Source organism: Halomicrobium sp. HArcel3, assembly GCF_058933135.1.
This window is the reverse complement of the sequence record NZ_JBZYDN010000004.1, coordinates 110,360-166,506: the sequence shown is the minus strand read 5'-3', so window position 1 is coordinate 166,506 and position 56,147 is coordinate 110,360. Positions and strand designations below refer to the sequence as shown.

Annotated in this window: 55 protein-coding genes and 1 pseudogene (2 of these 56 running past the window's edge); 30 read left to right on the top strand and 26 right to left on the bottom strand. The window is 65.8% G+C overall.

Annotation, left to right across the window (positions count from 1 at the left end):
- On the top strand, nt 1-313 hold the 3' portion of the coding sequence (locus AC5FRV_RS12525; RefSeq protein ID WP_493561429.1) for a hypothetical protein. The gene continues 5 nt to the left of window position 1, outside the view; 313 of the gene's 318 nt are visible here — the last part of the coding sequence; its start codon lies off the left edge, out of view; its stop codon occupies nt 311-313.
- On the opposite strand, the gene AC5FRV_RS12520 is transcribed toward AC5FRV_RS12525, so the two are convergent.
- Complete coding sequence (locus AC5FRV_RS12520; RefSeq protein WP_493561428.1) at nt 310-1,641, bottom strand: mechanosensitive ion channel family protein; 1,332 nt, start codon at nt 1,639-1,641, stop codon at nt 310-312. The genes AC5FRV_RS12525 and AC5FRV_RS12520 overlap by 4 nt on opposite strands.
- A gap of 126 nt (nt 1,642-1,767) precedes the next feature.
- Between AC5FRV_RS12520 and AC5FRV_RS12515 the strand changes: the two genes are divergently transcribed.
- Nucleotides 1,768-2,703, top strand: coding sequence for a DUF7983 family protein (locus AC5FRV_RS12515; RefSeq protein WP_493561427.1), 936 nt, complete (start codon nt 1,768-1,770; stop codon nt 2,701-2,703).
- Between the two features lie 31 nt (nt 2,704-2,734).
- Here the strand turns inward: AC5FRV_RS12515 and pdxS are convergent, their stop codons facing one another.
- On the bottom strand, nt 2,735-3,640 hold the full coding sequence (gene pdxS / locus AC5FRV_RS12510; RefSeq protein WP_493561426.1) for a pyridoxal 5'-phosphate synthase lyase subunit PdxS: 906 nt from the start codon (nt 3,638-3,640) through the stop codon (nt 2,735-2,737).
- Nucleotides 3,641-4,534: 894 nt separating this feature from the next.
- On the opposite strand from pdxS, the gene AC5FRV_RS12505 reads away from it, so the two are divergent.
- The 3 genes from AC5FRV_RS12505 (at nt 4,535) to sfsA (ending at nt 6,624) form a co-directional block, all read left to right on the top strand.
- The gene (locus AC5FRV_RS12505; RefSeq protein WP_493561425.1) at nt 4,535-5,299 is read left to right on the top strand and encodes a DUF1405 domain-containing protein; all 765 of its coding nucleotides are present in this window, start codon (nt 4,535-4,537) and stop codon (nt 5,297-5,299) included.
- 62 nt (nt 5,300-5,361) lie between these two features.
- Nucleotides 5,362-5,793 (top strand): hypothetical protein, encoded by a 432-nt coding sequence (locus AC5FRV_RS12500; RefSeq protein WP_493561424.1) that lies wholly within the window; start codon nt 5,362-5,364, stop codon nt 5,791-5,793.
- Between the two features lie 81 nt (nt 5,794-5,874).
- The gene (sfsA, locus tag AC5FRV_RS12495) at nt 5,875-6,624 is read left to right on the top strand and encodes a DNA/RNA nuclease SfsA (RefSeq protein ID WP_493561423.1); all 750 of its coding nucleotides are present in this window, start codon (nt 5,875-5,877) and stop codon (nt 6,622-6,624) included.
- A gap of 23 nt (nt 6,625-6,647) precedes the next feature.
- Here the strand turns inward: sfsA and AC5FRV_RS12490 are convergent, their stop codons facing one another.
- From AC5FRV_RS12490 to AC5FRV_RS12465, 6 genes are all read right to left on the bottom strand, one after another.
- A complete protein-coding gene (locus tag AC5FRV_RS12490; RefSeq protein WP_493561422.1) occupies nt 6,648-7,946 on the bottom strand; it encodes a zinc metalloprotease in 1,299 nt (432 codons plus the stop codon).
- A gap of 159 nt (nt 7,947-8,105) precedes the next feature.
- Nucleotides 8,106-9,029, bottom strand: coding sequence for an HFX_2341 family transcriptional regulator (locus tag AC5FRV_RS12485; protein ID WP_493561421.1), 924 nt, complete (start codon nt 9,027-9,029; stop codon nt 8,106-8,108).
- A gap of 98 nt (nt 9,030-9,127) precedes the next feature.
- Nucleotides 9,128-9,295: a hypothetical protein gene (locus AC5FRV_RS12480; protein WP_493561420.1), complete on the bottom strand. Its 168-nt coding sequence runs from the start codon at nt 9,293-9,295 to the stop codon at nt 9,128-9,130.
- Between the two features lie 117 nt (nt 9,296-9,412).
- Nucleotides 9,413-10,969: a sodium:solute symporter family protein gene (locus AC5FRV_RS12475; RefSeq protein ID WP_493561419.1), complete on the bottom strand. Its 1,557-nt coding sequence runs from the start codon at nt 10,967-10,969 to the stop codon at nt 9,413-9,415.
- On the bottom strand, nt 10,962-11,270 hold the full coding sequence (locus AC5FRV_RS12470) for a DUF3311 domain-containing protein (protein ID WP_493561418.1): 309 nt from the start codon (nt 11,268-11,270) through the stop codon (nt 10,962-10,964). The genes AC5FRV_RS12475 and AC5FRV_RS12470 overlap by 8 nt, the downstream gene beginning before the upstream one ends.
- 109 nt (nt 11,271-11,379) lie before the next feature.
- Complete coding sequence (locus tag AC5FRV_RS12465; protein ID WP_493561417.1) at nt 11,380-11,727, bottom strand: tRNA-binding protein; 348 nt, start codon at nt 11,725-11,727, stop codon at nt 11,380-11,382.
- Between the two features lie 102 nt (nt 11,728-11,829).
- On the opposite strand from AC5FRV_RS12465, the gene AC5FRV_RS12460 reads away from it, so the two are divergent.
- Entirely contained in the window at nt 11,830-12,558 is a 729-nt protein-coding gene (locus tag AC5FRV_RS12460) for a sugar phosphate isomerase/epimerase family protein (protein ID WP_493561416.1), read from the top strand.
- A 136-nt stretch (nt 12,559-12,694) separates the two neighbouring features.
- Nucleotides 12,695-14,158, top strand: coding sequence for a DNA primase DnaG (gene dnaG / locus AC5FRV_RS12455; protein ID WP_493561415.1), 1,464 nt, complete (start codon nt 12,695-12,697; stop codon nt 14,156-14,158).
- Between the two features lie 20 nt (nt 14,159-14,178).
- On the opposite strand, the gene AC5FRV_RS12450 is transcribed toward dnaG, so the two are convergent.
- Nucleotides 14,179-14,598: a GNAT family N-acetyltransferase gene (locus tag AC5FRV_RS12450; protein WP_493561414.1), complete on the bottom strand. Its 420-nt coding sequence runs from the start codon at nt 14,596-14,598 to the stop codon at nt 14,179-14,181.
- A complete protein-coding gene (locus tag AC5FRV_RS12445) occupies nt 14,595-15,986 on the bottom strand; it encodes a DUF92 domain-containing protein (RefSeq protein ID WP_493561413.1) in 1,392 nt (463 codons plus the stop codon). The genes AC5FRV_RS12450 and AC5FRV_RS12445 overlap by 4 nt, the downstream gene beginning before the upstream one ends.
- A gap of 171 nt (nt 15,987-16,157) precedes the next feature.
- On the opposite strand from AC5FRV_RS12445, the gene AC5FRV_RS12440 reads away from it, so the two are divergent.
- A complete protein-coding gene (locus AC5FRV_RS12440) occupies nt 16,158-16,766 on the top strand; it encodes an undecaprenyl diphosphate synthase family protein (protein WP_493561412.1) in 609 nt (202 codons plus the stop codon).
- A gap of 124 nt (nt 16,767-16,890) precedes the next feature.
- On the opposite strand, the gene uppS is transcribed toward AC5FRV_RS12440, so the two are convergent.
- Nucleotides 16,891-17,808 carry a polyprenyl diphosphate synthase gene (gene uppS / locus AC5FRV_RS12435; RefSeq protein ID WP_493561411.1) on the bottom strand — a complete coding sequence of 306 codons (918 nt, stop codon included), beginning with the start codon at nt 17,806-17,808 and terminating at the stop codon, nt 16,891-16,893.
- Between the two features lie 127 nt (nt 17,809-17,935).
- Here uppS and AC5FRV_RS12430 point away from each other — a divergent pair, with 127 nt between their 5' ends.
- The 7 genes and pseudogenes from AC5FRV_RS12430 to AC5FRV_RS12400 all read left to right on the top strand — a co-directional run bounded on the left by AC5FRV_RS12430 (nt 17,936) and on the right by AC5FRV_RS12400 (nt 28,741).
- Nucleotides 17,936-18,130, top strand: a complete 195-nt coding sequence (locus AC5FRV_RS12430) for a cold-shock protein (RefSeq protein ID WP_089814998.1) — start codon at nt 17,936-17,938, stop codon at nt 18,128-18,130.
- 2 nt (nt 18,131-18,132) lie between these two features.
- Complete coding sequence (locus AC5FRV_RS12425) at nt 18,133-18,327, top strand: cold-shock protein (RefSeq protein ID WP_089814996.1); 195 nt, start codon at nt 18,133-18,135, stop codon at nt 18,325-18,327.
- Between the two features lie 315 nt (nt 18,328-18,642).
- Nucleotides 18,643-20,463: pseudogene (locus AC5FRV_RS12420) on the top strand (outer membrane protein assembly factor BamB family protein); the annotation flags it as partial.
- Between the two features lie 567 nt (nt 20,464-21,030).
- Entirely contained in the window at nt 21,031-26,760 is a 5,730-nt protein-coding gene (locus AC5FRV_RS12415; protein WP_493561614.1) for a PKD domain-containing protein, read from the top strand.
- 54 nt (nt 26,761-26,814) lie between these two features.
- Nucleotides 26,815-27,468 carry a hypothetical protein gene (locus AC5FRV_RS12410; RefSeq protein WP_493561410.1) on the top strand — a complete coding sequence of 218 codons (654 nt, stop codon included), beginning with the start codon at nt 26,815-26,817 and terminating at the stop codon, nt 27,466-27,468.
- Nucleotides 27,469-27,631: 163 nt separating this feature from the next.
- Nucleotides 27,632-28,261, top strand: coding sequence for a hypothetical protein (locus AC5FRV_RS12405; protein WP_493561409.1), 630 nt, complete (start codon nt 27,632-27,634; stop codon nt 28,259-28,261).
- A 48-nt stretch (nt 28,262-28,309) separates the two neighbouring features.
- Nucleotides 28,310-28,741 (top strand): DUF5778 family protein, encoded by a 432-nt coding sequence (locus AC5FRV_RS12400; RefSeq protein WP_493561408.1) that lies wholly within the window; start codon nt 28,310-28,312, stop codon nt 28,739-28,741.
- 3 nt (nt 28,742-28,744) lie between these two features.
- Here AC5FRV_RS12400 and AC5FRV_RS12395 read toward each other — a convergent pair whose 3' ends face one another.
- Entirely contained in the window at nt 28,745-29,023 is a 279-nt protein-coding gene (locus tag AC5FRV_RS12395) for a DUF7577 domain-containing protein (RefSeq protein WP_493561407.1), read from the bottom strand.
- A 194-nt stretch (nt 29,024-29,217) separates the two neighbouring features.
- Here AC5FRV_RS12395 and ahbB point away from each other — a divergent pair, with 194 nt between their 5' ends.
- The 3 genes from ahbB to hemA all read left to right on the top strand — a co-directional run bounded on the left by ahbB (nt 29,218) and on the right by hemA (nt 32,682).
- Nucleotides 29,218-30,294 (top strand): siroheme decarboxylase subunit beta, encoded by a 1,077-nt coding sequence (gene ahbB, locus AC5FRV_RS12390; protein ID WP_493561406.1) that lies wholly within the window; start codon nt 29,218-29,220, stop codon nt 30,292-30,294.
- 397 nt (nt 30,295-30,691) lie between these two features.
- Nucleotides 30,692-31,339: a precorrin-2 dehydrogenase/sirohydrochlorin ferrochelatase family protein gene (locus AC5FRV_RS12385; protein ID WP_493561405.1), complete on the top strand. Its 648-nt coding sequence runs from the start codon at nt 30,692-30,694 to the stop codon at nt 31,337-31,339.
- Nucleotides 31,336-32,682 carry a glutamyl-tRNA reductase gene (hemA, locus tag AC5FRV_RS12380; protein ID WP_493561404.1) on the top strand — a complete coding sequence of 449 codons (1,347 nt, stop codon included), beginning with the start codon at nt 31,336-31,338 and terminating at the stop codon, nt 32,680-32,682. The genes AC5FRV_RS12385 and hemA overlap by 4 nt, the downstream gene beginning before the upstream one ends.
- Before the next feature lie 47 nt (nt 32,683-32,729).
- Here hemA and AC5FRV_RS12375 read toward each other — a convergent pair whose 3' ends face one another.
- Nucleotides 32,730-33,491, bottom strand: coding sequence for a sugar phosphate isomerase/epimerase family protein (locus AC5FRV_RS12375; RefSeq protein WP_493561403.1), 762 nt, complete (start codon nt 33,489-33,491; stop codon nt 32,730-32,732).
- A gap of 111 nt (nt 33,492-33,602) precedes the next feature.
- Here AC5FRV_RS12375 and AC5FRV_RS12370 point away from each other — a divergent pair, with 111 nt between their 5' ends.
- Together AC5FRV_RS12370 and AC5FRV_RS12365 are read left to right on the top strand one after the other, a co-directional pair.
- Entirely contained in the window at nt 33,603-34,619 is a 1,017-nt protein-coding gene (locus tag AC5FRV_RS12370; RefSeq protein ID WP_493561402.1) for an NAD-dependent epimerase/dehydratase family protein, read from the top strand.
- 35 nt (nt 34,620-34,654) lie between these two features.
- On the top strand, nt 34,655-35,116 hold the full coding sequence (locus AC5FRV_RS12365) for an acyltransferase (RefSeq protein ID WP_493561401.1): 462 nt from the start codon (nt 34,655-34,657) through the stop codon (nt 35,114-35,116).
- A gap of 37 nt (nt 35,117-35,153) precedes the next feature.
- Here the strand turns inward: AC5FRV_RS12365 and AC5FRV_RS12360 are convergent, their stop codons facing one another.
- From AC5FRV_RS12360 to AC5FRV_RS12335, 6 genes are all read right to left on the bottom strand, one after another.
- Nucleotides 35,154-35,588 (bottom strand): VanZ family protein, encoded by a 435-nt coding sequence (locus AC5FRV_RS12360; protein ID WP_493561400.1) that lies wholly within the window; start codon nt 35,586-35,588, stop codon nt 35,154-35,156.
- Nucleotides 35,589-35,670: 82 nt separating this feature from the next.
- Nucleotides 35,671-37,179 (bottom strand): phosphoenolpyruvate carboxykinase (ATP), encoded by a 1,509-nt coding sequence (locus AC5FRV_RS12355; RefSeq protein WP_493561399.1) that lies wholly within the window; start codon nt 37,177-37,179, stop codon nt 35,671-35,673.
- 209 nt (nt 37,180-37,388) lie between these two features.
- Entirely contained in the window at nt 37,389-38,402 is a 1,014-nt protein-coding gene (locus AC5FRV_RS12350; protein ID WP_493561398.1) for an aldo/keto reductase, read from the bottom strand.
- 73 nt (nt 38,403-38,475) lie between these two features.
- Nucleotides 38,476-38,904, bottom strand: coding sequence for a DUF488 domain-containing protein (locus tag AC5FRV_RS12345; protein ID WP_493561397.1), 429 nt, complete (start codon nt 38,902-38,904; stop codon nt 38,476-38,478).
- Between the two features lie 73 nt (nt 38,905-38,977).
- Nucleotides 38,978-42,298, bottom strand: a complete 3,321-nt coding sequence (locus AC5FRV_RS12340; RefSeq protein WP_493561396.1) for a right-handed parallel beta-helix repeat-containing protein — start codon at nt 42,296-42,298, stop codon at nt 38,978-38,980.
- A 173-nt stretch (nt 42,299-42,471) separates the two neighbouring features.
- Nucleotides 42,472-42,633: a hypothetical protein gene (locus AC5FRV_RS12335; RefSeq protein WP_493561395.1), complete on the bottom strand. Its 162-nt coding sequence runs from the start codon at nt 42,631-42,633 to the stop codon at nt 42,472-42,474.
- A gap of 125 nt (nt 42,634-42,758) precedes the next feature.
- Between AC5FRV_RS12335 and AC5FRV_RS12330 the strand changes: the two genes are divergently transcribed.
- Nucleotides 42,759-43,181, top strand: a complete 423-nt coding sequence (locus AC5FRV_RS12330) for a type IV pilin (protein ID WP_493561394.1) — start codon at nt 42,759-42,761, stop codon at nt 43,179-43,181.
- 82 nt (nt 43,182-43,263) lie between these two features.
- On the opposite strand, the gene AC5FRV_RS12325 is transcribed toward AC5FRV_RS12330, so the two are convergent.
- Both AC5FRV_RS12325 and AC5FRV_RS12320 read right to left on the bottom strand, forming a co-directional pair.
- On the bottom strand, nt 43,264-43,722 hold the full coding sequence (locus AC5FRV_RS12325) for a hypothetical protein (RefSeq protein WP_493561393.1): 459 nt from the start codon (nt 43,720-43,722) through the stop codon (nt 43,264-43,266).
- A 97-nt stretch (nt 43,723-43,819) separates the two neighbouring features.
- The gene (locus AC5FRV_RS12320) at nt 43,820-45,109 is read right to left on the bottom strand and encodes a tRNA pseudouridine(54/55) synthase Pus10 (RefSeq protein ID WP_493561392.1); all 1,290 of its coding nucleotides are present in this window, start codon (nt 45,107-45,109) and stop codon (nt 43,820-43,822) included.
- A 338-nt stretch (nt 45,110-45,447) separates the two neighbouring features.
- Here AC5FRV_RS12320 and AC5FRV_RS12315 point away from each other — a divergent pair, with 338 nt between their 5' ends.
- Nucleotides 45,448-45,801: a nuclear transport factor 2 family protein gene (locus AC5FRV_RS12315; protein WP_493561391.1), complete on the top strand. Its 354-nt coding sequence runs from the start codon at nt 45,448-45,450 to the stop codon at nt 45,799-45,801.
- Between the two features lie 40 nt (nt 45,802-45,841).
- On the opposite strand, the gene AC5FRV_RS12310 is transcribed toward AC5FRV_RS12315, so the two are convergent.
- On the bottom strand, nt 45,842-46,984 hold the full coding sequence (locus AC5FRV_RS12310) for a mechanosensitive ion channel family protein (RefSeq protein WP_493561390.1): 1,143 nt from the start codon (nt 46,982-46,984) through the stop codon (nt 45,842-45,844).
- Between the two features lie 134 nt (nt 46,985-47,118).
- Here AC5FRV_RS12310 and AC5FRV_RS12305 point away from each other — a divergent pair, with 134 nt between their 5' ends.
- From AC5FRV_RS12305 to AC5FRV_RS12280, 6 genes are all read left to right on the top strand, one after another.
- Nucleotides 47,119-47,934, top strand: coding sequence for an undecaprenyl-diphosphate phosphatase (locus tag AC5FRV_RS12305; protein ID WP_493561389.1), 816 nt, complete (start codon nt 47,119-47,121; stop codon nt 47,932-47,934).
- Nucleotides 47,935-48,005: 71 nt separating this feature from the next.
- Nucleotides 48,006-48,869 carry a CheF family chemotaxis protein gene (locus tag AC5FRV_RS12300; RefSeq protein ID WP_493561388.1) on the top strand — a complete coding sequence of 288 codons (864 nt, stop codon included), beginning with the start codon at nt 48,006-48,008 and terminating at the stop codon, nt 48,867-48,869.
- 307 nt (nt 48,870-49,176) lie between these two features.
- Nucleotides 49,177-49,827, top strand: a complete 651-nt coding sequence (locus tag AC5FRV_RS12295; RefSeq protein ID WP_493561387.1) for a nucleotidyltransferase domain-containing protein — start codon at nt 49,177-49,179, stop codon at nt 49,825-49,827.
- Nucleotides 49,820-50,221, top strand: a complete 402-nt coding sequence (locus AC5FRV_RS12290) for a HEPN domain-containing protein (RefSeq protein WP_493561386.1) — start codon at nt 49,820-49,822, stop codon at nt 50,219-50,221. The genes AC5FRV_RS12295 and AC5FRV_RS12290 overlap by 8 nt, the downstream gene beginning before the upstream one ends.
- Before the next feature lie 132 nt (nt 50,222-50,353).
- On the top strand, nt 50,354-51,214 hold the full coding sequence (locus AC5FRV_RS12285) for a CheF family chemotaxis protein (protein WP_493561385.1): 861 nt from the start codon (nt 50,354-50,356) through the stop codon (nt 51,212-51,214).
- A gap of 209 nt (nt 51,215-51,423) precedes the next feature.
- Entirely contained in the window at nt 51,424-51,657 is a 234-nt protein-coding gene (locus tag AC5FRV_RS12280; protein ID WP_493561384.1) for a hypothetical protein, read from the top strand.
- Here AC5FRV_RS12280 and AC5FRV_RS12275 read toward each other — a convergent pair.
- Nucleotides 51,654-52,517, bottom strand: coding sequence for an isoaspartyl peptidase/L-asparaginase (locus tag AC5FRV_RS12275; RefSeq protein WP_493561383.1), 864 nt, complete (start codon nt 52,515-52,517; stop codon nt 51,654-51,656). The genes AC5FRV_RS12280 and AC5FRV_RS12275 overlap by 4 nt on opposite strands.
- Before the next feature lie 150 nt (nt 52,518-52,667).
- Between AC5FRV_RS12275 and icd the strand changes: the two genes are divergently transcribed.
- The gene (gene icd / locus AC5FRV_RS12270; RefSeq protein WP_493561382.1) at nt 52,668-53,945 is read left to right on the top strand and encodes an NADP-dependent isocitrate dehydrogenase; all 1,278 of its coding nucleotides are present in this window, start codon (nt 52,668-52,670) and stop codon (nt 53,943-53,945) included.
- Nucleotides 53,946-54,085: 140 nt separating this feature from the next.
- Here the strand turns inward: icd and AC5FRV_RS12265 are convergent, their stop codons facing one another.
- Together AC5FRV_RS12265 and AC5FRV_RS12260 are read right to left on the bottom strand one after the other, a co-directional pair.
- Nucleotides 54,086-54,913, bottom strand: a complete 828-nt coding sequence (locus AC5FRV_RS12265; protein WP_493561381.1) for a hypothetical protein — start codon at nt 54,911-54,913, stop codon at nt 54,086-54,088.
- Nucleotides 54,913-55,251, bottom strand: a complete 339-nt coding sequence (locus AC5FRV_RS12260; RefSeq protein ID WP_493561380.1) for a cupin domain-containing protein — start codon at nt 55,249-55,251, stop codon at nt 54,913-54,915. The genes AC5FRV_RS12265 and AC5FRV_RS12260 overlap by 1 nt, the downstream gene beginning before the upstream one ends.
- Nucleotides 55,252-55,364: 113 nt before the next feature.
- Here AC5FRV_RS12260 and AC5FRV_RS12255 point away from each other — a divergent pair, with 113 nt between their 5' ends.
- Nucleotides 55,365-55,889, top strand: coding sequence for a DUF5817 domain-containing protein (locus AC5FRV_RS12255; protein WP_493561379.1), 525 nt, complete (start codon nt 55,365-55,367; stop codon nt 55,887-55,889).
- 30 nt (nt 55,890-55,919) lie between these two features.
- On the opposite strand, the gene AC5FRV_RS12250 is transcribed toward AC5FRV_RS12255, so the two are convergent.
- Nucleotides 55,920-56,147: the 3' portion of a hypothetical protein gene (locus AC5FRV_RS12250; RefSeq protein WP_493561378.1), read on the bottom strand. It continues 168 nt past the right edge of the window; only the last 228 of its 396 coding nucleotides appear in the window; its start codon lies beyond the right edge, outside the window — the gene reads right to left on this strand; the stop codon is at nt 55,920-55,922.

The following is a 56,147-nucleotide window of genomic DNA, read 5'->3' as shown; positions in this document are numbered from 1 at the left end:
ACGGATCCGGCCGGAGTTCGACGCGGGGGCTCGGGGGCGGCCGACGAGCCTCGCGACAGCCGGTCGGTTCCTGACGCGGGCGGGCACAGTCGTCGCCCTGACGGCGGCGCCGCTCGCACTCGTCACGTTTCTTCTCGTTATCGATGACGCGCCGACGATGAACGCCGGACTCGATTCCGCCGTCGCGGCGACCACCGGCCCCCTCGCAATGGGTGGCGGCCTCGGCTGGCTCCTCCACGTCGCGGTGCTCGGAGTGCTCGCCGGGGCGTGGCTAGTCGGCGCCGGACTGGTCGTCTCCGGCCTGGCGGACTAGTCGTCGGGTTCCCTGACGGGGTGGTCGTCGACGGTCCCGACGCTGGCGTCGATACCGTCGCCGTCGACCTCGCCGTCCGCGAGCGATCCGTTCGCGTCCTCGGCGGCGGCCGTCGCGTCCCGACCCGAGACGGTCCGCTGGGGGTACGGAATCGTGATCCCCTCTTCGTCGAAGGCTGCCTTCACAGCGGTGACGACGGCCGAGACGGCGCGCCACTTCCGGGGCGGCGAGGGGTGGTCGATCCAGTAGCGGAGTTCGAGGAGGATGGCCGAATCACCGAACGCCTTCGGGACGACCTGGGGCTGGGGCGAGGTCACGACGGCGTCGACGTCCTCCATCGCGTCGAGGGCGACCGCTCTGGCCGTCTCGACGTCCGCCTCGTAGTCGACGCCCACGTCGGTACGGAGTCGGAGCAGTCCCTTGCGGCTCCGGTTCGTGATGGAGCGGTCGCTCACCTGGTCGTTGGGGATGACGACGAACTCGCCGTCGAAGTTCTCGAGGCGCGTGTTGAAGATGGTGATGTCTGTGACGACGCCCTGGTTGTCGCCGATCTCGACCCAGTCGCCGATGGTAAACGGCCGGGAGAACATCAGGACGAAACCGGCGATGAGGGAGCCGAGCGTCTGGCGCGCGGCGAAACCGACGACGATGCCGAGGAACCCCGCCCCGACCAGTAGACCGCCGACGTTGACCTCCCACACAGCGAGGATGGTGGCCCCCAGCGTGACGAAAATCGTCACCTGGCCGACGCGGAGGAGTATCTCCTCCTGGTGCTCGGTCATCCCGTCGACCTGCCGTGCGACCTCCGCGATGAACCGCTGCAACTGGTCAGAGGCGACGAAGGCGACGGCGACGATCAGGACCGTCTTCACGGCGTCGTACAGGTTGGGTCCGACAGCAGTCCGCAGGTCGTCGGCCGTCGTCGAGAGGTCGACCAGCCCCCAGACGACGAGAAACGCCGTGACGACGGCGACCAGCACCGTCAGCTGGGCGGTCCGGAGGAGCAATTCGGCGAAACTGGTTGGGACGTACCGACTGGCTCGTTCGACCCCGCGTACGGCCCGGTCGGTCTGGCCCGTCTCGGCGAGCAGCGAGCGAACGCGACCCGCGACGGCGGGGAGAACGAAGATGCCGACGACGAGCGCGCCCGCGAGCACGAGGCTGGCGACGAAGCGGCCCTCGGACGCGACGAGCCCCTCCAGGAACCGCTGGAATCCCGTGGCGACCTCGACGAGCCCGTCCCCCGCCGTGGACTCACCGGACGTCAGGCTCGGCGTCTCCGTCGCGGATCCACCGGACGTCTCGTTCGACGTCGCCGTCGCTTGCATGCCCCTCACTCTCGCCTCGGAGAACTTGGGCGTTACCTTCGTTTGCGAGGATACGCCGTCCGGCGGTTCTCAACCGTCGTGACGCCGAACCATCACGTTAAGCGCACGGCGCCCCAACGGACGGCCATGACCACCGACGCCGCGTGGCAGTCGATCCGGGAACGGTGTGAATCGCTCGACCCCGACGAGGTGCTCGTCACGCCCGGCGACGAGCGCGTGTTCGTCGTCGAACGCATCGAGGACGACCGGGTGACCGTCGAGTTCCTCGACGGCGGGAGCCGGGACCTCCGGCGCGACCAGTTCGACGTCCTCGCCGAATCGGTGGACGACGAGGGGCTCGACCTCGATTCGCTCCCGCCCGGCGTGGGGCCGTACGTCACCGTTCTGAGCCTCGCGCCCCAGTACGCCGTCGACGGGACGGGCGCGGGAACGCTGCGACGGGTGGAGTCGGACGACGTCCCCGCGGAGAGCCCGTTCGTCCGGTCCCGCTGGGACGTCCGCCGACCGCCGGAGGAGGTCCACGACGACGCCTTGCTCGTGGCCGACTTCCTCGAACGCCACGACGTCGCCGCGCTGGAGGAGTTACCGCCCGAGGAACTGGTCGACCTCTACGTTCTCCTCTCGGACGTCCAGTGGGGCGCCGACGGTCTGCGGCGCCACGTCGGTGGCGACCTGCTCGACCACGTCGGCCCCGACGGCCAGTTGCACGGCCAGTACGGGACTGTCTCGCGGACGCGCCGGGAGCGCCGAACGCTGAAGGACGAGGACGCCGTGCTGGACGCGCTGGACGACGCGGGCGTTCCACGGGAGTGGGTCCTCGGCGTCGACGAGGACAAACTCGACGTAGTGCTGGCCACGACCGAAGTCGAGGAGGCAGAGGTGTACGACGTCCACGAACAGTACTACGTCCAGAAGACCGGCGTCGAGAGCGACGCCAAGCGGTCGCGACTGCAGGGATTGAAGGACAGGCTGGCCGAGCTGGAGGGCACGGAGGGCGAGGAACTGCGCGACGAGATCGAGACGCTGGAGGACCGTATCGACGACGTGCTGGCTGCTGGATGACCGGAGAGATTCGGCTGAAAAAGCGTTCCTTCTAAACTCCTCGCCCCTGCATCTTCTCTTCTTCCGGCAGGTCGACGTTGGCGTCGCCCTTCATCCCCTTGCCGATGTTCGAACTGATTTCGGCGAGCGTCTCGGGGTCGTCCCAGTTGTTGACGGCCTCGACGATTGCGGTGCCCATCGCCTCGGGGTCCTCCGCGCCGAAGATACCCGACCCGACGAAGATGCCGTCGCAGCCGTGGTGCATCATCAGCGCCGCGTCGGCGGGCGTCGCGATGCCGCCAGCGGCGAAGTTGACGACCGGCAAGCGGCCCATCTCCGCCGTCTCGTGGACGAGTTCCGCGGGGGCCTCGTTCTCGCGGGCCCAGCGCTCGCGCTCCTCGAAGGTCTTGCCCTGAAGTTCGCGGATGGCGCCTTTGATGGTGCGCTGGTGGTGGACGGCCTGGTTGACGTCGCCAGTGCCGGCCTCGCCCTTGGTCCGGATCATCGCCGCGCCCTCGTCGATGCGGCGCAGGGCCTCGCCGAGGTCCCGGGCGCCGCAGACGAACGGCGACGTGAAGTCGCGCTTGTCGATGTGGTACTTGTCGTCGGCGGGCGTGAGTACCTCTGACTCGTCGACCATGTCGACGCCGACCGCTTCGAGGATCTGGGCCTCCTTGGTGTGGCCGATACGGGACTTGCCCATCACCGGGATGGACACCTCGTCGATGATCTCCTCGACGTCGGCCGGGTCGGCCATCCGCGCGACGCCGCCGCGCTTGCGGATGTCGGCCGGGACCGCCTCCAGGGACATGACCGCGACCGCGCCAGTGTCCTCGGCGATCCGGGCCTGCTCCCGGTTCACGACGTCCATGATGACGCCGCCTTTCTGCATCTTCGCGAAGCCGCGCTTGACCAGTTCGGTCCCGCGCTTTAGGTCTTCGAGATCGGTTTCCGTCATTGGCGAATATTGGATGCGGGGTCACTTAACGCGTGTCCTTCTCGCGACGGCGGTTTGTGTGGTCGACGAGGGGTGTTCGGGGCCACGAAGGACTGTGGAACGACTTCGGATTGCTCGGGAGCAGTGAACGAGACTACCGAAAACACCTCGAAAGCCCTCGGCGCGCTCTCAATAGACGGAATCGAGACCGCCAACAATCAGAAAGCCCTCGGCGCGCTCTCAATAGACGGAATCGAGACCGCCAACAATCAGAAAGCCCTCGGCGCGCTCTCAATAGACGGAATCGAGACCGCCAACAATCAGAAAGCCCTCGGCGCGCTCCGGTCCCGGGGCTTGCTGCGCTCCTCGCTCCGCTCCGGTGCTTGCTGCGCCCGGGTTCCCGGACCGCACCTTGCCCTTTCATTCCTCCAGGGACAGCGCAGCACCGCAGCCCTGCCCTTCCCCTTCCACGCGAGCGAAGCGAGTGTGGGCTCGAAAGACGAGGCGTGCCGAGTCTTTCGGTGGGTCGCGAGGGCGCGACGTCGTCGCGCCACTCGCTCCCGGCCGTGCTGTGCGGTCTGGAAGCGTGATTCGGCGCGAACGCGGCGAATCCGGGGAGGTATGGTGGAGGTATTCGCGAGCGCGTTTCATCGCGCGAGCGATGCGGGACCTGGTGGACTGAAAGGGCGAGGGCCGGTCGCGCCGAAGGGCAGTCGCTCAGCGGGCCCTACCCGAACGGATGTGAGGGTATCCCGCTGAGCGAGCACGAGCGCGCCGAGGGCTTTCGAGTTGTTTGCAGTCGAGGTAGAACTGCTATCGAGCAGCCCTCGAGAGTCCACTCCCGAGAGACCCCGCCAAACATCTCCATCCCGAAACACCGCTATCGTTTTCCTGCCGCGAGCCAAGCACCGTCACATGGCAGCCATCGACGACGCGGGTCGCCGACTCGAAGCACTCGTCGCCCGCTACTTCGACGCGCCTCTCCCACCGAGAGAGGACCTCCCGCGCTACGTCGCGCCCCTCCCCGGGTGGCTGGAGGATCTGGGTCTCCGACTCGCGTACCCCATCGCTATCGTCAACCTGCTGGGGACGCTGTTCGGGTTCTGGTACTACGGCTTCCACCCCCTGCCGCTGTCGGACCCGCTCTTCGTCAGCCAGTTCGCGCGGACGCCCACCGTGATGTGGCCGTTCGTCCCGGACAGCCCGGTGGCGACGCTGTTCATCGCCCTCTCGCTGATCGCCTGGAAACGCGGGTGGAACGGCGAGTGGCTCCACGCGCTGGCCTTCTTCGGCTGTATCAAGCTCGGCCTGTGGACGCCGTGGGTCCAGCTGGTGATCAACGGCCTCGGCGACACCCCGCTGTGGATGTACCACTTCCTCGTCTGGAGCCACTTCGCCATGGCAGTCGAGGCGTTCCTCATCCACCGCTACAGCGACTTCCCGGTGGGCGCGGTGGCGCTTGCCGTCGGGTGGTACCTCTGGAACGACATCGTCGATTACTTCCTCCCGCTCGTCGGCGACCCACACCACACCACCATCGGCGCCGAGTGGACCGGAACGGCGTTCGACCACGCGTCGCAGGCCCACGACCTGGCTGCGGCGGCCGCCGTCTTCCTGACCGTGCTGGCCACCTTCCTGGCGCTGATGACGCGGGTCGAGAAGCTCGAACTGGACCGCTGACGCGGAACACGGGCACTGACGGTTCCACGGGCTTTATTACGGCACTCGCCGGTCATCCGGGCATGTCCCTGGACGTCAGTCGGCGGTTCCTCGAGGACGGCACGCGCCTCGTGACGATACTCGGATTCTGGGCCGCCGTCGGCTTCCTCTTCCCGCCAGTGGGCCAGTCGTTCGCCACGAACGCGGGCACGGTGATGGCGCTGCTCTACGCCGCGATTCGGGGCGTCACGATCGCCGAGCACGCCGCTCCCGCCTACAGCGATCCGACACCGAAGGGCGTCCTCCGCGACAACGCAACGGCGCTGTTTGCGGCCGGTCCGTGGCTACTGGTCGCCTGGCTCCTCGTCACCCTGCCGTGGGTACACGGCGAGTACGTCGGCCAGTTCCTCAGGCTCGTCGCCTTCGCGTTCGGCTGGACCGGCGTCGCCATCATCGTGATGTATGCGGTCAGCACCGGAATCGCCGCGCTCCGGGACGCGGGCGCCATCGAGTAACGACGTCCGCGACGTCCGATCCCGTTCAGCCGCGGCGACGGAACGGAATCCATAGAACCCCGAATCGAGTACCCACTCGCGATGAACGAACGGCTCCTGACCCGCGATGCCGACCAGATCGTTGGCGAGTTCGTCGAGCGGGACAACCGCTTCGTGGTCCGCGTCGACTTCGGCGACGAGGTCGGACGGGCGTTTCTCGGCGACCCCGGCGCGCTCCGGGACGTTCTGGTACCAGGTTACGAGGTCCTCTGTGAACCCGTCGACGACCCGGAGCGGGCCACCGACTACGACGCTATCGCGATTCGCGTTCCCGAGGCAACCACTGCCGACGCCAGCGAGCCGGTCCACGTCAGTCTCCGTACGGCGCTCGCCAACGATCTGTTCGCTCGCGCGCTCGACGGCGGTCACCTCCCCCAGTTCGACTGGGTCGACGAAATCGTCAGAGAACCCCCGCTCCCGGACCACGGCCGCGCCGACTTTCGCCTCGCGACGGCCGACGGATCGCGGGAGGCGTACGTCGAGGTCAAGTCGGCGACCCACGTCGAAAATGGCGTCGTCAAGTTCCCGGACCGACAGACCGAGCGGGGCCGGCGCCACCTCCGGAGCCTGGAGTCGCTAGTGGACGAGGGCACCGAGGCTCACCTCGCGTTCGTCGTCCAGCGGCCCGACGTCGAGCGGTTCCGGCCGTTTCGCGAGGTCGACCCCGAGTTCGCCGACCTGGTGGCCCGGGTCAGCGACGCCGGCGTCGAGATCCACGCGCTCGTCACCGCGTTCGACCCGCCCCACTACTCCCTGCGCCGGACGGACCTGCCCGTGGAGCTCGACCAGTAGGAGTCCAGGCCAGCCATGGCCGCTTACTCCGCGAACCCGTCCTCGGCAATCTGCTCGCCGATGACCTCCGGCAGGTACTGCTCGCTGTTGGTCGTCGGTTCGAGCCAGCCGCCCTCGCAGTAGTGGGCCGGGTCGCCGGAACACCGGCCGTCGGCCTCGATGCGGCCGACGACGTTGTGGAGGAGTTCGTGGTTCATCGTCTTGCGCTGCTTGCGGTCCGACCGGTCGCCGTTGACGATGGAGAAGTGGCCGCCGACCCGGCCCATGCCGACGTACCGGCCGGCGTCGAACTCGACGAACATGACGACGCGGTAGGGCCCGTAGGCCTCGCCAGCGCGGGCCTTCCCATCCTCGACGAGCGCGCGGAACGAACTGCTGGACCCGTCGAAGGTGTGCGACTGCTCGACCGTCCCCCGGTCGTCGACGTGGAGCGTGATGCCCGTCGAGCCATCGGGGTTGGGGACCGGCATCTCGGCCCAGTCCTCCTCGATGGCGTCGTAGGAAGCGGGGCCCGCCGACGCCGTGTCGGTGTACACCTGGACGTACAGGTCCATCCGCATCGGGTCGGCGTCGGGGATGGCTACGCCCGCCTCCGTCTCGCCGGCGACTTCCTCGCCGTCGGTGAGGCCGTCGCCGTCCGTGTCGACGGTGGTCGGGTCGGTGCCGATGTCGGCCTCCCGGCCGTCGGAGAGGCCGTCGTCGTCCGTGTCAGGATCGGTGGGGTCAGTGGGGCCGTCGACCTCGTCGCCGTCGTCCAGCCCGTCGTCGTCGGTGTCGGCAACCGTCGCGTTCACGACCGTCGATTCGACTTCGCGAGCGTCCGCCAGACCGTCCCTGTCCGTGTCTGCGGCGGCCGGATCGGTTCCGAGCGCCACCTCGCGCGCGTCGTCGAGCCCATCCTCGTCGGTGTCGACGAGCGTCGGGTCCGAGCCCAGGGCCACTTCGCGGCCGTCGTCTAGCCCGTCGCCGTCGGTGTCGGCCACCGTCGCGTTCGCGGCCAGTTCGACCTCCTGCCCGTCGGCCAGGCCGTCCCCGTCCGTATCGGCAGCGGTGGGATCGGTCCCCAGCGACCGTTCCCGGCCGTCGGAGAGTCCGTCGTCGTCCGTATCGGCGACCGTCGGGTCCGTCCCGAGGGCGTGCTCCCGGTCGTCGTCGACCCCGTCGCCGTCGGTGTCGGCCGCGAACGGGTCGGTGCCGTCGAGCAACTCTGTCGCGATCGGGCGCGAGTCGCCGTCGACGTCGAGCGCGTTCGTCGTGCCGAGGGCACCGGCTGTGCTGGTAAAGAGAAGGGCGGAGATCAGGACCGCGACCCACTGGGACATCGATAACCTCACAGACACCGATCCCGTTACTTACCACTTTCCCCTCTTGCGGTTTTGTCTTCATGTTCGGATACTCGTGATACGTATCGCGGGTGCTCTCGGGTTGCGTGTGAGCGATGGAGTAGTTCGGGTCCGCAGAAGTAGCCACGAACGCGCTCGTCAGACCGATAGCTCCTCGTCCTCGTCGCCGGAGTGGGCGCGGACCCAGAGTTCGCCGATGCGGGAGAGGCGCGTCCGGTAGGACTTGCCGTGCTCTTCCTGCTCGATGTAGCCCTTGCCGCCGGGGCCCAGGCGGTCGACGTTGTAGATGACCTTCGAGCGGAAGCTGTCGGTGTACTCCTCGCCGAGTTCGCTGGCGAGTTCGTGGGCCAGTTCGCTGACGCTCTCGAACTCGCCGTGGTCGCCCAGCGTGAACAGGATAACTTCCTCGAAGGGCTTGACGCTGGAAAAGAGCGCGACGGGGAGTTCGACGACGTGGCTCCCACCGACCTCCTTGGCGCCGATGGTCGTCCCGCGCTCGTCGAACTCGTCGAGCAGGTCCTCGGCGGCACCGTGGCGCTCGTCGACGCGGTCGGCCAGTTCCTCGTCGTCGACGGCTTCGACGACGTCGTCCAAGAGGTCGCGCTGCTTGCGCAGTTCCTCGGCGAGTTCGGTCTCCAGGTACTTCTCGGGGACGGTGTAGTAGGTGTGGACCCGCTGGCGGTCCTCCTCGCGCTCGACCATGATGGAGTGGGCCGCAGTGGCGAAGGCGAAGGAGACAGTGCGGGGCATCGCGGAGATGTTGACCCACACCGCCGCGTCGTCGGCCCGGTCGAGTTCGGCGTTGATCAGCGCGAACGCCTGCTCGAAGGCGGCGTCGTAGTCGTAGACGTCCTCGACGACGACGCGCTCGGTCTCGGCACCGAGCAGGTTCCGGTAGTCCTTCTCCAGTTTCTCGGCGAGGTTGCGCGAGTACTCGACGTTGGCCTCGCTGCCCACCGCCCCCTCCAGCAGGATGACCCGGTCCACTTCGAGGTGTTCGCGCACCAGCGGCGCGATGAGCCGGTCGTAATCGAAGCCGACCGGCACGATGTGGGTCTGCATACGTGGAACGGTGGGACGGTGCTTATAAAAATCACCAGCTTCGCGACTCGGAGCGTAGTCCGCGCCGTCGGCCTCGTCGCCCGGCGCCGTAGCTCCCATCACTCCGAGACGGGCTCGAACGAGTCGTTCCCGCACTCGCAGTCCCCACCCGTCCCGATCGGCCGTAACTTTCCCGTCCCGGTGGTCTGTACGGGATAGACGCTTCCGCACTCGCGACACCGCCCCAGCGTCTGCGGATCGCCGCCCGACTTTTCACCCCGTCCCATGGACGAACCACTGACGGAACGGACGATAACTGTTGTTCCCGTAACGGCGCGAGATTTCGCCCGGAGAACGGGGCGGGAACGACGTTTCGAGATTCGTCCCTGGGAGCCGTATCTCCTTCAGTCGCCCTCGCCGCCGGAGACGACGTAGAGCGCCGAGTCCTCGCCCGGTGAGGGATTCGTCGCGAGCGAGACGCCGACGGTCAGCAGGAGGCCCAGGAGCATGCCGAGGAGAGAGGCCGACCAGCCGCCGAAGAACGAACCCGCGAAGAAGGTGTCCAGGGCCCACGACGCCGCGGGGACCGGCCCGCCGCCGACGAACTCCATCGCCGCCAGGATAGCGTCCGAGAAGACGGTGATCAGGTAGAACAGCTGCGAGCCGGCGAGGCCGACGTAGATCCCCCAGCGCGTCGTCCGGGACCAGTAGAGGGCGACCAGCACGGGGAGCGCGAGCTGGGCGAACCCCCCGAACGCCGTGCCGCCGATCTGGACGAGCGTCCCGGGGGAGTAGAGACTGGCGACGAAGGAGAGCGTCGCGAACACGACGACGCCGACGCGGGCGACCAGCGCCTCGCGGTTCGCCTCGCTCTCCGCGGCGCCGGTGCCGGTCAGCGGCCGGTAGATGTCCCGCGTCAGGTACGAGGCGCCCGACAACAGCATCGAGTCGCTGGAGGACATCATCGCCGCCATCGCGGCAGCGACGACCGCCGCCGTGAACCAGCCGGCAGTGTACTCGTTCAGGATGGCCGGGATCACGTTGCCGTTCTCCGGCACCGTGACGCCGAGGCCGGCGGCCCACGCGCCGAGCATGAACGCCGGCACGAAGAGAAGCACGACGAGTATCGGCCACAGCGCGAGCGTGCGCTTGAGCACTTTCTCCGAGCGAGCGACGAAGAATCGCTGGTTGATCTGGGGGAACATCGTCACGCCGAAGGCGATACTCACCGCCGTCGAAATCACGTACTGCGGGGAGTAGAGCCCGCCGCCGAGCGCGAGGAACTCGGGGTTCGACTCGCCCATGCTGGCCGTCGCCGAACTCAGGCCGCCGACCGCGGAGAGGACCCACGCGACGGCGGCCCAGATGAGCCCGAGCATCACCAGACCCTGGAGGGTGTCGGTCCAGGCGACGCCGCGCATCCCCGAGACGGCGACGTAGACGATCATGAACAGGGTGATAGCGCCCGCGCCGACCCAGAACGGCACCGCGCCGTCGGTGAGGCCGACGATGGCCTGGCCCGCCCCCTGCTGCTGGATCATCACGTAGGGGAAGAGCCAGAAGATGCTGACCGCGGCGACGCCGCCCCGCAGCCAGCGCGAGCCGAAGCGGTCGCCGAGCATCTCACCGAGCGTGACGTAGCCGTGTTTCTGGCCGACGAGCCACTGTTTGTACCCCAGAATGTACCAGAGGACGGCGAAGATGATGCCGTCCATCAGTCCCATCACCAGGATCCACTCGGGCCCGGCAGAGAAGGCCAGATTCGGCCCGCCGAAGAAGGTAAAGGCCGACAGCAGCGTCGCGAACGTGGTGAACAGGAGGACGACGGTTCCCAGGGTTCGACTGGCGAGGTAGTAGTCTTCGGCGGTGCGGTCGGTCAGCCGGTAGGCGACGACGCCGATGGCCGCCGCCAGGACCATGTATCCCCCGACGATGGCAAGCTGGAGTGCGGTGTCAGCCACGCTGGCTCACCTCCTCGGCGTCGACCGGGTCGTCCGCCTCGGTCGTCTCGCCGTGTCCAGCGTCGGCTCGAACGATACCGATTCCCCACGCGCGCTTCGTGAAGACGTAGAAGACAACCGACGCGAGCGCCATCCAGCCGACGTGCCACCAGACCCACAGCGGCAGGCCGGCGACGACCGTCGCGTCCCGCCAGAGGAACCACGGGACGGCGAGCGCGACGAGCACGAACGCCACGGCAGCCCAGCCCGCCAGCCGGAGTCGGCCCTCTCGTTCTCCACGCGCCGCGTTCGCGCCACTCATGATTGGCGTATCGTTGGGCTGGTCGCACATAGTAATGACGAATCTCTCAGAAGAGAGGTATCGAAGAGAAATTCTGTTCGAACCGTCTGATCGGAGAATAGGACGGCCGTCAGTAGAGCCGGGTCCCGTTGGGCACCTCGCGTTCGGGTTGCAGGTGGACGACGTCGCCGTCCGCGTCGTCGACGCCGGTGACCAGACACTGGCTCTCGAACCCCGCGATGTTCACTGTCCCGAGGTTGACGACGGCGAGCACCTGGCTCCCGAGCAGGTCCTCGTGGTCGTAGTTGTCCGTCAGCCCAGCGGCGGACTGGCGGACCGCTTCGCCGAAGTCCACCTCCAGTTTGTAGACGTCCTTGCGCGCCTCGGGAAAGTCCGCGACGGAGACGACTTCGCCGACGCGCATCTCCACGTCCGCCAGAAACTGTGCCGGGTCGATGTCCTCCTCGTCGATTCCCATACCGGACTCTGAACCGTGGCGACGTAAACTGTTGTGTCGGCCCGGTGACGGTAGCAGGCGCGTCGCCGTAGCTATTTCAGGGCGCGATCCGAAACCAGTGGCATGCAGACCGCTATCCAGCTGTACACAGTGCGCGACGTCGAGAAGCCGCTGACGGAGATCGTCACCGACGTCGGGGAAGCGGGCTACGACGGCGTGGAGTTCGCCTACAGAGTCGAGGACGCGGACCGCGACGCTGTCCGGACCGCGCTCGACGAGGCTGGCCTCCAGGCCGCCTCGGCCCACGTCGGTATCGACGCCATCGAAGCCGACCTCGACGCGGTCGTCGCGGCCGCCGACGCGCTCGGCTACGACGACGTCGTCGTGCCGTGGCTCGACCCCGAACACTGGGAGACCGTCGAGGCAGTCGAGGCGACCGCCGCCCGACTCGCCGGACTCGCCGAGAAGCTGTCGGAGGCGGGCCTGACGATGCACTACCACAACCACGACCAGGAGTTCGTCGAGACGGAGGCGGGCGTCGCCTTCGAACTCATGGCGGACCAGACCGACTTCATGCTCGAACTCGACGCGGGGTGGGCGCTCGCGGGCGGCGCGGACCCCGTCGAACTGCTCCACCGGTATCGCGACCGGATCTCACACGTCCACCTCAAGGACGTGAACCTCGACAGCGACGAGGTACCGGCGCTCGGCGAGGGCGACCTCGACATCCCCGCCGTCGCCGAGGCGGCCCACGAGATCGGCGCCGAGTGGCTCGTCTACGAGAACGACCAGCCCCGCGACCCGGTCGCGGCGATCCCCCACGGCGCCGACGTGCTGTCGCGGCACGTCTGATCCTGACGGTCGTAACTGTCCTCAGTCGTATCGTCGTTTTCGCCCGGGTCGGCAGCTATTTGAGTCGCGACACCGAATTTAATACCAATCCACGCGGTGGCGCGAGTGTCGACCGCCGCCGCACCCAGAGGACAGTATGCACGATTCAGCCAAATATCTCATCCACGCCGACATCACCGCCAACGGAGTCGTCGAGCGAAACGACGTCGTCGGTGCCATCTTCGGCCAGACCGAGGGGCTCCTCGGGGAGGACCTTGACCTCCGCGAGCTACAGGACCACTCCAAGGTGGGCCGCATCGACGTCGACGTCGACTCGGAAGGCGGCCAGTCCTTCGGCGAAATTACCATCGCCAGCGGGCTCGACCGCGTCGAGACGGCGCTGCTCGCGGCCTCGCTGGAGACCATCGAACGGGTCGGCCCCTGCCGGGCGACTATCGAGGTAAGCGACCTCGAAGACGTCCGGCAGGCGAAACGACGCACCGTCGTCGACCGGGCGACGGACCTGCTCGCCGACCTCGAAGCGGACGCGGTCACCTCCGTCGACATCGTCGACGAGGTTCGCCAGCGCGTCCGGGTCGAGAACGTCACCGAGTACGAGGGGTACCCCGCCGGCCCGCGCGTCGCCGACAGCGACGCCATCGTCGTCGTCGAGGGCCGCGCCGACGTCCTCCAGCTCCTGCAGTACGGCGTCAAGAACGCCATCGCCGTGGAGGGAACCGACGTCCCCGAAGCGGTCGCCGAGCTGACCAAACGGCGGACGGTCACCGCGTTCCTCGACGGCGACCGCGGCGGCGAACTCATCATGAAAGAACTCACACAGGTCGGCTCGGTCGACTACGTCGCGTTCGCCCCGCCGGGCACCGGCGTCGAGGACCTTTCGCGCGGCCAGATAACCGCCGCACTCCGTGAGAAGGTGACCGCCGAATCCGTCGTCGAGGCGACAGAATCCGGCCCGTTCGGCGAGCGAGAACCCGACACGCAGCTATCTGACGACGAGGGTACGGCCGGCGACGGCACGCGCGGCGGTACCCCTGATGTAGTCGGAGACGGGCCCGACGGCGACGGATCCACCACTGACGAATCCAGCGCGGGCGACTCCGCCGCGGAACAGGCCACTGGCGAAATGGCCGAGGCGGACGGCGGGACCGCGGACCAGTCCCCGCGCACCGACGCTCCGATATCCACGACGCCCGGCGACGGCGTGGCACCGGCCGACACGGCGTCGACGGTGGAAGTGACGGCGGGGGAGACGACCGCCACAGCCGAGTCGTCGTCCGCGACAGCGACGGACACCGCATCGAGCGAGACGACCAACACGGTGGCGGGCCACGTCCAGGCGGTCATCGCCGACGACACCGGCCGAGTTCGGTTGCTCGACGAAACGGCGCGAGTGCTGGAAGAAGGGGCGGTCGAGGACGCCTTCGACCTCGTCGACGAACTGGACGCCGTCCCCGAGACGGTCGTCCTCGACGGGCCCGTCACCCAGCGCCTGCTCGACGTGGCCGCTCAGCGCGGCGTCCGGCACGTCGTCGGCGGAAGCGAGGGCGAGTACGTCAAACAGCCCACCAACGTCCGCGTGCGGACGATAGACGACTTCTAGCGGGGCCGGACCCGGCGATACTAGAGGGACCTGGCCAGCACGACCGCGTCGCCGTCGCCGTCGTAGTGGTCCGCCACCTCGTCGACCACGTCGAAACCGAAGGTTTCGTAGAAAGAACGCACCCGGTCGTCGTCGGCCCGCGCGGTCAGCCGGATAGTTTCGAACCCCGCCGGTCTGAGCCTGTCGAGCAGCGCGGCCAGCAACTCGGAGCCGTACCCTTGCCCCTGTTCGGCTGGTGTGACGGCGAGTTCGGCGACGTACGCGACGTCGTCGCCGCCCACGACGAGCGCGTAGCCGAGCGGCCGGTCCGTCTCGACGACGAGGCATATCGGCGGGCCGTCGACGCCGAGTTCGAGAAGCTCGGGCCAGTACTCGTCGAGTGCAGCCTCCTGAATCGCGCGGAGCGCATGGTAGTCGGCCGGTTCGGCCGGTCTGATCATGCGAGAACGAGGACGGCGAGCGCCACGCCGACGGCGGCCGCCGCGACGGTGGCCAGCAGGTTCACGCCCTGGTTGTCGACGACGCGCCCCTCGATAGTGGCGCCGAGGACGCTGTCGACTGTCATCCCCGCGACGCCGGCGCCGAGGACGACGGCCGCGCCCACCGCGTCGACGGGGTCGAACAGCGCCCCGGCGATGCCCGCGATGATGCCGGCACCGACGAGCCCGGCGACCTCACCCTGCCAGGTGATGGCACCGTCGGTTCCGGGGTCGACGCGCTCGAACGTGGTGATGAGCCGCGGGTCGTCGTAGAGCCCACCGATCTCCGAGGAAAGGGTGTCACTCATCGCCGCGGCCAGTGACCCGGCGAAGGCGAACAGGAACAGGAGCGAATCGAGGTCGGGGACGTCCTGGCTGGCCGCCCAGCCGATGACGGCTACCAGCGCGACCAGCGAGTTCGCCAGGACGTTGCCGCTGCCCCGGGCGCCCTCGTTCTCCTCGGCGATGCCGCGGCGTTCCTTCTCCTCGTAGCGGAACTTCGAGGCCAGTCCCCCGAGGCCGAAGAAGGTGATGAGCATGGCGAACCAGCGGAAGTCGCCGAGCACCATCGTCAGCAGGCCGAGGAAGACGCCGGTGAGCATCCCCGGCAGCGACGCCGTATCGAGCGCGTACGCGACGTAGCCGAGCGCCACCGTCACGGCGAGCGCGACGGCGATGCGGGTGGTCGTCACGTCTTCCAGGGGTAGATCGGAGAGAAGCCACAGCAGGAGTCCTATCGAGACCATCACGAGGGGGTCGTCGCGCTCGAAGAGGACCGACCGGAGGAGCGCCCCCAGGAGCGCCCCGCTGGCGGCGAGGAAGGCGACGACCGCGACGAACTCGCCGGTCAGGTCGATGCCGACGAGCCGTGCGGCGACGGCCTGGCCGACGACGGCCCCGGCGAACCCGCCGACGACGAAGCCGGCGGTCGAGAGGATGCGCTCGCCGGTGAACGCGTCGGTGGCGTTGCCGGCGACGTTGCCGACGCCGAGGACGAAGACGCTCCCGACGAACACCCACGTGGGCAGCCCGAACTGGCCGGCCAGCAGCGCGAGACCGGCGGCCGCGAGCGAGAATCCGGCGAGCCCGTACAGCGTCCCGTCCTGTCGGTCACCGGGACGGGCGAACAGGTCGAACAGGGCGCGGTCGTCGTCGACGGTCAGCGCGACGGCGGCGACGAGCACGAACGGTGCCGCCATCGCCGCCGTCGCGACGAGCGACGGTGCCGCCCCCAGCGGCGCGGCGAGGGCGGCGACCGTGTCGGATCCGGCGCCGACGACGACCGGGGCCAGCAGCGCCAGGCTGCCGACGAGTGCGAAGGCCACGGCCCGCCGGACAGTCGATGTCACGTCCCGCCGTTCCGCGGAGAGGCACTTACCCTTTCCGGACTTCCCCACGTCAGCGCCCGCCAGCGGCTCCGCCTGTCGACGTATCACCACTTTCGCGTTCGGAGCGGCGTCGCCGACGGGGACCCCCGTCGAGTAGTGAGGTTTAGGAGTACCCCCGCCGAAGTGACAGGCGTGCCACTCTACGACCGGTACCTCGCTGCCCGCCTCCAGTCCAGCGACGCCGACCTGCCCGAGACGGTCGCACTGGTCATCACCGAGCGCGACCTGCTGGAACCGGACGCCTACGACACGCTGGAACAGTTCCTCGACCTCGCGTTCCAGTTCGGTACCGAGCAGGTGGTCGTCTACGTCAGCGTCCTCGACGAGGGCGCCGTCCCGACGCTCCGCCGAGAACTCGAACGCGTCAGGGCGCCCGGCGAGGTCGCCGTCCGCGGCCCCGACGACGACGAGCAGGTCGACGCGCCGGTCCAGATTTCCATCGGCCTCGGCGGGAAACACGAGTTCGCGACGGCGGTCAAGGGCCTCGCCGAGGAGGCCAGGGCCGGCGACCTCGACCCCGCAGACATCGACGAGGACGACGTCGACCGCCGGCTCGTCTTCCCGACGGCGCCGGACCTGGTCATCAAGACCGGCGCCGAGCGGCTCTCCGATTTCATGATCTGGCAATCGGTCTACTCGGAACTGTACTTCACCGACGTGAACTGGCGAAACTTCCGCGAGCGCGACTACCTGCGCGCGCTACGGGATTATCAGGACAGACAGCGCAGGTTTGGGCGCTGAGCACCGCGAAGCGCCCAAACGTCGAAAAACGACCGGCGGGAGTCTTTCGGAAGTTTGGCCGGTAGGCCGAGGCACGTCAGACGCAGTCTGACGGCGGTTTGGGCGCTGAGCGTCTGCGACTCGATCAGTCCGCAGCCGGCTCGACTTCGTCCTCGATGGCCTCCCGCTCGGCGCTGGGGAGCGCGTCCTTGAACCGGCCGAGCACCTGGCGGGCCTTCGGCGCCTCGGCAGACCCGACCGCACGCACGAGCGCGAGGGCGCGGCGGGCGCGGTGTTTCCGCCACGACGCCTCGCGGTTCTCGTAGGTCCGGATCGCTCGCAGGAAGTCTATCCGGCGGAACTCCGGCCAGTAGGGCGCACAGAAGTAGACGGCGGCCTCGTTGCCGTTGGCGTGCCACGGGAGGAAGTTAGAGGTCCGTTCGTCGCCGCCGGTGCGGACGATGAGGTCCACGTCCCGGGTCGGTCCCTCGTAGAGGCGTTCCTCGACGGCGTCGACGTCGACGTCCTCGGGAGCGATGTCACCGTCGGCGACGGCGGTGGCGACGTCCCGGGCGGCGTTCAGGAGCTGACTCCGGCCGCCGTATGCGAGCGCGACGTTGAGGTGGAGGCGGTCGTAGCTCGCGGTGCGTCGCTCGGCGTATTCGATGGCGTCCTGGACGCGCTCGGGGAGCATGTCGATCTCGCCGATAGCGCGGATCCGCACCTCGTTCTCGTGGACGCGGTCGGCGTCGGCGAAGGTGGTGAGCTTCTCCTCGACGAGGTCGAAGATGGCCTCGAGCTGGTCCTCGGGCCGGTTGAAGTTCTCCGTCGAGAAGGTGTACAGCGTCACCTCGTCGATGTCGAGTTCGTCCGACCAGTGGAGCAGCGCCTCCGTTGTCTCGGCACCCTCGACGTGCCCCTCGGTCGTCTCCTTGCCCTCCTTTCGCGCGTACCGGCGGTTGCCGTCCTGGATGACGGCGACGTGTGACGGCGTCGAGGAGAGCTCCCACTCCAGCATGCGCTCGTAGACCCCCTGGGCGAGCGCGCGGACCCGCGTTAGCATTGTGTGAATGATTTCAGGCAGTCGATAAGTAGCTTGTGCTCCGCGTACGCCTCCGCTGTGGGCCCGAAACCGAAGCTGTCTTCCAGGCGCAGGATTTTAGTAGTTGAATCGCTTTTAGACGGTTGCAATGGCGACCGGTACGGTTGACTTCTTCAACGACACAGGCGGATACGGTTTCATCGATACCGAAGACTCCGACGAGGACGTCTTCTTCCACATGGAGGACATCGGCGGTCCAGACCTCGAAGAGGGTCAGGAAGTCGAGTTCGACATCGTGCAAGCGGACAAGGGTCCGCGGGCTGAAAACGTGGAGCGACTGTAACCATGGCGACTGGCACAGTCGACTTCTTCAATGATACCGGAGGGTACGGCTTCATAGAGACTGACGATGCCGACGACGACGTCTTCTTCCACATGGAAGACGTCGGCGGCCCCGACCTGGAAGAAGGTCAGGAGGTCGAGTTCGACATCGTGCAGGCGGACAAGGGTCCGCGCGCGGAGAACCTGACGCGACTGTAAGCAGCGGCGCTTCCAGTTGTGCTTTCTTTCGATGCTTCCCGGTGAGTGGCGACGCTGTCTGCAGCGTTGTCTCCTCCGTTTCCTCGGGAGAGTCCCCAGTCCACATCCGACCGCATCCACCATGGCTGCTGACCGGACTCGCTCACTCCGAGATAGATGCGATAAATCACAGCGGAACGAGCCCGAAGCACCAGATACCAGCAACTATCAAATGCAAAAATCCGCCCCCAGGCATAAAATTATATCCTCAGAACATCATTCATCGTAACTAGCGAAGAAATTATATGCATTGTGTTGGTGTGAAAGTACATACAGATGATGGGTGCACGGGGAGTGGTTGCGGTGGTAATGGCAATTCTTCTAGTGACCGCGCCGGTCACGGCGCACGTCGACGACGTCTTGTCCGGAACCGACGCGAGCGCAGTAGCGGACCGCTCTGTCGCCGAAGCGAGCCTGGATCGCGACGTCGCGCCGACGCAGGGCCCGCAAACTGGGGTCGTCGTCAGGCTGGATACAGCGACTCAGACCGCTGAAAACGTCTCCGTTACACCGTATCGACCGGGAGAAGCCGGCAACGTATCGAGCGCTGGTCCGGCCGCCTACGTGAGCGCGACGAACGCCAGCGCGCTGAGCAATGCGACCGTCTCGGTGCCTATCGCAGATTCGGCCCAGACCGAACTCGAATCTATCTCAGTCTACTACTGGGATGGGACCGGCGAACGTGGCTGGCAGCGTCGGCCGACGGACGTGGATTCGGCCCAGCGCCGGGCGAACGCAACAATCCCGGGGACTGGCTTCGTGACGGTCCGGAACGAGACGGCCTGGAACACCTCGACTCGCCTGCGACGTCCGGCCACCATCGCGCCCGAGGAAGCGGATGGGGTGTACGTCGCGGCGGCGAACGGTTCCGTTCGGAAGTTGCGGACGGAAAACGGATCGCGAGTGTGGAACCGCGATCTCGCGGGAGCCGGCGAGACAGCTGTCGCACTGGACGACGAGGGGACGGTCTACGGTGCCGTCAACGAAACCGGGGTGATCACCGAAATCGACTGGGTGGACGGCTCCGAAACCGGGCAGATAACGTTCGACAGGGGTGTCTTCGAGCTGTCGAGCGGACGCGACGGTGAAGCTATCGCCGCTGCCAACGTGCCCCGAGGCGGGAATCTAACGAGCTACGACGCCAGAGCGGGCTATCGTCCCTGGACGCTGACGTTCTTCACCGAGAGCGGTCCTGAGTTCCGGATCGACGACATTACGCAGAGCAGTAGCGGGACCGTCTACGCGGGCCTGTACTTTGAGGGACGGGAGCGAGGAGCACGTCTCGTTCGGTTGAATCCCCAGAATATCACCGGTGGAGACGGGTGGAGCCAGACGGACTGGAAACGCACGCTGGAAGCCGACGGGGTGAACGACGTGATCGAGGGGCCCAACGACAGCCTCTACGTTGCGACATCTCTCGGCGTTCAGCGGGTCGACACCGCAGACGGCAGCCAGATTTGGGCGACCCCCATGACAGGCGGGGGATCGGAACTGGCCGTCGCTTCCGACGGGAGCGTCTACGCCATCGAGCCCAGAGGCGAGAGTGAGACGCCGAGGCTCGTGAAACTGGATCCCGCGACCGGTGACGTCGGCTCCGAAACCGCGCTGCCCGTCGCGACCGAGGCATCCATCGTGGGACTCGATACCGGTGCAGACGGGACGGTCTACGTCGGTTCGAGGTCGGGCCCAGTGTACGATCCACCAGAGGACGACGACGGCACTACCCAGCGGATCGTGTCCGTCTCGGGTCAGGATGCCGCCATCGAGAACGTCGACCCCGTCACTGGTGCCGTGACGGCCGGCGACCACGCTGCTGGCGCGGGCGCACCCGGGAACGTCGCACAGATGGGGCTCGTCGGCGGTGACGCTCCGGACGTGTTGTCGTCCGCCCTTGCGACCGTCCGTTCCTCGTTACTGTCGACCCAGGCGGCCAGCGATGTGTCGATAGCAGCGACCGAGACCTCTCTCACGACAGGAGAGGACCTGACCGTCGAGTTCACCGCCGACGCGCAGACGACCGCGACGGTGCGAGTGAAGTCGGCCGGTGGACAGACGTTGCTACAGCAGCAGGTCACCGCACGTTCACAGCCCACGCGATTCAGCGTCTCGAACCTGCCCGAAGGTGAGTACACCGTCGCCATCGAAACGTCGAACGGGCTCACCGACGCGACCGAGACGGTGTCGGTCAGCAGTCCCGGCACGGAGACCGGACCGACGCATCTCTCGATACAGGCGGTCGAACGGAATCTAACGGTGGGCCAGGATCTGACCGTCGAGTATTCCGCCGACGCACAGACGGAGGCGACACTGGCGGTCGAGTCGGTGTCCGGCGACACGCTCCTCAGCCAGTCGGTCACGGTTCGGAGCCAGCCGAGCCAGTTCTCCGTGTCGAACCTCCCCGAAGGTGAGTACCAGGTCGTCCTCGAATCGGCAGCGAACGACCTCCAGAGTTCGACCGACACCGTGACCGTCGGCGCGACCGCGACGGCCACCGAGACCGAGAGTGAAGCCGGAACCGCAACGGAGACAGACGCACCAACCCCGACGGAGACCCTAACACCGACCGAGACTGCGACGGAGACCCTAACACCGACCGAGACTGCGACCGCGACAGTCACTGCGACCCCTACGGCGACCGATACCAGTGGGGTATCGATCCGCGCGATGGAGAACACGATCGCGACAGGCGAGGACCTGACCCTCGAATTTTCTGCACCGACCCAACGAAGCGCGACGCTACGGGTCGAAACGACGGACGGGCAGTCCCTCTATAGCAAGTCGGTCACCGCGGGACCGCAGGTACAGCGTTTCTCCCTCTCCGGGCTCCCGGACGGCGAATACCGCGCCGTACTCGAAACCAGTGACGGGACGACGGTGGAGACCGAAACGGTTCAGGTCGGGCAAGCCAGTACCGAAACCGAGACTCCGGCAACGACCACTGAAACGCCCACGGCGACTGAAACCGAGGGACCCAGTGGTCCGACGCTCTCGGCCGCCGCTCCCCCTAACGAGTTCACCACGAGCGAACCCCTCGCGATCGAACTGGGATCGGATACATCGACCGATGCCACGCTTCTGGTCAATACAACGGCGGGAGAGACCGTCTACGAGACGTCAGTCTCGCTCGTCGACGGCACGACGACGTTCAGCCTGTCAGGGATTCCGGCGGGCGAGTACGTGGTCCGCATTCGAGACTCGGATAGCGGAGAGTCTGCGACGACAGACCCGATCGAAGTCAGGTCGATAACCCACGGATTGGACGTCAGCCCGTCGAACCCGTCACCGGGAGAATCCGTGGTGCTATCCACCTATCAGAACGAACCGGGACGGAACGATTCCATCACCGAAACCACGTGGGACTTCGGTGACGGTAAGACCTCGACGGTCTCTGGCTCTCGGACAATCCACGTCTTCGAGGAACCGGGCCGGTACGAGATAGAGGTCACCGTCGTCGACGAGTTCGCCGGGACGTCCCAGCACAACGTGACGCGGACGGTCACCGTCGGCGATCCGGCGGCGTTCCACGAGGTCGGGACGGTGACCGCACTCGACCCGAATGGCTCGGTCAAGTGGCAACGTGAGTCAGACGTCGCGGTCACGGATCTGGCGGCTCACGACGACGTCGATGCAGAGAGGAACTCGGAGGGAGCGACCACACCGATCTGGTCGATTCCGGTGCCCGAAAGCAACGTGACGATGATCCAGGCCGCCGCTCGGCTGAAGGGCTCGAGTAACGAAAGTGGGACGCTGGTCGCACGGGACGGCGACGGAAACGTCACCACGACAGCCATCGAGAACGAGAGCTGGACGACGGTCACCCTGCCAGTGACCGAATTCGACGGAGAGTCGGTCACAGTGACGGCGCAGAGTCCCGAGGACGGGACGGCAGAGATTCGAAACGTTCGGGTGTTACAGGACGACGACGGCGACGGGCTGCCGAACTACCTCGAATCTCAGTCCGTACGGATCCCGTTCGGCCACGCACCCACGGTGTCACTGGACCCACAGTCGGCCGACACCGACGGCGACGGGCTTGCTGACGGACGAGAACTCGGCTTCGGACCTTCAAACGGGTCTGCACTGGATTCGACGGTGACGCCGATTCGTGCACGGGGAGACCCCAGTCGAGCGGACACAGACGGCGACGGCCTGACAGATATCGCAGAGTCAGATTACGACGGACTCAGTCCGTTCCTCCTCGATTCCAACGACGACGGGACTCCGGACGGCGCGGAGGACCCCGACGGCGACGGATTGAACAACACCCAAGAACAGGAACTCGGGACGGAACTACTCGATGTGGACACAGACGGTGATGGATTACCAGACGGGTACGAGCACACCGTCACTGGCACGGATCCGGTGGTCGCCGACAGCACCTCATCGAAAACGACGGCGGACGAATCAGGTAATAACGTCTCCGACGGTGCCGAAGACTTCGACGGGGACGGCCTTTCGACGGCGGATGAATGGAAGCGTGGAACGGATTCGCTCTCGAACGACACCGACGGCGACGGACTGAACGACAGTATCGAGCTAACCCTGACCCAGACGGACCCTCTCTCTAACGATTCGGACGGTGACGGAACGCGAGATGCCGAGGAGGACGCGGACGAGGATGGACTGACGAATCTCGTGGAAGTCGAGAACGGGACGCACCCACTCGTCGCGGACATGGACCGCGACGGACTCCTCGACGGCCAGGAGGTCGCGAACGGGACGAACGTCACGGACCCCGACACCGACGACGACGGCCTCGACGACGGCGACGAGATCGAACTCGGCACTGATCCGCTTGATCCCGACACGGACGACGACGGCACCCTCGACGGCAACGAGACGTTCACGATGACAGTTTCGTCGGACGAAGCGTCGGTTGAAGTTAGCGGCCCCGGTGCCGTGAGCGAGCGCGTGTCCGTCCGGTCGGGCACTGGTAATCCAGTCATGACGGACAACCCCGCAATGGCGTCGTCCTACACGACCGTCCATGCCGAGCCATCGGTCCAGGGCGAGTCGGTGGCGCTGTCCTACGGGAACCGTTCGGTCGGGGACGAGAGCGACCTCGGCGTCTACCGGTATCACCCGGAGACAGGCGTCTACGAGGCCCTCCCCTCCTCGGTCGACTCCGAGACCAACCGGGTGACGGCCGACGTCGACCACTTCTCGACGTTCGTGGTGCTTAATCGGACGGCCTGGGAGGCCATCGAGAACCGGTCAACCCCGACCGAAAATTCGAGCACGGAACGTGCGAACGTAGAGGTCGGAATCTCTGGATACAACGACGCTTACGGCACTCTCAGCGTTGAGAACGGTTCCATCTCCGACGTCGGGCACGGAGGCAGCGTGGATAGTGACGGCAATGACAACCCTCCAAGAGGGTCAACATCCCAGGAAGATTGTGGCGATGACGAACTGTACCGACTAAACGATACAACCATCGACTTTAATCTAGAAGCATGTGGAGCGAGTGATAAACTCTCCATCGACTATCGCCTGGAAGGTTCGAACACGACACTCGAATTGGACTTACGGACGAGTGCTAACGGTCTAAAAATCGGTGGAAACCGATATCACAGCGACGCCCGGATCCCGATTCACGAGGTCACGACGAATTACTCCGGAGTTGACTCAGACGTCGACGGAATCCCGGACTATATCGAAGAACAACCGATCCCGCTGGCGAACGGTGGGACCGTGAAAACGGACCCGAATGAGGCAGATACGGACGGTGACGGGCTGCTAGACGGCTCCGAAGTAAACCTCTCGACGAAGACGGAAGCCGGATACGCGTTGGAAAGTGACCCGACAGTGGCTGATACCGACGGGGACGGCCTCGGTGACAAACTGGAGGTACAGGAAAGCTGGACCGTCGACGTCGTCAGGACTGCAGACGGTGATCTGTACCGATATCATAACCAGGCTACGGATGATGTGCCAGCAAACGGCCGGACAACTGACACTGTCACCTTCAGCTCCTCGCCGCTCGAAGCGGACACAGACGGCGATGGACTCACTGACGCAACCGAAAAACTTCGAACTCACACCGACCCGCGATCACAGCAAACCTACGCAGTCACCGCCGAGCAAGAGGAATATCTTTCCAACCTCTACGATTACCAACTCCGGCCACTTGGCGTTCCCGTCTCCAGAGTCCAGACAGAGAGCGGCAACATCGATCTGACCGACGCGACGAGCGACTTCGACTATCAGTTCGACCGAACTGAGGGGGCCGATGAGGACTTCGACCAGCGGGGTTTGCGTCACCGGTTCGTGCTCGACGATAACCGCCTCGGTGGTGCACCGACCGACACGTGGTTTTCGAACCGTTACGAGAGTACGACGGGCGCAGACCCCTGGATCGCAGACGTCGACGATGACGGGCTGACGGACGGGCAAGAATACCAATACCTCACCGAACTGGACTACCGAGTTCTCGAACGCGGCTGGAGCTCGAATACGGCTCTGGATAACCCCGACACGGACCGCGACGGGGTGTTAGACGGCGAGGACCGCTGTCCGCACGAGTACAGTCCAGCGTCCCAGAATGGCTGTCGATTCGGCTTCAGTACGACGGTCCAGGTCCCGGACGACGCCGAACACGCACTCGTTCACATCAGACTCAGGCCGACCAGAGGAGTGGTCAATCCAGGATACGGATACATGTTCATAGTCAGGGATGGTGATGGGAATGTCGAGGGCGCCCACGTTGGCTCGGCCGAACAAGGCTCGCGCGCGAGCGGCGTCGACGACCGTGTTCTCACACAACGCGTCGACCTCTCCCAATTCAGCGGCGAGTCGGTCTCAGTCGAACTTTACTGGCCGGACGAAGTCCGCTTCCACCACTTCACCATCGGCACGGACGACGACCGCGATGGGCTCGTTGACGAGGCCGAAGACCAATCGTGGCAGTTCTCGGCCGTCAGCAGCGGGAGTTCGGGATCGAGTACGTTCGAGACGTCGTCGAACGAGGCAGACACGGACGGCGACGGTGTTCGAGACGGCGACGAGGTAACGTTCTACCGCACGAACGGCGAGTGGGCGGTCTTCACGAAGCAGTCTTACGCGAACCCCACACTGACCGACACTGACGGAGACGGACTGAGCGACGAAGCGGAGTTCGGGACGAACTCGTGTACGAGGGCAGACACGGCCGACAGCGACTTCGACGGGGAAGTCGACCCTGCCGATCCGAACCCCTGTGACTTCAAGAACCTCGGCCAGATGTACAGCGAGAACGGCCGGGCGATGATCGAGGGGGCAGCCCTCGGTGAGACCGGGATGCCCGAGGGCGTCTTCACGAGCGGCTACAACGGAAACACGGGATATCTCGTCGGCTGGATCGGTGGCTCTGCGGTCCCACTCGTCGAAGTCCCTGCAGACCTTCGTGATGCGGCGCAAAACGTCGCGCAGGGAGACTGGGGCGAAGCGGCTCTCGACGGCATCAGCCTGTTACCATTATTCGCCGATGACATTCCGAAGGCGCTCTCGATCTCCGGTAAGTGGGCCAAACTCAATCCCAGCAAATCCGACGAGGCGTATCTGACAATCAGAAAGTCCGGTCTGACTGACCAGTTCAGGCTTAGCGACCGAGTAAAGCTCGCGAACAATTTCGGGAAGCACGATGCCGCAGTTCGGCGGTTAGGTGAAGGAATGGGTAGGCCAGGTACGGCTGAGACACTCACGACGAACCTCGACGAAGCACCGACGAAGCGACTCACGACATATGATGGACCATATGCGACCGAGTTGAAACGCTCTATTATCGGATTCTACGGTGAGGGGTCAGGGGGTGATCATCTCGTTCGTTACATGACGACAGAGAAGATCAGCCAATTCACTAGCGACCTACACTACCTTGAGCGTGCGAATATCCCCTACAGTGAAACTGCCAAAAGTTTCGCGAGCCCGACAAAGTACAGCTCTAACAATGCCTGGAATCCTGCAAAAGGGGCCTTACTTGAGACCCGTATCGGTGCAAAGCTCTCGAAGCAGGGCGACGACGTGACTGCTATCGGGAAAAAAGTCGAGACGCCAGCCTGGTCCGACTTGAGCAAGTCCCAGAAGGACAACATCATGGACAACATGCCGAAAGGAACCAACAGGGCGGACGTACAAGATACCCTCAACGGTGCGGATACCGACTTAGACCTGATCGTAAATGGACGATACATAGAAGCGAAAAATAAGCCAAGTGGACTCGAAACGCAAAAGCTCATAGACAAATTCATTAGATACCGTGCGTTGCAGGCGCTCGGTCGGGCACCAGAGGGCGATATGGTAATTCGCTTAAGCAAGAAAGCCCATCAAAATGACGCGATCCCCGGTAACCTCAAAAGATATATTAAAAACACTGAGGGTATTCGGATCGGTGAACCAGTTAGCGTAACTGGATAGGAAAGCGCCAATTATTATCAAGTTTCCCTACTCGGATCATCTTAGGAATCAAAAATGGCGAACGTAGTAATCCTAACAAAAGGAGCCGAGACCGTCGCTTTGTACGACCAGGTTCTCTCCTTTGTCTCTGATGACGGTGACTATACCGTTCGGAACGAGGGCGAGAACATGCTCGGGCAAAAGCGCATCAACGTCTCGCGGGATAGCTTCAAGTTCAAAATACTCGTCTTTAACGGACTCGGGGACGAATTCCCGGAGACCACACTCGTCCAGATCAACGTGCCGTCCGGGACGTTCGGCGAGGAAAGCGTCGTCGATTCGTCGGCGGCTTTCGATTCCGTCGTTGCGACCACGAAAGAGATTTACAACGAAATAGAGGTTTCGGAGAAGGCGACCTACAGCCTCGAAAACCATCAGCCGATGCACGCGCCGCTGTCGGGAGACGACTTGCCACCTACGGACCGGGCGTTCCTCACTTGGCTGGATATCTTCCCGCCCTCGGAGGTTGAGGCCATCGGGCATGATCACCTCCTTGCAGCACCCGCAACGCGGGTCCGAGAGTTTGATGATGGAAGCGTCCTACTCGTTTCCAAACACCCGGAAGATTCGGATCCGGATCCTTTGGACGAAGTCGCGGAACACCTCGGCATCCGGTCATGGGAAGACTACCCCAATGAGCGCGCCTCGCGAAGCGATTTCGACGAATAACGAGCTGATCGATACTCTCTATGCGTCTGATCGCAGTTTACTAACGTTTTATGGAGACCAACCACTGTCCGGTCCTTTCCGAGTAGCGAGGCCTGACACTAAACAAAGCAAAATAGAAAACATCGAAGACATCCCACAGGTCGGAACTAAAATTCGGATACACATGACTGACGCTATCGAAACGCGATACCTACTGCCGCCCGACAGTGAAGACTCGACCTCCGAAGAGGTAATTACGTTCATCGAAGAACATGATGAGTACGAACTGCACGAAGATGGAGAAGACATCATGGGACGTTCTAGACTACATTTTAGCAGAGGAGCTGTTAAGATAAAAGCCGTCTTTGACGACAAATCGGCCAAATATCCGGGCGGTACCCTTGGAAAATTCCGGGTACAGGTACGCCGACTCGATGGAACTGCAGATCTCGACGACGCCCCTGACCTCTGGAGGCTAATCGAATCCTCGACGGACATCTACAGCTTGTTGCCACAGAACGCGGTCGCAGTCTACAGTATCGAACCGGGCCAGGGTCCGTCTGTCCCAGTGGCAGATGGCGATGTTCCTCCATGTGATCGCGAATTCATTTCGTGGTTCGACGTCTATCCGCCGGGGGAAGTCGAGGCCATCGGCCGCGAAACGCTGATATCAGCCCCTGCACCACACGTCGAGGAACTCGACGACGGCAGCGTCCTCGTCGTCTCGAAGCACCCGACATCTGGGACATCGTTAGAAGAGGTCGCTGATCACATCGGAATCCCATCCTGGCGTACCGGTACTGACCTCACGTAGTCGGCCAGAATCGTGAGAGGTATGGGGCTAGCCGGTCGATTTCAGCGCATGACCGCGAGCGAGGACGGGGAGACGGTCGACCGCGACGCCATCGACAACGACCTCTACCAGCGGACGAAGGCGTTGCTCGAACCGGGCGACATCGAGTTGAACGGCGTCATCGTCCACACGACATACGACGGCCAGGAGGATATCGAGATGATGGAGGCTTCGCTGGAAGTGGGCGACGTCATCTCGGAGCACGCGGGCCACGACCCACAGGACGTGTACGTCTACTCGGGCAACGACGACCCGGACTTCTCCTCGAACCAGCACCAGGGCAAGACCATCGACGGCGACGAGTTCGTCTGGGAGTGCCAGCAGCTGCTCCGCGACGGCGCCTTCCGGCTCATCTTCTACTACGAGGCCAGCGCCGACCAGGAGGGCATCGTCGCGGACGTTCAGGATGCGGGCTACGACGTCACCAGCGTCGAGGGCTGAGATTCAGACAGCGACGCGGGCGGTACAGGACCGGCAGAACTCGAAGGCTGGATCGTTTCGCTCGCCGCAGTTCGGACAGATTTCTTCGTCGCAACTGGTTGCGGCCGGCGGTGCTTCGAGCCCACGACCTGCCTCGGGGGCGACGGTCTGGTACTGGTCGACGTAGTTGCCGATGGACAGCCGATCGACGACCCGGTACACCGCGGCGAAGGACAGCGGGACGGCGAGGCCCAGGGCGACGTAGACGAAGAAGTTCGCACCGAGCGTGACGTCGGGGAGCACGCGAAGGTGTTGTCTCGCCAATCATTTTGATTCGTCGAGAGTGAAGGACGAGTGGTACGTGACTGGAGGTAACGGGCAAACACTCCCATCGCGGATCCGTGTGGTCGGAGCATCTCGGCGTCGGCCGTGCGGTCGGTCGACACGGCGACCGCGCCGCCGGGGCCCTTATACCGTCCCGGGACCGACGATTGCCCATGACCGAGGATATCGACCCCGTGGACCGGGGTATTCTCAACGCCTTCCAGGGGGGATTCCCCGTCACAGAGCGGCCGTTCGAACCCGCGGCGGCGGCGCTCCGCGAAGGGGGCATCGACGTCACCGAGTCGGAACTCGTCGACCGCGTCGCCGCGATGGACGAGGCGGGCACCCTCTCCCGCTTCGGCGCACTCATCGACGCCGAGGCCATCGGCGGCACGGCGACGCTGGTGGCGATGCACGCCCCCGCCGAGCGCTTCGACGAGGTCGTCGACCAGGTGAACGACCACCCAGAGGTGGCCCACAACTACGAGCGCGAGCACCCCCACCTCAACGTCTGGTTCGTCGTGAGCGTCGCCGACGAGGACCGCGTCGACGAGGTGCTGGGCGACATCGAAGACGAGACCGGTCAAGCGACGTACAACCTTCCCAAGCAGCAGGAATTCCGCGTCGAGGCGAAGTTCCCCGTCGAAGGCCCGCTGGAAGACCTGCCGGACGGTCTCGACCTGTCGGACCTGGGGCCGGACGTGACGCCGACGGAGCGGCGGGGGCTCACGCCCGACGAACTCGACCTGGTGCTGGAGATTCAGGGCGGCCTGCCCATCACCGAGACGCCCTACGCCGACGTAGCGTCGGCTATCGGCCAGGATCCGTCGTGGGTCGTCGAGACCATCAAGCGCTTCGAGCAGGAAGGAAAGGTCCGCCGCGTCGGCGTGGTGCCCAACCACTACGCGCTGGGCTACTCGGAGAACGGCATGACCGTCTGGAACGTCCCCGACGACGTGGTCGACGAGGTGGGGCCCGCCATCGCGTCGTTCGACTTCGTCACCCACTGCTACGAGCGCCCGCGCCACGACGGCGTCTGGCCGTACAACTTCTTCGCGATGACCCACGGCCGGAGCGAGGCAGAGAGTGACCAGCGGATCGAGCAGGTTCGAGAGCGGATGGAAGAGTTCTGGGACGTCGGCGACGACGACTGGGACTCGCTGTTCTCCACCCAGATCCTCAAGAAGACCGGTATCCGGATGGACGAACGCGCCGAAGCGAACGTGATCGATCCGGCAGAGGTCGAATGAGAGAGATGAGTATGAGTCTTGGAGATGGTGAACCGCGACGTGCCGACGGGAATCACCACGGGGAACAGCCTGGAAGCCCCCGCATCCTCGACTCGCGCGGCACACCCTGCGCTCCTCGTCGCTCGCTCCGCTCGCTTCCTGCGGTGCTTGGGGTGCCGGGCTTCGTCGAGGACGCGGCCCCTTCCATTCCCACCCACTCGGCCCAGGACAGCCACACCCTCCCCAGCCGACTCACTCGCTTCGCTCGTTCGTCCACCGAAAGACTCGCTTCGCTCGTCTTTCGAGCCATTCGCTCGCCGATGGCTCGCGAAGACCTCGCACAGTGTTGGCTCGCGCCGAGACGCGAGCCAGCGCGCGCCACGGTGGATTGTTCGCGATTGATTTCGAGGTGGGCAGCGTGATTCCGCTCTTCCACGACTTCACGGACGAGACGGTGCTGGTGTTCGGCGGGGGGCCCGTCGGCGCGCGGAAGGCCCGGCGGTTCGCCGAAGAGGCCGACGTCGTGGTCGTCAGCCCGGCGTTCGCGGACGTCGAGTTCGGCGGCGCGGAGCTCGTTCGCGAGGCGCCAGACGCCGAAGACGTCGGAGGCTGGTTCGACCGGACGGACCCCGCGCTGGTCGTGGCGGCGACGGACGACGGGGCGTTGAACGAGGCCATCGCCGTGGCGGCGAACGAGCGCGGCGTCCTCGTCAACCAGACGGACCAGAGCGGCGAGCGGGACGCGAACAGCGTCGTCGTCCCGGCGACAGTCGAGGACGGCCCGGTGACGATGGCCGTCTCCACGGACGGGACCAGTCCGGCGGTGTCGAAGTACCTCCGGGAGCGGTTCGAGGAGGAATTTGCCGGCGTGGGCGAGATGGCGGAACTCACCGCTGACCTCCGGCAGGATCTCAGAGACGAGGGGATGGGGCCAGCGGAGCGCCGCGCGGCCGTCAGGCGCGTTGTCAAATCTGACCGTGTTTGGAAGGCTTTAGATAGTGGCAGATCTAATCCAAGCCAAGTAGTTTCGGCCGTGATCTCGAACAACACCGGTGATTCGTCGTGAAGCGTGGGATTGGCGTCATTTCGGGCGTGAGCATCTCCCACGAACGCTCGAGCATGGACGACCTCGAAGCGGCGTCCACGGACAGCCAGCGCGGCGCCGTCAAGGCGCTGCTGGCGGATTCGCGGGTCGAGGAGGCGTTCGTCCTCCAGACCTGCAACCGGATCGAGGCCTACGTCGTCGGCGACGACGAGACAGCCGGCGAGGCCCTCTCGCTGTTCACCGACCGCGTCCCGGGGGACGTCACGGTGTCGATGGGTCACGAGGAGAGCCTGCGCCACCTGCTGCGGGTCGCCGCAGGCCTGGAATCCGTCGTCCTCGGCGAGGACCAGATCCTCGGCCAGGTCCGGGACGCCTATGAGGACGCCCGGGCCGTCGACGGCGTCGGGCCCATCCTCGAGGACGGCATCACCAAGGCGCTCCACGTCGGCGAGCGCGCCCGTTCGGAGACGGCCATCAACGAGGGGACGCTGTCGCTGGCCTCCGCGGCGGTCCGGCTCGCAGCCAGGGAAGTCGCCCTCGACGGCACGACCGGCGTCGTCGTCGGCGCCGGCGAGATGGGACGGCTTGCCGCCGAGGCCCTCGCCGAGGAGGTCGACCGCCTCATCGTCGCCAACCGAACGGTTCCCAACGCAGAGTACGTCGCCGACACCGTCGACGTCGAGGCCAGCGCGGTCGCCCTCGACGCACTGACCGCGGCCGCCGAAGAGGCCCGCGTCGTCGTCACGGCGACGAACAGCCCCGACCACGTCGTCGACGCCGAGGCGTTCACGGACGCCGGGGAGACCATCGTCGTCGACGTCGCCCAGCCACGAGACGCCCACCCCGAGGTCGACGACCTCCCCGAGGTCACCGTGCTCGACCTGGACGCGCTGGAGACCGTCACCGAGGAGACCCGCGAGGAGCGCCGAGAGGCCGCCGTCGCCGTCGAGTCGATGATCGACGCCGAGTTCGACAACCTGCTGACCCAGTACAAGCGAAAGCGCGCCGACCGCGTCATCTCCGCGATGTACGAGAGCGCCGAGCGCGTGAAAGCCCAGGAGCTGGAGACCGCTCTGGGGAAACTCGACCTCGACGGCGACCAGCAGCAGGTCGTCGAGTCGATGGCCGACGCCATCGTCTCCCAGCTGCTCTCCGCGCCGACCCGGAGCCTCCGGGACGCCGCGGAGGAGGACGACTGGTCGACCATCCACACCGCGCTCCAGCTGTTCGACCCGAACTTCGGACCCGACGGTGACGGCCAGGCCCCGCCGTCGTTCGCCGAGGGCGTGGCCGTCGAGGACATCCCGGAAGGGATGCGCGAGGAGATGCCCGCCGGCGTCCTCGAGGAACTGAGCGACGACTGAGCGGGCGTCGAGCAAGCGAACCGGCTGACGAATCGGCAGTTCGCCGCTCACTCACCGTCGGCCGCTATCGCCCTTCGTACGTTCTTCTCGGCCGTTTCGAGCGCCTCGATCACCCGGTCTTCTGGCAGTTCGTACTCGATGACGAGCGGCGCGTCGACGTCCGCGTGCTCGTCGAGCAGCGCCAGGAGGTAGGGCAGGTCGAGTCGCCCGGCCCCGGGAAGGTCCTCCACTTCGGCCGCGGAGGTGTCCTTCAGGTGGACGGCGTTGATCCGGTCGCCGAGATTCCTGATGACGTCGTCGGGCGCGACGTCCTCGACGAGAAAGTGGCCGGTGTCCACACAGACGCCCAGGCGCGGGTGGTCGTACCGGTCGAGCACGCCGCGGACGTCCGCGATGGAGGAGAACACCTGCGAGAGGTCGTCGTGGTGGACCGAGGAGTAGTTGTGGATGCCGACGTCGACGCCGAACTCCTCGGCAAGGTCGATCAGCTCCTCGGTGACGTCGTCCCGGTCCGGCGGGTAGTTGACGGTGACGTAATCGGCCCCCAGGCGGTCGGCGAAGGCGACGTGGGGACGCGCCTGGCCGACGTCGTCCAGGTCGACGACGCCGTAGCCGCAGACGTCGATCCCCGCGTCCTCGATAGCGGCCGTGGCGTCGGTGATGGTCTTCTCGTCGTCGTCGGCCGAGAGGTGGTGGTCCCAGAGTTCGAGGTGTCGGATGCCGGTTTCGCCGAATGCCTCCAGCAGACCGGCGAGCGAGTAGTCCTGGAAGACGACGCTCTGGACGCCGACGGCGTAGTCGCGGTCCATGTCGGAACGTCGCCGGGTCGGCGCAAAAGTATGTCGCGGATCGGCCGGTCGTCGAAAAACCGCTCACTGCAGTGACATAGACCCTTTACCCCGCCCGCACCCAGCGAGTGTATGGACGTCCTCATTATCGGCGGCACGGGCCTCATCAGCACTGGAATCACGCGACAGCTCGCCGACTCCGAACACGAGGTGACCTGTTTCACGCGGGGCGAGAGCGACGCCAGGGTGCCCGACTCCGTGGCGTTCGTCCACGGCGACCGCAACGAGCGAGCGGACCTGGCCGACGCGCGCGACGAGGTCGCCCCCGACTGCGTCGTCGACATGGTGTGTTTCTCGCCGGACCAGGCCGAAGCAGCCGTCGACGTCTTCGGTGGCGAGATCGAGCAGTTCGTCTTCTGCTCGACGGTGGACGTCTACCACCGGCCGCTCGACACGAACCCCGTGCAGGAAGATGCCCCGCGAGAGCCCCCGGTCAGCGACTACGGCGCCGACAAGGCCGAGTGCGAGGACATCTTCATGGCCGCCCACGAACGGGGCGACTTCGAAACCACGATCGTCCGCCCGTGGAGCACCTACGGCGAGGGCGGTACCCTCTTCCACACGCTGGGGCAAGGGAGCTACTTCCTCGATCGCATCCGAGAGGGCAAGCCGGTCGTCGTTCACGGCGACGGCCAGACGCTGTGGGGGTCGTGTCACCGAGACGACGTCGCCCGCGCGTTCGTCAACGCCGTCGGCAACGAGACGGCCTACGGCGAGGCCTACCACGTCACCAGCGAGGAGAACATCACCTGGGGGCAGTTATACCGGACCGTCGCGGACGTGATGGACGCACCGGACCCCGAACTCGTCCACATCCCGACGGAGATTCTCGCCGAAGCCGTCCCCGACCGGACCGGCATGCTGCTCGACCACTTCCAGTTCTCGACGGTGTTCGACAACGGCAAGGCCCGCCGCGACCTGGGCTTCGAGTACACGATTTCCTTCGAGGACGGGATCCGCCGCACGATCGAGTGGCTGGAGGACGAGGGCGAAATCGACGACTGGGACAGCGAGAACGACGATCAGATCATCGCCGCCTGGCGTGACGCGACGGACTCCTTCCTCGATTCTGTCGAGACTACGGAGTAGCAACTGATTTACACGAGCCGGCGGCAGGAGCCGCCATGACCGTCCACGACACCGCGATGGTGGAGAATTCGACCATCGGCGACGCCGAGATACGGGAGTACGCGACCGTTCACGATTCCGAGATAGGCGACGACTGTCAAATCTACGAGCGAACCTCTATCAAGAAATCTCGTCTGGCGGGACCGGTCGACGTCAACGCGAACGTCTACGTCGAGAACGCCACCGTCGGCGAGCGGGTCCAGATCGGTCCGAACGCGACCGTCGCCGGCGTAACGCACGACCTCTCGGAAAATGGGATGGAGTTTCAGAACGATACCTTCGAAGAAGTTGTGATCGAAGACGGTGCCTTTGTGGGTGCCGGAGCGGTCGTCCTGCCCGGCGTCCGAATCGGCGAGAACGCGGTCATCGGCGCGAACGCGACGGTGACCGAGGATGTGCCAGCGGGGACGGTCATCCATAGTTCCCCGGCCCAGTCGCGACGCTCGCTCGACGACTGAGAACGTCCGTCAGCTGTGGCCGTCACGAGCCGTCGGCTCACGCCAGAACCGAATCCAGCCAGGACCGGATGGGAACGAACGATAGTCGGGAACGGAGGACGTACCACGGACTGACGAGCACCGCGCCGAGCGCGTTGGCGTAGGCGTCGCCGATCGACATGTACCGGCCCGGGACGAACGACTGCCAGATTTCGATGCCCACGCCGTAGAGGACCGTGAGACCGAGGACGAAGATCACCAGCCGTCGCGTCGACCAGCCCCAGTCCGTCGTCGCGTAGGCGAGACTCCCGCCGAAGGCGGCGTAGGCGAGGAAATGGCGCCACTTGTCCAGCGGGATCAGTTCCGGCGGTTCGACGATGGGGTTCGCGGGGGGTGCAGCGATGACTGAGAGATAGAAGATCACCCCGGCGACAGTGGCCACCCCTAACCAGCGAATCCAGGCCGGCAACAGCGGCAGGCGAACCTCGCGCATGGCTCAACGGCGCGAGTGTCGGACAATAAGTGGTTCGCAACGGCGTGACAGGGACACCAGAAACGGGAACGTGCGGCGCCGGTCAGTAGACGGCGTCTTCGATGTCGTCGGCCAGGTCCTCGAACTTCGAGAGGTGGACGCGGCGTTCGTTCCGGAGGCGCTCGACGTGGTCCTCGTGGTCGTCGAGAGCGTCGGCGACGGCGAAGCGCTCGACGTCCATCCCCGGGACCGACTCGGGAACGTCGAGGCCGGTGGCGTCGTCGGTACCCCAGGTCACGGTGCCGCGGGAGACTTCCCGGAGTAGTGTGACCGTGTCGTCGACGCCGACGTCGCGGTCGCCCACGCTGCCGGTGTTGAGGACGAAACACTCCACGCCGAGGTCGGCGATGAGGTCGCGGAAGCGGTTGCCCTCCTCGCCCTTCGAGCCGACGATGAAGGGATTGGTGCCGACCACGCGGATGGACTCGCCGGCCTTCGAGGGGTCGCCGGCGCTGGTCTGGACGGACTCGCCGAGCATGAACGCGGCGGCGGCCTCCTCGGGCGTGAGCTTCGCGATTGGCGGCATCGCGGGGTTCCGGGTGATGAAGAACACCTGGTCGATCTCGGGCAGGTCGATCTCGTCGTCGGCCGAGGAGAGGTGGTCACGCTGGATGACCGCGCGCGTGTTGGCGGTGTACTCCTCGCTGTCGAAGTCGACGGTACCGTCGTCGTCGACGTCGACGTTCTCCAGGACGGCCGACTCGTGGGTGGCGGCGTCGTAGAGGGCTGGCTGTTCGTCCGAATCGAGGCCGATAGTCTTGATGAACAGGCCCTGTCCCTCGCTGCCGGCAACGGAGCCGTCGGGCAGCAGGGCACAGACGTCGTCCTGGAGCATCGTCGCCTCCTCGGGTTCCTCGAGACCGAGGCCGTGGGCCGTCAGCGTCGACTTGCCGGTGCCGGAGAGACCGAGGAACACCTGGCCGACGGTCTCCATGCCGTCGTCGGTCTGGAGGTCGACGCGCTTGGTACCGGCGTGGAGGCCGAGGCCGCCCTGTTCCTTCGCGTAGAACATGAACAGGCGGAGGAAGGACTTCTTGGCCTCGCCGGTGTAGTCGCTGCCGAGGACCGCAGTCATCCCCTCGTCGGGGACGACGCGGATAGCGACCTCGTCGTGGTCGGGAAGCTGGACGGTGTAGAAGTCCGGCTCGCTCGCCTCGTCTGCGACCGGTTCGAAGAGCTTCGCCCAGGCGAGTGCGATCCGTCCGTACTCCTTCGGGACGAACAGGCGGCAGACGTAGCTGTTCTCGGGATGGCGACCGAGCTGTCGGTCGAGACAGACCATCTCCTCCCCGTGGACCGCGTCGTAGGCCGTCTCGACGTGGCGGTAGTCCTCGGCGCCGAACTCGTCGTCGACGGCGTTCTTCGTCCTGTCGGCGTTGCGCGACCGGTGTTCGCTCACGTACGACGGGGAGCCGAACTCCGTGGTCGTTTCGAGCTCGCGCGAGAACTCGCGGAGCTGGTCGAACGACGGGTTGTAGATGACGTTGTCCGCCTCGGCGGGGTTGGGCAGCGTTTCGGCCGGTGGCTGCACCGTCATCCCGAGATCTGACATCGTGTCAGCTACTGCGGGGGCCTACCGTATATATTTTGCATATTTTCCGGAATGTGGGACATTATCAGACATACTTTAAATTATTCTCCCGCGAGTAAACGATTGTGTGGGCAAATGCTGCCAGAACGAAGGTGGCTCCTGACGGTGCCCATCGTCGGCTGTAGACGCCGGCTACTGAAGCGGCCGGCCGGAAATCGGCGACGAATATCTCACGTACTGCTCTGGTACAGCGCGCCCGAGTCGTCGTAGCGCGCGTCTTCGATCCGTGCGAACTGGTCGTCGCTCAGTTCGACGTCGATAGCGCCGACGTTCTCGTCGAGCTGGTCGACCGTTCGCGCACCGACGATGGGGACGCAGTCGAAGTCGGGCTGGTCCATCAGCCACCGCAGTGCGACCTGGGCCGGCGTCGCGTCCACTTCGTCGGCGATTGTGCGGACCTCGTCGAGGACGTGCCAGCCCCGTTCCGAGACGTAGAAGTCCAGGAACCGGTCGTCGAGGGCGGCCCGGGTGTCCTCGGGCGCGTCGAGTTCGTACGTCCCGTCGCCCGCGCGTTCGTACTTACCCGTCAGGAAGCCGCCGGCCAGCGGCGAGTAGGGACACACCGCCAGATTCTGGTCGGCACAGACGTCGAGGTACTCCGCGACGTCCTCGTAGTAGGCGGCGTGGAACAGCGGCTGGGTGACGGTGAACGGCTCGTAGTTGTTCACGTCGGCCTTCCAGAGCCCCTTCGTGAGCTTCCACGCGTCGGCCGTCGAGAGGCCAACGTGGTGGACCTTCCCTTCGCTGACCAGGTCGTCGACGGTCCGGAGCGTGCGCTCGATGGGCGTCTCGTCGTCGAAGCGATGCAGGTAGAGAATGTCGAGATAGTCCGTATCGAGCTTGTCGAGCGAGCCTTCGACCTCGGCGCGGACGTTCTTCCGGGAGAGGTTCTCCTGGAAGCGCGAGACGTCCGACCAGTAGCACTTCGACGCGATAACGAAGTCCTCGCGGTCGCGGTCGGCGAGCCACTCGCCGATCCACTGCTCGCTGCGACCCTGGCCGTAGCCGTTGGCCGTGTCGATGAAGTTCCCGCCGCGGTCGGCGAAGGCGTCCAGCAGTTCGTGGGCCGACTCGCGGTCGGTCTCCATCACGCCGCTGTCTTCGTGTTCCTTGCCGAAGCGCCAGGTGCCCAGGCAGAGCTGTGAGACTTCCAGTCCCGTCTTACCGAGTCGGGTGTACTCCATGATCGAACGGAGGGCTGGCGTCCGTAAAGTCGTTTTTCAGGACGAGCGTCACGCCAGCGCAGTCGCCGGGCCATCACTCGCGGGCGTCCGCGAGTTCCTCGCGCAGTATCGTCCGGTGACAGCGCTTCTGGTCGGTGTTCTCGTAACAGACCAGGACGACGTCGGTACCGTCGGCGAGGGTCTCGCGGAGATCAGCCACGGCCGATCGGGCCTCCTCGGTTTCCATGTACTCGCAGTAGCGATCCTCGAAGTCGAGTTCCTCCCACGCGGCGTTGTGCGCACCCTCGTCGCACATCCCGTCCAGTTTGAACTCCTCCTCGTGCGCCTGGAACGCCGCCAGCAGGTCCTCCGGCGGGCCCAGCGCCGGCCGATTCTCGTCGACGGCCCCGTGGAACCAGGGCGTGGGCTTCCGGACGACGCCAACGCGGCGCGCGCCCTCGGACAGGTCCGCAAGGTCGTGCTGGATGGCAGCGACGTACGTGTCGGTGAGTTCGCCCGTCACGCCTAAAACTTCGGCTGCGCAGGCAAAGTGCTGCCGGACGGTAACGTTGGCCGAGATGGTCGTCTCGGAGCCGTCATTCCTCCGCGTCCGTTGTTGGCTCGCTCGTCTCGGTCGCCGCTTCCTCGTTCTCCTCGGTCGTCTCCTCGTCACTGCTGTCTTCCGCCACAGTTTCTGTCTCCATGGCGTTCTCCTCGTCAGTTCCGTCCGCTTCCGTGCTCCCGTCGTCCTCGTCGGTCGCCTCTGTGTCGTCCTCTTCGGTCGTCTCTTCCCCCTCGCTGTCGTCTTGGGTCGCGCCGCTCGACTCATCAGTGAGCTCCTCGGTAGGCTCAGGTGTCGGTGAGTCAGTGGGCATCTCCGTCGGTGTGGGCTGCTCGTTTGGAGTCGACGTTTCGGTCGCGGTGTCAGTGGAAGTAAGGGAGACAGTCGGCGTTGGTGACTCCGTTTCCGTCGGCGAGTTCGTCTCGGTCGCCGTTTCGTTCGTCACTGCACTCACCTGGGCCTGCGTGATGGTGACGTCGTACGCCGACGCGGGACCGGTCGACACCTCGACGGTGTCGCCGAGGCCGGTCCATCGCGTACTGTCGAGCACCCAGGTTAAGCGTTCGTCTTCGCTCTCCGGCGTCCACTGGACAGTAAACAAGTTGCGACCCGGCGCGAGCTCGTCAGGGAGTTCGTCCTCCGCACCGGGAGCGGCGTTGCCGCGGAGCGACTGCCCGTTGAACGGCAGCCGGGACTCGTGGTCGTTCACGTACTCGAAGGTGACCTCCAGAGTTCCGTCCCCGGCGGGCGACACGTCCGCGACACCAAGTTCGAATCGGGGCTTGACGGACTCGACGCAGCCTTCCGGGACAGGGGCCGAAGCCACCTCATCGCCGTCCTCGTCGACGAGGCGCGCACTATTGACGACCGAGCCGTTGATGCTCCCCCAGTCGCCATCGGCGTCGTACACGCCGGTCCCGTCGGTCATGTTCAGGAAGAATGCCCTGGAGGTCTCGACCGACCCCGTGTCCACGCCGTCGTTTGCATTCAGGATGATGCTGAGGCGAACCTCGGCGTAGTCGCCGCTGGCTCGCACCGCAGAGCAGTTGAGGTACTCGATGGACGGGTCGCCCGGCAGTTCGTTGCCGGCGTCGGCGAGGAACCAGTCCGTCACGTCCTCGCCGTCCAGGAAAAGCCGAACCCCCGCCTGTCCGCTGACGCGCTCGAAGCTGGTTATCTCGCCACGGATCCGGTAAGCGTCTCCAGCGCCGTCACCAGTCGATCCGTCGACGGTGACGGTGCCACCGTCTGTTTCAGAAATCACGTCGCTCGCATCGGCGGCGATGCCGTCGTCCCCGAGCTGCGCCTTCTCTGCGCTCCCGTCTACTTCGAACCGGTATGCGATAGACCCCTCGGCGTCCGTGGTCCGTATCTCGAACGTGCGAGCCGGCGACTGGGTCTCGCCGTCCAGGAACCGGTCCGTAACATCCGCACCGTCGAAGAACAGTTCGACGTCCCGGGGACCGGTGGTCACCTCGAAGGACACGACCTCGCCCCGAACTCGATAGGCGTCACCCGCACCGTCGCCAGTCGAGCCGTCGACGACGACGTTCCCGTTCTGGCGGCTGATGACGTCGCTGACGTCTGCAGCGATGCCGCCGTCGCCGAGTTGCGTCTTCTCGACGCTCCCGTCGACGACGATGCGGTACGAGAACTCGGTGTTCTCGTTCGTCGACCGAACCTCAAAGGTGCGCCCCGGGTCAGCCGGTCGTTCACCTGAGCCTGGCGACCGTTCGCCAGTGACGTCGTCGCCGTCAAGGAACAGCCGGTAGTCAGCGGGCGGACTGACGATTTCGAAGTCCGTGATCTCGCCCCATACGAGATAGGCGTCACCGCGGGCCTCACCGGTCGACCCGTCGACTGTGACGGTGCCGTCCTCGCGCACGACCACGTCGCTCACGTCTGCAGCGATCTGACCGGGCCCGAGTTTCGTCTTCTCGACGGTGCCGTCCACTTCGAACCGGTAAGCGAATTCACTGTCCTCGTCGGTCGATCGGATCTCGAACAGCGAGGCGCTCGGTCCGGAATCAGTCCCACCACCGTCGCTCACGGACGCGAGCGGGACGTAGATTCCGTTCCGGGCCGCTGTGGTCGTCGCCCGGTTCCGTTCCAGGTCAACGGTGACACCCCCCAACTCGTTCCAGCCTTCACCACCTTCTGCGTGGTACCAGACACCGACGTCGTTTTCTGATTCGACGTTCCCGAACCGTCCATACTCCATCGAGAGTTGGACCGAGCCGTCACCCTCGAGTCCCTCGATCAAGATCGGATGGCCGGCAAGTTCCACCCCATCAGGACGACTCGGGAAGTTCGTTGGCCAGCGAACGCCGATACGTTGCGTTTCGAACGAAATGTCGTGACCACGGTAGTGTAACCCGTCGACGAGGACAGGGCTTTCGCCTCGCTTTTGCGTCGCATTGTAGGCGAACAGGTAGTTACCGTGGGTCGTCACGTTCGAGAAGGTCCCGCTCCCGCCCAGGACGCGGATGCCGTCGTTCTCGTTGTTCGCGACGACGGCGTTTCGGACGGTGGCGTTCGAGACGTCGCTCCGGAGGAGGATGCCCGACCCATTGTTGTCACTGACGGTTACGTTACGGACGGGGAGGTCAGTCGCCGGGCCGTCGAAGACGATGCCGTTGCCGGCGTTGTCGCTGACGAGTGCATCGGTCAGCGACGACCCGGTCGATCCCTGCCCGAAGAACACGCCGTAGCCGTCGTTGTCGGTCACGACGACCGACTGCATCGTCACCGTCGACTCACCGACGTATATCCCGTCGCCGCTCGCAGCTACCCGGACCTCGTCGAGTATAGAGCCGTCTGCCTCCCCCAGACGGATTCCAGCGGTGCTGTCGCGAACGTGAACGTTCTGGAGCGTGACCGCCGGCCCATCCATCATCGTCACGCCGGCCTGGACGCCCGTTCCCCAGTCAGTCAGGCGCAGGTCACGGACAGTGACGTTCTCTAGAGTCTCGGCCGTCTCCTGTGTACCTGCGACGCTCACACCAGCGGATTCGTCGCGACCGACGCCGTCCACGACGTATCCGTTCCCGTCGATGACGACGTCACTGGTTCGAACGTCCAGACAGGAGTCGGCGCCGCTTTCACGAATGTCTGCCGTGAGTGCGTACCGTCCGGGTTCGTCGATAACGGTACACGACGTTATTCCGGCTATCTGTGCGCTCGGTCCCTGTGCGTCCATCGCTGGGTTTGCTTCCCCGGGATCAACGCCCGCCGCGGTGAACCCCGCGGTGACGACGCTCGCGATGACCACGACGACCAGTACCACCGCCCGAACCGGTCGTTCACGCCACAGCGCCGTCACCCGACGTCCGGGGGGTCGCTGGCGTCCGTCCATAACTCGACGCCCGGCGCCCGATTACTTTGTTATGTGTTACCGCACGCCACATAACCCGCCCTTTGCCAACGAACCCGCTGGCGATGGCCGTCACTATCGGCGCACGTGCCGAGTCCTCCGAGGCCCTCTCGACCGAAGACCCCGGAAATCGATCGTTTCCGGTCCGATAATTCTCACCGCTCCCACTCGTAGAACCACCACGCGGCGCCGAGTAGCATCAGTCCGACGCCGAGAGTCGACGTCGCCGGTTCGGGGATGACGAACAGGACGAAGCCGACGACGATCAGCAGCGTCGGCTCGAGTTCGTTCCAGAAGCCGCCGAGTGACGTGGACATATCTGTTGATTCGGGCGCGTCACTCAAATGCGTTCGTGAGACCCTGTGGGTGAGCGCACCGACCGCACCGCCTAGAGGTGACTGCGGAACGTTCAGTCTATGTATCAGCACGAGACACTCGGGCCATGGGTGTTCGTGACAGCTGGAACGAACTCGGAACGGGTGGAAAGATACTGGTCGGGCTGGTCGTCGGTGGGGTGGTCGTCGTGGTGGGGCTGATCCTGCTCATCATCCTCGCCGCGGTTCTCGGGTCGTTCGTCCTCGGGATGGGGGAGTCGTCCGCGGCGGCGACGCCCCAGGCCTCGTTCACCGTCGACTACGACGCAGCGGGCGAGACGGTGGAGATAACTCACGACGGCGGTGACGCCATCCCGGCCGACGAACTCAGCGTCGACACCGGTGACCGAACAGTTGCGTGGGACGACGGAGACGGCGAGGTGACGGCGGGCGATTCGACGGCGGTAGACGCGGCACCGGGGACGACCGTTAGCGTCGTCTGGAGCGCTCACGGCGAGTCGGCGGTCCTGATGCGGGCCACCGTCGAGTAACTCTTCGCACTCCCTCACATCTGATTTTGCAGATTACCCGCTGCAGTCGGTGCGTAACCGACGCGCAGTTCCGTAGATCACCTCAGACGTCGCCGTCGCCACCGACGTTGTCGAGGAACTCCTCGAAGACCGTCGCGCAGCCGTCACAGAGCGAGAAGTTTTCGCGGGGACCGTCGCCGGTGCCGTAGGCCGCCTCGCGGTCGAAGTACTCGACGCCAAGCACGTCGTCCCCGTCGAGTGCCCGGTCACAGAAGCTACAGTCCTCGGCGACGCGGCGGTAGCCGGCGCCGATGGACCACTCGTCGGCGACCGGCGGGGCGTCGTGGCCGGCCCAGGCGTCGACGAGTTCGTCCACCTCGACGGCGCAGTCCCCACAGACGGCGAGTAACCCGTCGTCGGCCGCCGGTGACGGAGCGGGGCGGTCGCTCGCCGGATAGAAACCGACGAAGCGTCCGTCCGCACCGAGTCGATGTCCGCACAGCGAACAGGCGACGCCCCCCGACGGGTGGTCGCCCCCGCTCGACGGTGAATCCACGCTCATGTCCCCGCCATGAACCCCCCGGGTTAAACCTCTTGCACCGACGTCGTACGTGCGTCTGACGATTGTCGGCGGAGAGCCACCGGACAGATTCGCGACGTCACTCGGCGTCGCCGTCGCGGAAGAACTCGGGCTGTTCGAACGACTCCGCCTCACCCTCGACGTCGAGGACGTCCAGCGCTGTCACGACGGCGTCGACGCCGAGTTCGCCGGAGAGGCTCGGTTCGGTCCGGCCCTCGTCGCTGGAGACGAGTTCCTTGACGTAGAGGCCGCCAGCGCCGTGTATCTCCAGGTCCGCGTGTCGCTCGTCGACCAGTTCGCCGTCCGTCGCGTACACCTCCCGCGTCCGCACGAGCGACGCGCGGCGGTGGTCGACCCGCTGGGGCGTCTCCTGTTCGATGGTCGCACCTTCGAGCGCGTCCAGGGCAGCCTGTAGCTGGTCCTCGTCGACGGGCTCGTCGAACTCCACGTCCATCCGGTATGTCTTGGAGGCCTCGTGCCCCTTGACGCGCTCGACCATGTCGTAGGTCGCCCGGCGGAGGCCCTCGACCTCGGCCTTGCCGTCGGCGAACTCGTTGACGTCTGCCTCCAGCTGTTCGACGTCGACGTCGCGCTTGCGGGGCTGTTTGACCTCGACGACGAACGGGCGGCCGCCGCCGAGCATCAGCGCGTCCACGTCCTCGCGGCCGGCGCCGTGGAACACCGCCTCCTCGCCGTCCATCGCCTCCAGCACGACTGGCGCGGTCAGCTCCTCGACGCTCTCGTCGTAGCGATACCCCGTGCCGTCACAGCCCGGACACTCCTCGCCGCGCTTGATCCCCGTCTCGTGACACTCGTTACAGGGCCACTCCGTCTGGGGGATGTCGCGCACCAGCTTGCGGTAGCGGCCGTAGACGAACGCCGAGTTGACGTTCACCTCTATCTCGTCGGTTGCCAGGTCGAGCAGGAGCTGGATGTCCGGGCGCTCGAAGTCCACCTCGGCCCCGGTCAACTCGCCGACGCGCTTGCCCACCTCGCGGTTGAACTCCGTCTTCAGCGCCTCGCCCTCGTCGTCCTCCAGCCCGATTTCCTCCCAGAGCAGGTGGTCGTTCTCCTCCAGCAGCGGCGGGACGCGCGTCCCGAGCTGGTAGGTCTCGAACTCGTAGCCCTGAATGGCCGCGGCGGCGCGCTCGGCCAGCCGGTCGTACTCGGCGGTCTCCATCTCGCAGACCCAGCAGTCCTCGCTCCCCTCGTACGGCTCGTCGTCGTCGAGCGCCAGCGTCGTCCGGAGCGCACGCCCGCGCTCGGCGTTCGTGAGGCCGAAACTGCGGTCGGCGAACGGCCGGCCCAGACAGGGATCGCAGAGGGGGCCGGTGTCGAGCGCCGCGCGCGCGTCCTCGAGTATCGTCATTGGACAACGAAACGGGCGCGGCCGGTAATTCAGTTTCGAAGGCTAGCTGTGATGGTATTGGCCTGACAAGCGACAACCGAGACTGCAAAGACACCGAAAGCCCTCGCGGCTCTCGACCGCTCCGGGGCTCGCTGTGCGCGCTCACTCCGTTCGCGTGCTTGCTTCGCCCGGGAGGGTTCGAGAGCCGCTCGCCCTTTCAGTCCACCAGGGTTTGACTTGGCCAATTGCTGTATCTGGTGGACTGTTGGTGTCATATTTTTCGCTCTATGTTTCGCAAACATTGAGCGTCCTCCGTCGAGACGCAAGGGCTTATTGGACCACGAAACGACGGTTCGAGCATGTCAGACGCAGACCGAAACGAACTGATCGACGCGTACTTCGACGCGATGGACGCCGAGGACCTTGAACTCGTCCGACCGGCCCTCGCCGACGACGTCGTGTTCGAGTCGCTCTCGGGCCCACTGGAGGGGTTCTCCGGCTTCGAGACGTACATGAACGAACTCCGCGGGCTCGCGAACACCGAACACGAGCTAACGAACCGGGTCCACGGCGATGACGCCACGGCCGTCGAGGGCACCGTCACCGGCGAGAGCGACGACGGCCCGGTCGAGGCCGACTTCTGCGACGTGTTCGACTTCGACGCCGACGACGAAGAGATCACGAGAATCGCCGTCTATCTCAACGACTCCTGACGGTTCCGCGCTTCCATCTCGGTCCCGCTACTCCGACCGCTCAGTCGTCGACCCGTGGATCCTCCGGGACTTCGGTATCGGCCTGGATTCCGTTCGTCGAGGCGGGCGACGCCGCCCCGTTCTCGCCACTGACGACGGTCGACGACATCCGGACCTCACGTTGCGGGAACGGAATCTCGACGTTCGCTTCCTGGAATCGCTGGTAGATCCCCCTGTTGAGGTGGTGCGTGACGCGCGCCCGTAGCGCCGGGTTCGGGACCCAGCACAGCAGTTCGTGTTCCAGCGCGGAGTCGCCGAACTCCCGGAAGCGGACCCGCGGGCCGGGGCGGTCGAGGACGCTCTCCGTCGAGGCTGCGACGTCGAGCAAGATCTCTTCGACCTCGTCGAGGTCGCTTCCGTAGGCGACGCCGACGGGGACGCGGATGCGGCGCTTCCGGCGTGGCGTCGACTCGTTGACGATGGCCGCGTTGTTCAGCGTGGCGTTGGGGACGGTGATGAGGATGTCGTCACGGGTCCGGATCACCGTCGAGCGCACGGAGATGTCCTCGACGCGGCCGCGTTCGCCGGAGTCGAGCACGACGTAGTCGCCCACCTTGTACGTGCCGTCGACGTACAGCGCCAGCGACCCGAAGAAGTTCGCGATGGTGTCTCGGGCGGCCAGACCGACGACGATACCGGCCACGCCGGCCGAGGCCAGTAGCGGCGTGACGTTGATACCCCAGTAGGTGAGCAGGAGGAACCCCGCGACGCCGACGACGACGGCGCTCCAGACGTTCTGGAAGATGGGGACCACCTGCCGGTCGATGTAGCGGTTGTCGGTGACGGCGTTCGACACATTCCGGCCGACGCGGACCAGCGTCACCAGCCAGATGACCGTGACGAGGGAGAGGACCGCGGCCTCGAGCGTCGCGGCGTCGGTCTCGGCCAGGTCGAACAGGTCGACGCCGACGAACACGCCCCCGATGGCGACCGTCAGGTAGAGCGCGGGGTGGACACCCCTGAGCACCACGTCGTCGACTTCGCCCGGGATGCGTGCCGTGACCCGCTTGAGGTACCGGTCGCCCGCGACTTGCAGCAACGCGGCGGTCAGGACCGCTCCGCCGGCGACCACGAGAAACCCCTGCCAGTCAGGCAACGCCTCTATCCCCTCCCTGACCGTCCCAAGCGTCCCGTTCCATTGCATCTTGCTCTCACGAAGGCCCCAAGAGTATATAGCTACGCCGTCAGATGTGTCCGGCCGCTGCACCGCCATCGGCGTTATCACACGACGGGTCCCGGACCGAATGACCTTTACCCGGCCACACCACGCCTCTGTCCATGAACGAGACGCTGATCGCCGTCCTCCTCGGGGTCGTCCAGGGCGTTCTGGAGTGGCTCCCGGTCTCCAGCGAGGGCGGCGTCGCCATCGTCGTGACTGGCGTCACCGGCGCGTCGCCCGTCGTCGCGACTCGATTCGCGCTCTTTCTCCACGCCGGCACCGCGCTCTCGGCGCTGGCGTACTACCGCGAGGAAGTGAGAGCAGTCCTCCGGGAAGTCCCGGAGTGGCGCCCGCGGACCGCGTTCGATCGCGATCGCGCCGACCTGTCCTTTCTCGTCCTCGCGACGCTGGCGACGGGCGTGACCGGCCTGCCGGCGTACGTCCTGCTCGACGCGCTCGTGAACGACCTCACCGGCGGCGCCTTCGTCGCGCTCGTCGGCGGCCTGCTCGTGTTGACCGGGCTCCTCCAGCGCTTCGCCGAGTCAGTCACGCTGGACCCGCGTGCCACGCCGGACTGGCTCGACGCCGTCCTGGTCGGTGCGCTCCAGGGACTCGCTATCCTCCCCGGCGTCTCGCGCTCGGGAACCACCGTCAGCGCGCTGTTGCTCCGGGGCCACGAGGGCGAGTCCTCGCTGCGGCTCTCCTTCCTGCTGTCGATTCCTGCGGCCCTGGCGGCGAACGTCCTCGTCCTGGTCGACGACGGCGTGCCGGCCATCTCGCCGACTGCGGCCCTCCTCGCGCTCGCGGTCAGCGCCGTCGTCGGCTACCTCACCGTCGGCGCGCTCGTCGCGCTCGTCCGCCGGGTCCCGTTCTGGGCGGTCTGCGTCGGCTTCGGTTCGCTCGGCGTGCTCGGCGGGGCGTTGCTGGTCGTCTGAGCGGGGCTCGCACGTCGCGGTGGCGAACATATATAGCGCCGAACGACAATCCACAGTGTGAACGGCGGGCCATGAGCGAGGACGAACAGAAACTGGTCGACACGGCGGGGGATTACTGCTACGCCGTCAAGAACGGCGAACCAGTCACCGACCCGCAGTGGAACTCCTGTCGCCTCGTCATGACCAGCAAGCGGCTCGTCCTCGCCAACAACAGCGGCAAGCAGACGCTGCCCCACTCGAACATCGAAATCGTCGACGACGACGTCGTCCCCGAGACCATCGACGCGGCGGGCGCGACGCCGCTCCGCATCGGCGACAACGTCGTGCTCTTCGACGCCACCGGCGTCTCGGACTTCGAACGCGAGTACTGTCGGGCGACGCTCCACGGCGAAATCATCCTGGCGAACCACCCCGCAGTCGTCGGCGGCGTCGTCCAGGACGACAGTGAGTGGCGCAAGACCCGCTTCCGCCTGGACGACGAGACGATAACGCTGGGGTTCCCCGGCGGCGGGTCGACCAGTTTCGCCGTCGACGACGTCGGGACCATCGAGACGGCGACGCGGCAGGTGATGGGCCAGGAACGAACGGTGCTCGAGGTCGAGCACACCGACGAGGAGGGCCGGAGCGTCGAGACCCACTTCTCTGGAATGGACCACCACACCACCGCGCTCCAGTCGCTGTTCGAGCGCGTCATCGAGGACCGCGAGGGTGACTACGAACTCTCCGAGACGGAGAACCAGGTCCTGATGGCACTGTACTCCGGCGTCTCCCCCTTCGAGATGGCCGACTTCGTCGGCCTGCCCGTGGACGAGGTCGAGGAGATATACCAGAAACTGCTCGACGTCGGCGCCGTCGACGAGGTTCGAACGCGGACGGAAGTCGCGTTGAACGCTCAGGGGCGGAACATGGCGAGTGAGGCGATGAGCGAGAACTAGGATGGGGCGAGCGACGGGAGGCCCGAACCGCGTGAGGGCCTCCGAATGCGCGAACGGCGAAGCCGTGAGCAGCGAGGCCCATCTATCAATCGAACGGGGAACGAAGTGACCCGTGAGATAGGCTGGTCGCGAACGCAGTGAGCGACCAGCTTCAATGCGAGCGGTAACGGAAGGAACCCCGAGCAGTAGGACCTTCTACCACTGTGAGGGGCGTCTACGATGCGATGCCCTATTCACGAGCGTTCTGCGAGGGGCCAACGAGGACGGACGAACAGTTATCACGGCCGAACACCAATAACACCCCAACATGCCGATCGACATCGACCGCTTCGAGGCGGCGGAATCGTTGGCGGACCCGCCGACGAGCGAGCGGGTCCTCCGGTTTCTCCGGCGAAACCCCGGCCGAGCGTACACCCGGTCGGAGATCGCCGCGGCCATCGACGCGGACCCCGAGACCGTTGGTACGAACCTGACGCGTCTGAAAGAGCGCGGGCAGATCCGGCATCGGAGCCCGTACTGGGCACTGGCATGGGAGGACAGATCGGCCGATGGCGCCGACACCGAGGCGACGCCGGACCAGTTAGATCGAGAGGGAAGAGTCCCGACGCCGACCGGAACCGACGGCCGAGAAGGGGCCCACGGTCGCGCGGCCGATGCGTTCGTCGAGGCGGTCGAGAGTGGACTCGGTGAGGATATCGAGGCCATCTACGTGTTCGGCTCCGTGGCCCGGGGAACCGAAACCGAGCGGAGCGACGTGGACGTGCTGGCGGTCGTCGCAGACGGCGCCGACTTCGGTACCGTCGACGACCGACTGCTGGCCATCGCGTACGACGTCCAGCTGGCACACGGCGTCGTCGTGGAAGTCCACACGCAACGGGCCGAGGAGTTCCACGAGCGACGAGACCGGGGCGAGCCGTTCGTCCAGACCGTCGTCGAAGAGGGCGTTCGGCGTGTCTGACGACGACATAGCGCAGGAGGACGTCGACGGGGAGTTCGAGCAGGCCGTCCAGATGCTCGACGACGCCGAGAAAGCGCACGAAGTGGGTATCTCGAAAAACACAGTCGTAAATCGCCTGTACTACTGCTGTTTCCACGCGGCACAGGCCGCGCTCTATGCGAGGGGGTTCGATCCACAGTCGCACGGGGCGGTCCAGACGCTCCTGGGTCGAGAGCTGATCGAGCCCGGCGTCGTCGAACGCGAACACGGACGGTTCCTGAACGACGTGGAGACGTATCGGCGCCGGGCCGACTACGGGTCGGGTACTGTCGACCGTGACACAGACGAACTGATCCGGCGGACGAGCGCGTTCCTCGACGCGATGCGGTCCGTCGCGAGCGAGACACCGGAGTGAGTCCGCTTGCGCCTCCTCGTCGACACCGCGTCCCCGTGACGGCCACCCGCCCCATTCTCTCTCACAAAAATGGGGGCGGAAGTTATATTCCCCCGACTGGGCAACCTTCGGGAGACGCAGTGCGCCCGTATCATGAGTGACACGGAGAAGAAGATCACGGACACACAGGGGCAGTACCTGCAGGCGGTCCAGAAGGGCCAGCGGCTCACCGACGCGAGCTGGCAGACCTGCCGGATAGTCCTGACCACGGAGCGCCTGGTACTCATCGCCGACGAGAAGCGCCAGTTCCCCCTGTCCGCGATCGACCGCATCGCCGACCGGTTCGACGTCAACCAGCAGAGCGCCAGCGTGTCGAACTACGTCGTGCTCCACCTCGGCGACAACGTGTTGCTCGTCACCGCGAAGGAGCACGAGACCTTCGAGACAGACCTCTACCGGGCGGCGCTCGACGGCGAGATCATCCTCGTCCAGCACCCCGCCGTCGAGGGTGGGGTCGTCCAGAACGCCGGCTGGACCAAAGGCCGGATGAAGGTGACCGACGAGGCGCTGAAACTGGCGCTCGCCGACGGCCAGGCGGTCCCCATCGAACGCGCCGACATCGGGGACCTGTCCTTCGACGACAAGACCGTCTCCGGCGAGGAGCGAACCGTCATCGAGGTCGAACACACGCAGGACGACATCAGCGTCGAGACCCACCTCGCCGGCGACGACTTCCACGCCACCGTGTTGCAGGTGATGCTCGAGGAGAGCGCCGAGCGAAACAGGGCCGACCTGGACCTGTCGAGCACGGAGCGGCGTGTCATCATGGCGCTGTACTCCGGCATCTCTCCATTCGACGTGCCAAGCTTCGTCGGTATCTCGGTCGACCAGACTGAGGAGATATTCGACCGACTCATCGAACTGGAGGCGATCAGTCTCCGGCGCGAGCGGACGGAAGTCGCGTTGACGACGAAGGGTCGGCGGGTGGCTGGAGAGAAGATGGGAGAGCAATAGGCTGGTCTGAGCGTAGCGAGGAGCATCTACAAAGCGAGCGGGGAGCAACGCGACCCGTGAGCAGTAGGACGGCGCCGACCGACAGGAGGCCCGAACCGTGTGGGGGACACCGGATGTCCGAACTCGAATCTGTCGATTCGTAATCCAGAGTGGCTTCAGTGTGGGGGCAAACGGTTTACTGTTGTAGGTGAAACTGGGGACAACGCGAAGTGAACGACGTGGCAAGCCAATATCATTCCCAGCCCGTTCTGACGAATCCGTATCTGTGGGCGCTCGTGCTCGTGTCGACGGGGGCAGGCGTTATCGTTCTCGACCTGACTTCGGGTGTCGGAATCTTCCTGGGTGGGATCATCGGCATCATCGCCCTGGCGGTCGGAGCACGCTTTCTCGACGAGATCCGACAGCCGGGATACGACAACAAGATCGACCCCTGGAGCGACTAGGGCCGTTCGGCGGTCTGCATCGACGCGGCGTTGGTGGCCGACCCCGCGTGACCGTCGTGGTCCACGACGACGAGGCCGGCGCGTTCGCCAGTCGCGTCCGCGAACGCCTCGATGACCTCTTCTGCGGCCTGGTGAGAACTCCTGCGTTCGAGTTCGTCGACGGCGCGGCGAGCGAGGCCGAACCGCGCGATGGCTTCGCCCGCACCGGTCGCGCTCGCCCCGCCGCGGTCGTCGGCGTAGAAGCCGGCGCCGACCTGCGGGACGTCGCCGACGCGGCCGGCGAGGGCGAACCACCGGCCACCGGTCGACGTCGCGGCGACGAGTGACTCGCCGTCCGTCGCGACCGCACCGACGGTGTCGCTGCCGCGGCCGAACTGCTCGCGGACCCACGGAAGCGTCTCGTCCAGGCCTCCCGAGGGCGGGTCGGCGGCGTCCCAGCGCTCCCGCGTGCGGTCAGTCCAGAGGTCCACGTCGGTCTCGACGTCGAACGCTGCCGCCAGATCGACCGCTGGCTCGCCGGCCACCATGACGTGGGGAGTCTCGGTGGCGACGACGCGAGCGACGTCCACTGCGTTGGCCACGCCGGGCATTCCGCACGCCGCACCCACTGTCCCGTCCCCCGTCGTCCCGTCGTCGACCATCAGCCCGGCGTCCGTCCGAATCGTCCCGTCGCTCTGGGCGACGCTGCCGATCCCGGCGTTGAACCGCTGGTCGTCCTCCAGCGCCCGGACCGCTGCACAGGCCGCTTCGAGTGGGTCGTCGGACCGGGTCGCCTCCTCGACCGCCGTCGCCAGGGTTCGCTGTCGCTTCGCGGGCTCGTCCGGGACGCTCCCGGCGCCACCGTGGGCGATGACGTGCATGGGTCCGATTTCGGAACCCACAACCGTAAACGTCGCCTGTCGGCGACTCCCGCGAGTTTCGGACTTGCCTCTCAGGTGAACAATGTCATGAAATACCATGACGGAAACGAAACAGCAGCCCTTTAGGCACGTTTCACCGTAGCATGGGTTATGGGATATCAGTACGACAAGGTCGAAGTGCCGGAAGACGGAGAGACGATTCAGGTTATCGACGAGGACAACGACGAGCTGGAGATTCCCGAGAACCCGATCATCCCGATCATCCACGGTGACGGGATCGGCAAGGACGTCGGCCCCGCGGCACAGAAAGTGCTGGAGGCCGCCGCCAACGCCACCGGTCGCGACATCGCGTGGATGCGCGTCTACGCCGGCGAGTCCGGCCGGGAGAAGTACGACGAGAACCTCCCCGACGACACCGTCAACGCCATCGACGAACACCGCGTCGCCATCAAGGGCCCGCTGACGACGCCCGTCGGCGCCGGCTTTCGCTCGCTCAACGTCGCGTTGCGCCAGACGCTCGACTTCTACTCGAACGTCCGACCGACGTACTACCTCGACGGCGTCCCCTCGCCCATGAAGGCGCCCGAGGAGATGGACATGGTCACCTTCCGCGAGAACACCGAGGACGTCTACGCCGGCATCGAGTGGGAGGCCGGCACCGACGACGTGGAGCAGGTCCGCGAGTTCGTCGAGGACGAGATGGGCTTCGACGACGTGATGCACGACGGCCCCATCGGCATCGGCATCAAGCCGATCACCGAGTTCGGCTCCAAGCGCCTCGTCCGGAAGGCCATCGACTACGCCGTCGAGCACGACCGCGACAAGGTCACACTGGTCGGCAAGGGGAACATCATGAAGTTCACCGAGGGGCAGTTCACCGAGTGGGGTATGGAGGTCGCCGAGGAGGAGTACCCCGACGAGGAGGTCTTCGCCGCGCCCGACTCCCTCTGGGAGACCCAGGACGAGATCGACATCCCGGAGGACGCCGTCATGGTCGAGTCCCGCCTCGCCGACGCGATGCTCCAGTGGATGCAGCTGCGGACCGACGAGTTCAGCGTCCTCGCGATGCCGAACCTGAACGGCGACTACCTCTCGGACGCAGCCGGCGCACAGATCGGCGGTCTCGGAATCGCGCCGGGCGCCAACTTCGGTGACGCCCGCGTCCTCGCCGAACCCGTCCACGGCAGCGCGCCCAAGCGCGCCGGCCAGGACATGGCCAACCCGACCGCGCTCATCCTCTCCGGCCGCCTGATGTTCGACTACATGGGCTGGAAGGACACCGCCGACCTCGTCCGCGACGCCGTCGAGGAGACCATCTCCTCGGGCAAGGTCACCTACGACCTCGAACGCCAGATCGAGGGCGGCGAGAAGCTCGGGACGACCGAGTACGCCGAAACCATCGTCGACAACATCGAGAAACTGTCGTGAAGAGAGCGTCTCGTCCTCTGGCGGCGTAACCGCCAGAACATCGAGCGACTCGCGTACCGAGTCGAGCCGGGAACGGAGCCCCCCAGGGACCGTCCCACCGCACCGTCGCGCCACTTTTCGCTCGTTCGTCCCCTTCGCCGTCACGTGCCGAGCGGTTGCCCCACGACCGGCGTCGACGTTCCCGACTGGCCGCTGACGTTCTCGACCCAGGCAGGTTCCGTGACGCGCGTCGATCCGACGTCGGTGAACGCGACCGTTATCTGGGCCTGGACGGGTCGGTCCCGGACGATCGCGTCGAACCCGATAGCGATGCGACCCACGTAGCCGTCGGGGGTGATATGGGCGGCCATCGTGACGTTGCGCTCGTCACGGAACTGCGAGAGACCCTGGAGTCCGTAGACCCCCGAAACGGGGCCGGTGACGACGGTGCTGCCGAAGGCCGTCTGTCGGACGTCTACCGGTCGCAGGCGGGTGAAGAGGCCCCTTATCAGGCTCGCTCCCGGGTACTGGATGGCGACCTCGGTCTCTAACTGTCGGAACACCGGACCGTCGTCCTGTGATTCCACGCGGTAAAACGAACGCTCCCCGTCGTACCACAGTTCGTGACCGGTCCGGTTGATCGCTCCGCGCGGGCGAGCGTAGACGGCGACGACGTGGAACCGCTCGCGGTCGGGTCTGACCCGGTGGACCGTCGTGTCGTCGTACACTGAGCCGTTGCGATACCGCCATCGAACGCTGGTCCGGGCAGTGTGCGACCTGCCGTCGAGAGCGCGCCAGTGGTCGGCGGCGATCCTATCTGCGTCGATCACACCGTCCGAGGCGCTCTCTGGAGATTCGGTCGGGACGGTCGGGACCGGCGCCGGCGTGACGGTGTCCCGGACCTCGGTGCCGGGTTGGCCGCCGAACCCGCCACAGCCCGCCAACACGCACAGGCCAGCGACCAGAATCGTCGGCGTGGGTCGATTCATCAGTCCCGCCAGTCCGGGTTCGCCCGCGGCGGACTGAAGACGTCGATGCCGCTGGCGGGTTCCTCGCCTTCGTTGCGCGCCGCGTGCGGTTCGTCGCCCGGGATCGTATAGGAGTCGCCAGAGCCGACGACGTACGACTCACCCTCGACGGTGAACGTGAGCGCCCCGCTCGCGACGAAGCCGACCTGTTCGTGGGGGTGGCTGTGTTCGGGCACGGCGGCGCCAGGCTCGAAGTGGAAGTGCTGAACGCTCATCCGCTCGCCGACGGCGAGCTGGGTCAGGTGGACCCCCTCGACAGCCTCGACGGTCTCCCGCGACGCGTGTGGGACCTCCTCCATACCCGCTCGTTGGACGCGCGACACCTAAGACCTGACTCCGGGGCCGCCCACAGACTGGCCGCGTCTGGGGCCGAGTCCGAACGTTGAAATCCGAACGCGACCCAGGTCAGTCCATGTACGCCGTCGTGGGTTGCAGCGACTGCCAGGCCCTCTGGATCGTCGAGGGACGGCCCGAGACGACCCAGTGTCCGCGGTGCGGGGCGAGCCGGCAACACGCCAAGCGCCGGAAGTTCGTCGAGACGGACGACGAGGACCACGCCCGCGAAGTACGCGCGTCGATGCTGGCGAACCGCCAGGGCCACGGCGAGGAGTTCGCCGAACTCGAGTCGTTCACCGAGATGGAGAAGCGACTCGACGACGCCGGCGTCAGCGACGAGGAGTTCCTGACTGCGTCCGGGCTCGATGTAGACGAAGTCGCCGCGGCGGGCGAACGCGTCGAGAGCGGGTCGAACGGGAGTCAGAGCCGGAAGGAGACGGTACTGTCGGCGCTGCGGACGCTCGAGGAACCGACCGCCGAGGACGTCGAGGCCTACGCCACCGAACGGGGCGTCCCCGCCGACTACGTTCACGACGCGCTGGCGAAACTCGTCCGCCGCGGCGAGGTCTCCGAGAACCGCGGCACGTACCGTTTGCTCTGAGCCGCCGAGACAGCCGCGCTGGCTGGACCGTCAGCCGAACAGTCCCCAGAAGAGGAGCGTGTAGACCGGCGTCGAGACCAGGTAGACCAGTGCCAGCGCGAGGAGCCGTCCCGAGGGACCGGCGTCGTCGACCGTCGGCTGTGCGAGCATCTCCGCCGTGAACTCCTCGTGGTACCGGTCGTGGATCTGGTCGCCGAACTGCCGTCGCTCACCCGCGGGCCACCAGGAGGGACGGCGCAGCGACCCGGTCCGGACGCC

Bases quoted from the DNA above. Each gene is read 5' to 3' on its own strand.
- AC5FRV_RS12515 (WP_493561427.1), top strand. From the start codon at position 1,768: ATGACCACCGACGCCGCGTGGCAGTCGATCCGGGAACGGTGTGAATCG.
- dnaG (WP_493561415.1), top strand. From the start codon at position 12,695: ATGCACGATTCAGCCAAATATCTCATCCACGCCGACATCACCGCCAAC.
- AC5FRV_RS12465 (WP_493561417.1), bottom strand. From the start codon at position 11,727: ATGGGAATCGACGAGGAGGACATCGACCCGGCACAGTTTCTGGCGGAC.
- AC5FRV_RS12265 (WP_493561381.1), bottom strand. From the start codon at position 54,913: ATGAATCGACCCACGCCGACGATTCTGGTCGCTGGCCTGTGCGTGTTG.
- icd (WP_493561382.1), top strand. From the start codon at position 52,668: ATGGGATATCAGTACGACAAGGTCGAAGTGCCGGAAGACGGAGAGACG.
- AC5FRV_RS12300 (WP_493561388.1), top strand. From the start codon at position 48,006: ATGAGCGAGGACGAACAGAAACTGGTCGACACGGCGGGGGATTACTGC.
- AC5FRV_RS12355 (WP_493561399.1), bottom strand. From the start codon at position 37,179: ATGTCAGATCTCGGGATGACGGTGCAGCCACCGGCCGAAACGCTGCCC.
- AC5FRV_RS12520 (WP_493561428.1), bottom strand. From the start codon at position 1,641: ATGCAAGCGACGGCGACGTCGAACGAGACGTCCGGTGGATCCGCGACG.
- AC5FRV_RS12285 (WP_493561385.1), top strand. From the start codon at position 50,354: ATGAGTGACACGGAGAAGAAGATCACGGACACACAGGGGCAGTACCTG.
- AC5FRV_RS12370 (WP_493561402.1), top strand. From the start codon at position 33,603: ATGGACGTCCTCATTATCGGCGGCACGGGCCTCATCAGCACTGGAATC.
- AC5FRV_RS12275 (WP_493561383.1), bottom strand. From the start codon at position 52,517: ATGCACGTCATCGCCCACGGTGGCGCCGGGAGCGTCCCGGACGAGCCC.
- AC5FRV_RS12350 (WP_493561398.1), bottom strand. From the start codon at position 38,402: ATGGAGTACACCCGACTCGGTAAGACGGGACTGGAAGTCTCACAGCTC.
- AC5FRV_RS12330 (WP_493561394.1), top strand. From the start codon at position 42,759: ATGGGTGTTCGTGACAGCTGGAACGAACTCGGAACGGGTGGAAAGATA.
- AC5FRV_RS12310 (WP_493561390.1), bottom strand. From the start codon at position 46,984: ATGCAATGGAACGGGACGCTTGGGACGGTCAGGGAGGGGATAGAGGCG.
- AC5FRV_RS12360 (WP_493561400.1), bottom strand. From the start codon at position 35,588: ATGCGCGAGGTTCGCCTGCCGCTGTTGCCGGCCTGGATTCGCTGGTTA.
- ahbB (WP_493561406.1), top strand. From the start codon at position 29,218: ATGACCGAGGATATCGACCCCGTGGACCGGGGTATTCTCAACGCCTTC.
- AC5FRV_RS12305 (WP_493561389.1), top strand. From the start codon at position 47,119: ATGAACGAGACGCTGATCGCCGTCCTCCTCGGGGTCGTCCAGGGCGTT.
- AC5FRV_RS12340 (WP_493561396.1), bottom strand. From the start codon at position 42,298: ATGGACGGACGCCAGCGACCCCCCGGACGTCGGGTGACGGCGCTGTGG.
- AC5FRV_RS12400 (WP_493561408.1), top strand. From the start codon at position 28,310: ATGACCGCGAGCGAGGACGGGGAGACGGTCGACCGCGACGCCATCGAC.
- uppS (WP_493561411.1), bottom strand. From the start codon at position 17,808: ATGCTAACGCGGGTCCGCGCGCTCGCCCAGGGGGTCTACGAGCGCATG.
- pdxS (WP_493561426.1), bottom strand. From the start codon at position 3,640: ATGACGGAAACCGATCTCGAAGACCTAAAGCGCGGGACCGAACTGGTC.
- AC5FRV_RS12405 (WP_493561409.1), top strand. From the start codon at position 27,632: ATGACTGACGCTATCGAAACGCGATACCTACTGCCGCCCGACAGTGAA.
- AC5FRV_RS12295 (WP_493561387.1), top strand. From the start codon at position 49,177: ATGCCGATCGACATCGACCGCTTCGAGGCGGCGGAATCGTTGGCGGAC.
- AC5FRV_RS12485 (WP_493561421.1), bottom strand. From the start codon at position 9,029: ATGCAGACCCACATCGTGCCGGTCGGCTTCGATTACGACCGGCTCATC.
- AC5FRV_RS12365 (WP_493561401.1), top strand. From the start codon at position 34,655: ATGACCGTCCACGACACCGCGATGGTGGAGAATTCGACCATCGGCGAC.
- AC5FRV_RS12415 (WP_493561614.1), top strand. From the start codon at position 21,031: ATGGAGAACACGATCGCGACAGGCGAGGACCTGACCCTCGAATTTTCT.
- AC5FRV_RS12460 (WP_493561416.1), top strand. From the start codon at position 11,830: ATGCAGACCGCTATCCAGCTGTACACAGTGCGCGACGTCGAGAAGCCG.
- AC5FRV_RS12410 (WP_493561410.1), top strand. From the start codon at position 26,815: ATGGCGAACGTAGTAATCCTAACAAAAGGAGCCGAGACCGTCGCTTTG.
- AC5FRV_RS12505 (WP_493561425.1), top strand. From the start codon at position 4,535: ATGGCAGCCATCGACGACGCGGGTCGCCGACTCGAAGCACTCGTCGCC.
- AC5FRV_RS12450 (WP_493561414.1), bottom strand. From the start codon at position 14,598: ATGATCAGACCGGCCGAACCGGCCGACTACCATGCGCTCCGCGCGATT.
- AC5FRV_RS12315 (WP_493561391.1), top strand. From the start codon at position 45,448: ATGTCAGACGCAGACCGAAACGAACTGATCGACGCGTACTTCGACGCG.
- AC5FRV_RS12480 (WP_493561420.1), bottom strand. From the start codon at position 9,295: ATGGGACGGGGTGAAAAGTCGGGCGGCGATCCGCAGACGCTGGGGCGG.
- AC5FRV_RS12260 (WP_493561380.1), bottom strand. From the start codon at position 55,251: ATGGAGGAGGTCCCACACGCGTCGCGGGAGACCGTCGAGGCTGTCGAG.
- AC5FRV_RS12500 (WP_493561424.1), top strand. From the start codon at position 5,362: ATGTCCCTGGACGTCAGTCGGCGGTTCCTCGAGGACGGCACGCGCCTC.
- AC5FRV_RS12335 (WP_493561395.1), bottom strand. From the start codon at position 42,633: ATGTCCACGTCACTCGGCGGCTTCTGGAACGAACTCGAGCCGACGCTG.
- AC5FRV_RS12425 (WP_089814996.1), top strand. From the start codon at position 18,133: ATGGCGACTGGCACAGTCGACTTCTTCAATGATACCGGAGGGTACGGC.
- sfsA (WP_493561423.1), top strand. From the start codon at position 5,875: ATGAACGAACGGCTCCTGACCCGCGATGCCGACCAGATCGTTGGCGAG.
- AC5FRV_RS12470 (WP_493561418.1), bottom strand. From the start codon at position 11,270: ATGAGTGGCGCGAACGCGGCGCGTGGAGAACGAGAGGGCCGACTCCGG.
- AC5FRV_RS12375 (WP_493561403.1), bottom strand. From the start codon at position 33,491: ATGGACCGCGACTACGCCGTCGGCGTCCAGAGCGTCGTCTTCCAGGAC.
- AC5FRV_RS12325 (WP_493561393.1), bottom strand. From the start codon at position 43,722: ATGAGCGTGGATTCACCGTCGAGCGGGGGCGACCACCCGTCGGGGGGC.
- AC5FRV_RS12490 (WP_493561422.1), bottom strand. From the start codon at position 7,946: ATGTCCCAGTGGGTCGCGGTCCTGATCTCCGCCCTTCTCTTTACCAGC.
- AC5FRV_RS12255 (WP_493561379.1), top strand. From the start codon at position 55,365: ATGTACGCCGTCGTGGGTTGCAGCGACTGCCAGGCCCTCTGGATCGTC.
- AC5FRV_RS12320 (WP_493561392.1), bottom strand. From the start codon at position 45,109: ATGACGATACTCGAGGACGCGCGCGCGGCGCTCGACACCGGCCCCCTC.
- AC5FRV_RS12430 (WP_089814998.1), top strand. From the start codon at position 17,936: ATGGCGACCGGTACGGTTGACTTCTTCAACGACACAGGCGGATACGGT.